General features: G+C 63.9%; 48 protein-coding genes, 9 tRNA genes and 1 pseudogene. 39 read left to right on the top strand and 19 right to left on the bottom strand.

Annotation, left to right across the window (positions count from 1 at the left end; all coding sequences use genetic code 11):
- The 8 genes and pseudogenes from VGN46_RS00975 to VGN46_RS00940 all read right to left on the bottom strand — a co-directional run.
- Positions 1-126 (bottom strand): annotated as a pseudogene (locus VGN46_RS00975) (23S rRNA (adenine(2030)-N(6))-methyltransferase RlmJ); the annotation flags it as partial.
- Between the two features lie 102 nt (positions 127-228).
- Positions 229-876 carry an OB-fold protein gene (locus VGN46_RS00970; protein ID WP_331639645.1) on the bottom strand — a complete coding sequence of 216 codons (648 nt, stop codon included), beginning with the start codon at positions 874-876 and terminating at the stop codon, positions 229-231.
- Positions 877-1377: 501 nt separating this feature from the next.
- On the bottom strand, positions 1378-1935 hold the full coding sequence (locus VGN46_RS00965; protein ID WP_331639644.1) for a hypothetical protein: 558 nt from the start codon (positions 1933-1935) through the stop codon (positions 1378-1380).
- 72 nt (positions 1936-2007) lie between these two features.
- Positions 2008-2934, bottom strand: a complete 927-nt coding sequence (locus VGN46_RS00960) for an aspartyl/asparaginyl beta-hydroxylase domain-containing protein (RefSeq protein WP_331639653.1) — start codon at positions 2932-2934, stop codon at positions 2008-2010.
- A gap of 100 nt (positions 2935-3034) precedes the next feature.
- The gene (gene thiD, locus VGN46_RS00955; RefSeq protein ID WP_331639642.1) at positions 3035-3811 is read right to left on the bottom strand and encodes a bifunctional hydroxymethylpyrimidine kinase/phosphomethylpyrimidine kinase; all 777 of its coding nucleotides are present in this window, start codon (positions 3809-3811) and stop codon (positions 3035-3037) included.
- Positions 3808-5196 (bottom strand): PhoH family protein, encoded by a 1389-nt coding sequence (locus tag VGN46_RS00950; RefSeq protein WP_331639640.1) that lies wholly within the window; start codon positions 5194-5196, stop codon positions 3808-3810. The genes thiD and VGN46_RS00950 overlap by 4 nt, the downstream gene beginning before the upstream one ends.
- Before the next feature lie 82 nt (positions 5197-5278).
- Positions 5279-5740, bottom strand: coding sequence for a peroxiredoxin (locus VGN46_RS00945; protein WP_331639637.1), 462 nt, complete (start codon positions 5738-5740; stop codon positions 5279-5281).
- A 21-nt stretch (positions 5741-5761) separates the two neighbouring features.
- Positions 5762-6391 (bottom strand): glycine cleavage system protein R, encoded by a 630-nt coding sequence (locus tag VGN46_RS00940; protein ID WP_331639635.1) that lies wholly within the window; start codon positions 6389-6391, stop codon positions 5762-5764.
- A gap of 108 nt (positions 6392-6499) precedes the next feature.
- On the opposite strand from VGN46_RS00940, the gene dapA reads away from it, so the two are divergent.
- Together dapA and VGN46_RS00930 are read left to right on the top strand one after the other, a co-directional pair.
- Positions 6500-7393 carry a 4-hydroxy-tetrahydrodipicolinate synthase gene (dapA, locus tag VGN46_RS00935; RefSeq protein ID WP_331639652.1) on the top strand — a complete coding sequence of 298 codons (894 nt, stop codon included), beginning with the start codon at positions 6500-6502 and terminating at the stop codon, positions 7391-7393.
- 40 nt (positions 7394-7433) lie between these two features.
- Entirely contained in the window at positions 7434-8036 is a 603-nt protein-coding gene (locus VGN46_RS00930) for a hypothetical protein (protein WP_331639633.1), read from the top strand.
- A 121-nt stretch (positions 8037-8157) separates the two neighbouring features.
- Here the strand turns inward: VGN46_RS00930 and fdxA are convergent, their stop codons facing one another.
- Together fdxA and VGN46_RS00920 are read right to left on the bottom strand one after the other, a co-directional pair.
- A complete protein-coding gene (gene fdxA, locus VGN46_RS00925; RefSeq protein ID WP_331639631.1) occupies positions 8158-8481 on the bottom strand; it encodes a ferredoxin FdxA in 324 nt (107 codons plus the stop codon).
- A 28-nt stretch (positions 8482-8509) separates the two neighbouring features.
- A tRNA-Glu gene (locus VGN46_RS00920) sits at positions 8510-8585 on the bottom strand.
- 183 nt (positions 8586-8768) lie between these two features.
- Between VGN46_RS00920 and pcnB the strand changes: the two genes are divergently transcribed.
- The 6 genes from pcnB to pgi all read left to right on the top strand — a co-directional run bounded on the left by pcnB (position 8769) and on the right by pgi (position 14725).
- Positions 8769-10133, top strand: coding sequence for a polynucleotide adenylyltransferase PcnB (gene pcnB, locus VGN46_RS00915; RefSeq protein WP_331639628.1), 1365 nt, complete (start codon positions 8769-8771; stop codon positions 10131-10133).
- A complete protein-coding gene (gene folK / locus VGN46_RS00910) occupies positions 10130-10615 on the top strand; it encodes a 2-amino-4-hydroxy-6-hydroxymethyldihydropteridine diphosphokinase (RefSeq protein WP_331639626.1) in 486 nt (161 codons plus the stop codon). The genes pcnB and folK overlap by 4 nt, the downstream gene beginning before the upstream one ends.
- A gap of 69 nt (positions 10616-10684) precedes the next feature.
- Positions 10685-11512 (top strand): 3-methyl-2-oxobutanoate hydroxymethyltransferase, encoded by an 828-nt coding sequence (gene panB / locus VGN46_RS00905; protein ID WP_414675189.1) that lies wholly within the window; start codon positions 10685-10687, stop codon positions 11510-11512.
- A 10-nt stretch (positions 11513-11522) separates the two neighbouring features.
- Complete coding sequence (gene panC, locus VGN46_RS00900) at positions 11523-12368, top strand: pantoate--beta-alanine ligase (protein ID WP_331639624.1); 846 nt, start codon at positions 11523-11525, stop codon at positions 12366-12368.
- Positions 12369-12509: 141 nt separating this feature from the next.
- Complete coding sequence (panD, locus tag VGN46_RS00895; RefSeq protein WP_331639622.1) at positions 12510-12890, top strand: aspartate 1-decarboxylase; 381 nt, start codon at positions 12510-12512, stop codon at positions 12888-12890.
- Between the two features lie 200 nt (positions 12891-13090).
- Complete coding sequence (pgi, locus tag VGN46_RS00890) at positions 13091-14725, top strand: glucose-6-phosphate isomerase (RefSeq protein ID WP_331639620.1); 1635 nt, start codon at positions 13091-13093, stop codon at positions 14723-14725.
- A gap of 119 nt (positions 14726-14844) precedes the next feature.
- Here the strand turns inward: pgi and parE are convergent, their stop codons facing one another.
- Both parE and VGN46_RS00880 read right to left on the bottom strand, forming a co-directional pair.
- Positions 14845-16734, bottom strand: a complete 1890-nt coding sequence (gene parE / locus VGN46_RS00885; RefSeq protein ID WP_331639618.1) for a DNA topoisomerase IV subunit B — start codon at positions 16732-16734, stop codon at positions 14845-14847.
- Between the two features lie 178 nt (positions 16735-16912).
- Entirely contained in the window at positions 16913-18712 is a 1800-nt protein-coding gene (locus VGN46_RS00880; RefSeq protein WP_331639617.1) for an aminopeptidase P family protein, read from the bottom strand.
- 85 nt (positions 18713-18797) lie between these two features.
- Here VGN46_RS00880 and VGN46_RS00875 point away from each other — a divergent pair, with 85 nt between their 5' ends.
- The 8 genes from VGN46_RS00875 (at position 18798) to truD (ending at position 26223) form a co-directional block, all read left to right on the top strand.
- The gene (locus VGN46_RS00875; RefSeq protein ID WP_331639615.1) at positions 18798-20477 is read left to right on the top strand and encodes a CTP synthase; all 1680 of its coding nucleotides are present in this window, start codon (positions 18798-18800) and stop codon (positions 20475-20477) included.
- Between the two features lie 84 nt (positions 20478-20561).
- Positions 20562-20945 (top strand): hypothetical protein, encoded by a 384-nt coding sequence (locus VGN46_RS00870; protein ID WP_331639613.1) that lies wholly within the window; start codon positions 20562-20564, stop codon positions 20943-20945.
- A 10-nt stretch (positions 20946-20955) separates the two neighbouring features.
- The gene (eno, locus tag VGN46_RS00865; RefSeq protein WP_331639611.1) at positions 20956-22254 is read left to right on the top strand and encodes a phosphopyruvate hydratase; all 1299 of its coding nucleotides are present in this window, start codon (positions 20956-20958) and stop codon (positions 22252-22254) included.
- 9 nt (positions 22255-22263) lie between these two features.
- Positions 22264-22608 carry a cell division protein FtsB gene (gene ftsB, locus VGN46_RS00860; RefSeq protein ID WP_331639609.1) on the top strand — a complete coding sequence of 115 codons (345 nt, stop codon included), beginning with the start codon at positions 22264-22266 and terminating at the stop codon, positions 22606-22608.
- Positions 22608-23297 carry a 2-C-methyl-D-erythritol 4-phosphate cytidylyltransferase gene (gene ispD / locus VGN46_RS00855; RefSeq protein ID WP_331639607.1) on the top strand — a complete coding sequence of 230 codons (690 nt, stop codon included), beginning with the start codon at positions 22608-22610 and terminating at the stop codon, positions 23295-23297. The genes ftsB and ispD overlap by 1 nt, the downstream gene beginning before the upstream one ends.
- Positions 23294-23770, top strand: coding sequence for a 2-C-methyl-D-erythritol 2,4-cyclodiphosphate synthase (gene ispF, locus VGN46_RS00850; protein WP_331639604.1), 477 nt, complete (start codon positions 23294-23296; stop codon positions 23768-23770). The genes ispD and ispF overlap by 4 nt, the downstream gene beginning before the upstream one ends.
- Complete coding sequence (gene mgtE, locus VGN46_RS00845) at positions 23767-25194, top strand: magnesium transporter (RefSeq protein ID WP_331639602.1); 1428 nt, start codon at positions 23767-23769, stop codon at positions 25192-25194. The genes ispF and mgtE overlap by 4 nt, the downstream gene beginning before the upstream one ends.
- 12 nt (positions 25195-25206) lie before the next feature.
- The gene (gene truD, locus VGN46_RS00840; protein WP_331639600.1) at positions 25207-26223 is read left to right on the top strand and encodes a tRNA pseudouridine(13) synthase TruD; all 1017 of its coding nucleotides are present in this window, start codon (positions 25207-25209) and stop codon (positions 26221-26223) included.
- Between the two features lie 72 nt (positions 26224-26295).
- On the opposite strand, the gene VGN46_RS00835 is transcribed toward truD, so the two are convergent.
- Entirely contained in the window at positions 26296-26838 is a 543-nt protein-coding gene (locus VGN46_RS00835) for a Smr/MutS family protein (protein ID WP_331639598.1), read from the bottom strand.
- A 116-nt stretch (positions 26839-26954) separates the two neighbouring features.
- Between VGN46_RS00835 and surE the strand changes: the two genes are divergently transcribed.
- From surE to VGN46_RS00815, 4 genes are read left to right on the top strand one after another with little or no spacing between them, the layout of a single operon-like run.
- Positions 26955-27737 (top strand): 5'/3'-nucleotidase SurE, encoded by a 783-nt coding sequence (gene surE / locus VGN46_RS00830; RefSeq protein ID WP_331639597.1) that lies wholly within the window; start codon positions 26955-26957, stop codon positions 27735-27737.
- Between the two features lie 49 nt (positions 27738-27786).
- Positions 27787-28422: a protein-L-isoaspartate(D-aspartate) O-methyltransferase gene (locus tag VGN46_RS00825; RefSeq protein ID WP_331639647.1), complete on the top strand. Its 636-nt coding sequence runs from the start codon at positions 27787-27789 to the stop codon at positions 28420-28422.
- 29 nt (positions 28423-28451) lie between these two features.
- Positions 28452-29060 carry a DedA family protein gene (locus VGN46_RS00820; RefSeq protein WP_331639595.1) on the top strand — a complete coding sequence of 203 codons (609 nt, stop codon included), beginning with the start codon at positions 28452-28454 and terminating at the stop codon, positions 29058-29060.
- 23 nt (positions 29061-29083) lie between these two features.
- Positions 29084-30091, top strand: coding sequence for a peptidoglycan DD-metalloendopeptidase family protein (locus tag VGN46_RS00815; RefSeq protein ID WP_331639592.1), 1008 nt, complete (start codon positions 29084-29086; stop codon positions 30089-30091).
- A 113-nt stretch (positions 30092-30204) separates the two neighbouring features.
- On the opposite strand, the gene panE is transcribed toward VGN46_RS00815, so the two are convergent.
- The 3 genes from panE to VGN46_RS00800 are packed head-to-tail and all read right to left on the bottom strand — an operon-like array spanning position 30205 to position 31831.
- Positions 30205-31140 carry a 2-dehydropantoate 2-reductase gene (panE, locus tag VGN46_RS00810; protein ID WP_331639590.1) on the bottom strand — a complete coding sequence of 312 codons (936 nt, stop codon included), beginning with the start codon at positions 31138-31140 and terminating at the stop codon, positions 30205-30207.
- A 6-nt stretch (positions 31141-31146) separates the two neighbouring features.
- Positions 31147-31527, bottom strand: coding sequence for an Mth938-like domain-containing protein (locus tag VGN46_RS00805; RefSeq protein ID WP_331639588.1), 381 nt, complete (start codon positions 31525-31527; stop codon positions 31147-31149).
- Between the two features lie 7 nt (positions 31528-31534).
- The gene (locus VGN46_RS00800; RefSeq protein ID WP_331639586.1) at positions 31535-31831 is read right to left on the bottom strand and encodes a YhbY family RNA-binding protein; all 297 of its coding nucleotides are present in this window, start codon (positions 31829-31831) and stop codon (positions 31535-31537) included.
- Between the two features lie 88 nt (positions 31832-31919).
- Here VGN46_RS00800 and rlmE point away from each other — a divergent pair, with 88 nt between their 5' ends.
- From rlmE to VGN46_RS00755, 9 genes are all read left to right on the top strand, one after another.
- Complete coding sequence (rlmE, locus tag VGN46_RS00795) at positions 31920-32570, top strand: 23S rRNA (uridine(2552)-2'-O)-methyltransferase RlmE (protein WP_331639584.1); 651 nt, start codon at positions 31920-31922, stop codon at positions 32568-32570.
- On the top strand, positions 32567-34498 hold the full coding sequence (ftsH, locus tag VGN46_RS00790; protein ID WP_331639582.1) for an ATP-dependent zinc metalloprotease FtsH: 1932 nt from the start codon (positions 32567-32569) through the stop codon (positions 34496-34498). Before rlmE ends, ftsH begins: the two co-directional genes overlap by 4 nt.
- A gap of 213 nt (positions 34499-34711) precedes the next feature.
- A tRNA-Arg gene (locus VGN46_RS00785) sits at positions 34712-34788 on the top strand.
- Between the two features lie 137 nt (positions 34789-34925).
- Positions 34926-35002, top strand: a tRNA-Pro gene (locus tag VGN46_RS00780).
- A 24-nt stretch (positions 35003-35026) separates the two neighbouring features.
- Positions 35027-35103 (top strand) — tRNA-Arg (locus VGN46_RS00775).
- Positions 35104-35116: 13 nt separating this feature from the next.
- Positions 35117-35193: transfer RNA gene (locus tag VGN46_RS00770), tRNA-His, on the top strand.
- Between the two features lie 28 nt (positions 35194-35221).
- Positions 35222-35297, top strand: a tRNA-Lys gene (locus VGN46_RS00765).
- 107 nt (positions 35298-35404) lie between these two features.
- Entirely contained in the window at positions 35405-37054 is a 1650-nt protein-coding gene (locus VGN46_RS00760; RefSeq protein WP_331639580.1) for a phosphoethanolamine--lipid A transferase, read from the top strand.
- A 56-nt stretch (positions 37055-37110) separates the two neighbouring features.
- Positions 37111-37195, top strand: a tRNA-Leu gene (locus VGN46_RS00755).
- A 106-nt stretch (positions 37196-37301) separates the two neighbouring features.
- Here VGN46_RS00755 and VGN46_RS00750 read toward each other — a convergent pair.
- The 3 genes from VGN46_RS00750 to VGN46_RS00740 form a co-directional block, all read right to left on the bottom strand.
- A complete protein-coding gene (locus VGN46_RS00750) occupies positions 37302-37595 on the bottom strand; it encodes a hypothetical protein (protein WP_331639578.1) in 294 nt (97 codons plus the stop codon).
- 4 nt (positions 37596-37599) lie between these two features.
- Positions 37600-37986, bottom strand: a complete 387-nt coding sequence (locus VGN46_RS00745; RefSeq protein WP_331639576.1) for a hypothetical protein — start codon at positions 37984-37986, stop codon at positions 37600-37602.
- 150 nt (positions 37987-38136) lie between these two features.
- On the bottom strand, positions 38137-39525 hold the full coding sequence (locus VGN46_RS00740; protein WP_331639574.1) for an MFS transporter: 1389 nt from the start codon (positions 39523-39525) through the stop codon (positions 38137-38139).
- Between the two features lie 92 nt (positions 39526-39617).
- Here VGN46_RS00740 and soxR point away from each other — a divergent pair, with 92 nt between their 5' ends.
- The 10 genes from soxR to fabV all read left to right on the top strand — a co-directional run bounded on the left by soxR (position 39618) and on the right by fabV (position 50400).
- Positions 39618-40052 carry a redox-sensitive transcriptional activator SoxR gene (soxR, locus tag VGN46_RS00735; protein WP_331639572.1) on the top strand — a complete coding sequence of 145 codons (435 nt, stop codon included), beginning with the start codon at positions 39618-39620 and terminating at the stop codon, positions 40050-40052.
- A 176-nt stretch (positions 40053-40228) separates the two neighbouring features.
- Entirely contained in the window at positions 40229-41521 is a 1293-nt protein-coding gene (gene tig, locus VGN46_RS00730; RefSeq protein WP_331639570.1) for a trigger factor, read from the top strand.
- A 49-nt stretch (positions 41522-41570) separates the two neighbouring features.
- Positions 41571-42197, top strand: coding sequence for an ATP-dependent Clp endopeptidase proteolytic subunit ClpP (gene clpP / locus VGN46_RS00725; protein ID WP_331639569.1), 627 nt, complete (start codon positions 41571-41573; stop codon positions 42195-42197).
- Positions 42198-42297: 100 nt separating this feature from the next.
- Positions 42298-43587: an ATP-dependent Clp protease ATP-binding subunit ClpX gene (clpX, locus tag VGN46_RS00720; RefSeq protein ID WP_331639567.1), complete on the top strand. Its 1290-nt coding sequence runs from the start codon at positions 42298-42300 to the stop codon at positions 43585-43587.
- Between the two features lie 170 nt (positions 43588-43757).
- Entirely contained in the window at positions 43758-46265 is a 2508-nt protein-coding gene (gene lon / locus VGN46_RS00715) for an endopeptidase La (protein WP_331639565.1), read from the top strand.
- A gap of 334 nt (positions 46266-46599) precedes the next feature.
- Complete coding sequence (locus tag VGN46_RS00710) at positions 46600-46872, top strand: HU family DNA-binding protein (RefSeq protein ID WP_331639563.1); 273 nt, start codon at positions 46600-46602, stop codon at positions 46870-46872.
- A 15-nt stretch (positions 46873-46887) separates the two neighbouring features.
- Positions 46888-46962 (top strand) — tRNA-Val (locus VGN46_RS00705).
- 9 nt (positions 46963-46971) lie between these two features.
- A tRNA-Asp gene (locus VGN46_RS00700) sits at positions 46972-47048 on the top strand.
- 83 nt (positions 47049-47131) lie between these two features.
- Complete coding sequence (locus VGN46_RS00695) at positions 47132-49042, top strand: SurA N-terminal domain-containing protein (RefSeq protein WP_331639561.1); 1911 nt, start codon at positions 47132-47134, stop codon at positions 49040-49042.
- A gap of 128 nt (positions 49043-49170) precedes the next feature.
- Positions 49171-50400 carry an enoyl-ACP reductase FabV gene (fabV, locus tag VGN46_RS00690; RefSeq protein WP_331639559.1) on the top strand — a complete coding sequence of 410 codons (1230 nt, stop codon included), beginning with the start codon at positions 49171-49173 and terminating at the stop codon, positions 50398-50400.
- Positions 50401-50468: the final 68 nt, after the last annotated feature.

The raw sequence follows: 50468 nt of genomic DNA, 5'->3' as shown, positions 1-50468 counted from the left end.
GGCGTGGGTTTCGATGTAGCAGAAGGGGGTGTTTTTCTGCTTCATGGCATCGAGCAGGGCCACGAGCACCATGTGCTTCATGACATCGGCGAAGTTGCCGGCGTGGTAGGCGTGGCGATAGTTCATGCCGCGATTATACCTCGCCTGCGGAACTCGCCTCGAGGGTGGGCACCGAGGGCTCTCTGGAAAACTGAAGCGAATTCGGGGAGAGCACTGCTGCGGCGGCGGTCAGTTAACGAAACGGCAATTCCGGCCCGACGGGCTTCCGACCACGCGAGACATCTGGTCGCACTCAACGTCGATTGTCTGGCCCTTGGACAAATGGGCTGCGGCTGACTTCTCAGCATCAACCATTTGCATTCTCGCGGGCATGAACTCATTGGACGTTGCGAGATTCACGACGACGTTGTCCATGAAGTCTTTATCTATTGCCTGGATGGTGCCCGATACTCGAACCACCTTTCCCTTCATAGCGTCGTCCGCCGCCACTTCGTTACGCTCGTATTCCGCTGCGAGTCTGTTTGCAGTGGTCGCGTAAATAGGTTTCGGCGCCGACGTGTTACCGTCGCCGTGATCAGATGCCGTCGAGATTGACGACGAACTCGACGACGAACTCGAAGTAGCCATCCCGTAAATGAACCAGCCCAACAGGCCGAAAATGACGAGTGTGGTGAGGCCGGATACGCCCTTCTTCTTGGGTGCGCCCGGGGCCGTTGTCGTCACATGAACGGCTGCAGGCGGTACCGGTGCAATCGGACGCCCGCACTTCGGGCATGACGGTGCTACGTCACTTACCTGAGAGGCGCAATCCGGACATTGGATAAGAGCCATTAACTTCCCCTGTTTTTTAATGTGATTGCCTATCGGCTGAATCATGTTTTTCTTTATGCGGTGAATTGCCCTGTGCTGCCGCGGCCACCGTGCGTTGCGGCGAATTTGCCGAAATGGCGTCGCGGTATGGTCTGCAGCGTTAGTGCATCGTTGGCAGGTCGAGGAAATCTTTCTGTCGAAGGTCTTTAGTTGCACCCGCGAAGCAGGAGCGAATGAACTCAGCTAACGCCGCCGTTCCTTCCTGCGCTGATCCTGCCAGGACCCGCACTCCCATCACGAAACGTCATTGCGTCAGGGAGTCCTCGGTGCCCACCCTCGAGGCGAGTTCCGCACAAGAGAGCGGCCGTAGGCCAATCAAATACATTTGCGCCGGAGGCGCACTCCTTTTCGAACGCGGAGGACCTGTCTGAGCAGCGAGGGTGGGCACCGAGGGCTCTTTCCAGAGGCGCACGAGCGCAAGGCGGCGTAAGCCGCTTAGACATGCATTTGCGACAGCGAATGATCCCATTCGACGATGCGAAGCCGAAGGCGAGCCCTATCGACCCCTCAGTGCCGAAGGTCGGCGACCTGGGGATCACCGTCCGTGATCGAGGTGTTTTGTAGCGCGCGCTGGCATATCGCCGCCTGGGCGGGGTAGCGCTCCACGCAAAACGCCACCCACTTCCTGACGCTCTTGGCGCGCTGCGAAGGCAACAGGTGCCCCGTAAGCGGCGCGCGCGAGAAACCCGTGATCTCCTTCAGCACCGCAAGCAAGCCATCGTGGACGAACCACGGGTGGTACTGCGTATCGGCGCGCCCCACGGGGGCATGGACCCAGATTGACTGCTCAGGCAGCGGGCGGCTATCACCCAGGTGGGCAACCAAATACGGCACTGCCGGCCGCCCCAGACTCATCAGCATCCGGAAGGCCTGCGCCTGCGTGCGCGAATCCCTGGTCAGGTTCGCTACCAGGTAGTCCACGGTCGGACCCAGGTCGGGCGAGGCGTTGGACGCGGGCGCCGCCGCCATGGGCGGTACGCCCGGTGGGGGCGTGTGCCCGGGCGGCGGGGCCGCCATGGAAGCGATGGGTACGCATAGAGCCACGAACCAGCTAAACCGTTTCATGCCTGTCTCTCCATAGGGGCCCATCCCGCTGGAGTATCGCGCCGCAAGGAATCGCGGCGTGTGAAGACTTCTTTAACCCCGGAAGAAAGGGTACGGCGCCAGGAACACCAGCCAGACCATCAGCACGATGCCGATGTACTTGATGATGCGGAACAGCTTTGGGTTGGCCTTCTTGAACTTGCGCGTGCGGTCGCGGCCGCGCTTGTTCAGGGCGAACATGCGGTTCACGAAGCCGACCTGTTCCTCGCCGTCGTCGCTGTTGGGCGATGCGGTGATCGAGCCCATGAAGGCGCCGACGCGCTTGTTGATCGCAGTCATCAGCCCGAACTTCAGCGGCCGCTCCACGTCGGCGAACAGGATCACCCGGGTCTGGTCGGTGCGGTTTTCCGCCCAGTGCACATAGGTTTCGTCGAAGACCACATCCTTGCCATCGCGCCACGCGTGCATTTCGCCATCGACGAAGATGCGGCAGTCATCGGAGTTGGGCGTGATCAGGCCGAGGTGGTAGCGGAGCGAGCCGGCGAATGGATCGCGATGCGGATTCAGGCGGCTACCCGGCGGCAGCAGTGCGAACATGGCCGCTTTTACACTCGGGATCGAGTTGAGCAGCTTCACCGTTTCCGGGCACAGCGTCTCCGCCGAGGCGAGCGGTTCGCCGTACCATTTCAGGTAAAAGCGCTTCCAGCCTTGCTTGAAGAAGGAGTTGAACGAGGCGTCGTTGTGCTTTTCCGCGGAGCGGATATAGCCCTCGTCGAACAGGTGCATGGCCTCTTCGCGGATTTTCTGCCAGTTATTCTGCAGCAAATCCAGTTGAGGGAAGCCGCTACGGTCCAGGATCGGGCGCGCCGGCACGGCCGAAAACGCGTACATCAGCAGGTTGTACGGTGCGAACAGCGCCGAATGGTCCACCAACTGGCGATCGAAACGCAGGCGCGAGCGGCCACGCAGGTGCACCAGCAGCACGCACAGCGTGAACAGGATCAGCACATACAGGACGATGAAGCGGGGCCCGAGGAGATTCATGGGGTTGCACTCGAAAGGACGGGCGATACATGCGGCCCGGTGGGACCCGTATCAACGCGCCTAGTTTACTCCGGGCTCAGTGTGCCAGCACATGGACGGCCCCGCCGCCGGGCCGCCAGGCGCCGCGGAATGCCTTGTCCAGCCAGGAAATAGCCGCCCGGACAGCCGCGTGCGGCGATTTGCCCCGCGCCAGTTGTGCGGTAACGGCCGAGGCCAGCGTGCAGCCGCTGCCGTGGCCTTCGAAGGGCAGGCGGGGATGGCTTATGGCCAGCAGGCCGTGGGCGTCGTAGTAACGATCCACGATCTCGCGGCCACCCGCGTGGCCGCCTTTAAGCAGGATGCCGCGTGCACCCATGGCGAGCAGGTCGGCGCCGGCCTCGTCAAAGGCCTTGCCGATCGGCCGGCCCAGCAGGGCCTCGGCCTCGGGGATATTGGGGGTGAGGATGTCCGCCAGCGGTATGAGCCGCGTCACCAGGGCATCCAATGCATTTTCATCGAGCAGGCGCGCGCCACTGGTGGCGATCATCACCGGATCGACCACAAGCCAGGCCGGTTGACGGGCCGCTATTTCCTTCGCCACCAGCCGCGTGATCGCGGCACTGCCGAGCATGCCGGTCTTCACCCCGGCGATCGGGAAGTCCGCGAACACCGCATCGATCTGGCTGCGCACGTGTGCTAACGGAAGCGTGTGCACCGCGGTGACGCCGCGGGTGTTCTGCGAGGTGACAGCGGTGATCGCCGTAAGCCCATGCGTGCCCAGCGAATGGAATGTCTTCAGGTCGGCCTGGATCCCCGCACCACCGCCGGAATCGGATCCGGCGATGGTGAGGGTATTGGGTTTCGCTTTTGTCACAACGCTTCAGAGGCGAAATCGGCCAGGCGCGAACGTTCACCACGCTTCAGCGTGATGTGGCCGGAATGGGCCCACATCTTGAAGCGATCCACCGCGTAGGTGAGGCCCGAGGTGGTCTCCGTGAGGTACGGCGTATCGATCTGCTCAACGTTACCCAGGCAGACGATCTTCGTGCCTGGGCCCGCACGGGTGATCAGCGTCTTCATCTGCTTGGGCGTGAGGTTCTGCGCTTCGTCGATGATGAGGTAACGGCTGAGGAACGTACGGCCACGCATGAAGTTCAGCGAACGGATTTTCACCCGCGAGGCGAGCAGGTCGTTGGTGGCCTGGCGACCCCACGAGCCACCGTCCTGCGGGTTGGCGAGCACCTCGAGGTTATCGGTGAGCGCACCCATCCACGGGGTCATCTTTTCTTCCTCCGTGCCGGGGAGGAAGCCGATGTCTTCGCCCACCGACACCGTGGCGCGGGTCATGATGATCTCGCGGTAACGCTGCTGGTCCATGACCTGGGCGAGGCCCGCGGCCAGGGCGAGCAGTGTCTTGCCCGTGCCTGCCGTGCCGAGCAGGGTGACGAAATCCACGTCGGGATCCATCAGCAGGTTCATCGCGAAGTTCTGCTCACGGTTGCGTGCCGCGATGCCCCATACACCATGCGCAGCGTGGGTGTGGTCATCGAGCAACACCAGCTTTGCCCGTCGGGCGTCTTCGGGGCCAGTGAGTTCGAGGACGCGCAACTCCACGTCGTTCTCGCCCGGCATGTACAGGCACTCATTCGGATACCAATGCTCGTCCTCGCGCATCTCCATTTCATAGAAGGTGCGCCCCCGCTCGTTCCACGAACGCACTTCCGGGTGGCGGTTCCAGAAATCCTCCGGCAGTTCATCCGCACCGGTAAACAGCAGTGCGAAATCGTCGAGGGCGCGATCGTTCTCGTAGTCTTCAGCGGTCAGGCCGTAGATCGAGCCCTTGATGCGAAGGTTGATGTCCTTCGTGACCAGGATCACCGGCCGATCCGGGAACTGGTCGCGCAGGTCGATGACGGACGCCAGGATCTGGTTGTCGGCCTTGCCATTGCCATGGCTGGCCCGTTGCTGGAAGAACAGGCGGCCCACCGCGCCGCGCTTGAGCTTGATGCCTTGGGGGTTGGTGAGTTCGAGGCCCCGTTTCAACCCGTCCACGCCACCACGCTCGATCAACTCATTGAGAAAACGACTTACCTGGCGGGCATTGCGCGAAACTTCAGAGCCGCCTTTCTTCTTGTCGTCCAGTTCCTCCAGCACCGTCATCGGTATGAAGACATCGTGTTCCTCGAAGCGGAACAGCGAGGTCGGATCGTGCAGCAGCACGTTGGTGTCGAGGGCGTAGATGCGCTTGCTTCCGGTCATGCGGAAGTGACCTCATGCGGAGGTGGCAAAACCCGGCCATGTGGCCGTGGCCGGGGGAAGGAGCCGCGTGGCGCGGTGTCCGTCACGCGGTGGGAACACTCTCAAGGACGGCTTGCGCATGGCCGGGGATTTTCACCCCGCGCCACTCCGCAAACAGCTTGCCGTCCGGGTCGATGAGAAACGTGCTGCGAACGACACCCATGTAGCGCTTGCCGTACAGCACTTTCTCGTGGATGACGTCGAAGGCCTGGCACCAGGCTTCATCGGCGTCGGAAACGAGCGGGAAGGGGAGCTCGTGCTTCGCCGCGTAATTCGCGTGCGAGCGCACCGAATCGCGGGAAACGCCTATGACTTCGGCGTTTCGTGCCTGGAATTGCGCGTACCTGTCGCGGAAATCCTTCGCTTCATTGGTGCAGCCCGGCGTGTTGTCCTTGGGGTAGAAGAACACCACTACCCACCTGCCGGAGAGGGTAGGCAGCGCCAGCGTGGAACCATCGCCGAGCGTGCCCTTGAGTTTCGGAACCTTCTTGCCCTTGCCGATCATGCGGTACGTCGTCTTCCTGCGTCAGAACTTCACGGGATCCATGATGGCATCAAGATTGAGGCCATCGCACAGTTCAAGGAAATCATCGCGCAACGCGGCGATATGGGTTTCGGAAGGAATGCCGATCGTGATCTGCGCCTGGAACATCTCGGCGCCGGTCTGCATGGCCTGGTAGCGCATGGACGTGAGCTGTTCCACGCTGATATCGCGGCGCGAGAAAAACTCGATGATCTTGACCAGGATGCCCGGGCGATCCGCGGCGATCACTTCCACCAGGTAGGGCAGCAGGTGGGCGGTCGGTTCGCGCGGCGTCGTGCGGTACTGCACGATCTGCAGGTCCTCGTCACGGCCGAGCTTGCCCACCGCCGTCTCCAGCTTGGCGACGGCATCCCACGAACCCGAGGCCAGCAGCATCACCGAGGTATCGTTGCCGATCGTCGAGACCCTGGCATCGGCCAGGTTGCAGCCGGAATCGGCAATCCGCTTGGCGAGGGCGAGGATGGGCGCGCGGTGCGCCGGCGACAGCGTCGAAATGAGTAACTGGTTATCGGCGGCGCTGCGTGCTACAGAACGATTCAAGGCCTTCACTACCCATGGCGCGGCCCGCGGGGCGCGGGGCGTCGCTGTTGGCCCGAGCTTAACGGGGGCCATCGGACAGTAGCAAGACACTGTGCGCAGGTATCTGCGCATGGGCGTGAATGGACGCGCCGGAAACGCCCCGGTAACATGCGAAGCGCTGGTTCCTCAATGGGTTTCACCTTGGATATCTCTGGAAGCATCACCGCGCTGGCGACACCGTTCGCCGTCGACGGTTCCCTCGATCTCGACGCGTTTGGCCGGCTGCTCGACCAGCAGTTGGCTGGCGGTACCCAGGCTGTGGTCGTCGCCGGGTCCACTGGCGAATCGCACTTCCTTGAGCATGACGAATTCAAACGCCTGCTGGCGTTTGCGGTGAAGCACATCAATAAACGCGTCCCGGTCATCGCGGGCACGGGCGAAGCGGGTACGGCGAAAACCATTGCCACCACGCGCCTGGCGAAAGAGTTGGGTGCCGATGTTGCGCTGGTCGTGGCGCCTTTCTACGTGCGCCCGACCCAGGAAGGCCTGCATCGCCACTTCCTGGCCGTGGCGGACCAGGGTGGCCTCCCGGTCATCCTGTACAACGTGCCGCCGCGCACCGGCTGCGATATCGCACCGGAGACCGTGGCGGTGCTCCGCGACCACCCGGGCATCATCGGCATCAAGGAGGCTCGTGGCGACGCGGAGCGAATTCGTGCCATGGCGGAACTTATCCGCCCCGATTTCGTCTACCTCAGCGGCGACGACGGTTCGGCCCACCAGGCCATGCTGGCCGGCGCTGCGGGCACCATCTCGGTGGTCGCCAATCTCGTGCCGGGGCCTTTCCGTGCGTTCTGCGATGCCGCCCGTTCGGGCGACGCGGGCCGCACGGCCAGCGCCACGGCGCGCCTGGCTCCGTTGATCGATGCCCTGAACTGTGCGCCGAACCCGATCCCCGTGAAGGCCGGCCTGGCCTTGCTGGGGCTGGGTTTGGCGGCGCCCCGCCTACCCCTGGTCGAGCTCGAGCCCGGCCCGGCGTTGGCAAAAGTGCGCGAAACGCTCGCGGCTCTGGCACCATTGGCGACTGCCGCCTGAAGCACCCCATTAAAAACGGATTCCAACGGAACCTTTGTTCATGAAGAAAACCTCGTACGCGCTGGTCGTCCCGGCACTGCTCCTGTCCATCCTGGTCGTTTCCGGCTGCGGCGCGTTCCGCTCCACCAAGCAGTGGGAGAAGGCCAAGCAGGAAGCCCCGCTGGAAATCCCGCCGGGCTTGGATACCCCGTCGACGAGCGCGGCCCTGGTGATTCCGGATGCGGGTTCGGCCTCGGGTAGCTCGGCTGACGCCTCCGCCGCCGCGCCCGTGTCGGATGGCTTCATCCTGGCGGATACGCCGGATGCCGCCTATAAGCGTATCGGCGAGGTGCTCGCGGTCGGCGACGTCGGCGCGATCACCGCCCACGACGACGACACCCACACCTACCAGATCGCCGCGACGGCCGGTGCCCCCGAAGCGAAGCGTGGCTTCTTCAAGCGCATGTTCGGTAGCGACAAGAAGAACCCTGACGAGGCGATCGAAGGCGGCCCGCAGGCCGTGCAGGGCGGCGGCGCCAACAAGCGCTCGGTCGTACTCACGGTCAACCCGAGCGGCGCGGGCTCCGAAGTGCGCGCCCAGGGCGATGCCAACGGCGTCCGCCGTGTGATCGATGCGCTGAAGTCGCGCCTCGGCGTGAAATAAGACACGGCGCCTGCCGTGGACAAAAAAGGCCGCCCCGCAAGGGCGGCCTTTTTCATGCCGGCCCCAGTCCCGTGTAGGAGTCAGGCATAAAAAAGGCCCCGCAGGGCCTTTGGTCAACCGCTCAGCGCTGGAGCAGGTCGATCTTGTTGGGCTTGTTTTCCCAATCCTTGGCGTCCGACAGGCCGTCCTTGCGCTCGGTGATCACCGGCCAATCCTTCGATAGCTCGGCGTTCAGTGCGACGAACTGCTCCTGCCCGCCGGGGACGTCGTCCTCGGGGTAGATCGCGTTGATCGGGCATTCCGGCTCGCAGAGCGTGCAATCGATGCACTCATCCGGATTGATGACCAGGAAGTTCGGGCCTTCGTGGAAGGCATCCACGGGGCAAACCTCGACGCAGTCCGTGTATTTGCACTTGATGCAGTTGTCGGTAACGACAAAGGTCATGCGAACGGTTCAGCGCCGGAGAGGAAAGTGGTGCTCCCTACGAGGTTCGAACTCGTGTTCCAGCCTTGAGAGGGCCGTGTCCTAGACCACTAGACGAAGGGAGCGGGTCGTACGAGACGTACGAAGCGCGCTAGTATAGCCAAATTCCGGCTACTGGCAACGATTTTGAGGGCCGCTCGTCGGATTGGGTCGAATTCGTTACATTTGGCCCGTTCATCCCGACACCGGGTACCGGTGGGGGCAGCTACTTGATCGGGCGCGAGCGCGCCCGCCAGGACACCAACCGCTTGAATTCCGAAACGAGGGGCGACGTTCCGCACGGCATGCGCATCATTCCGCGTGAACAGCACTCCATTTCCCGCAAGAACATCAGCAAAGCCGCGCTTCGCGTGCTTTACCGACTCCATGACGCCGGGTTCGCGGCTTACCTGGTGGGCGGCGCCGTGCGCGACCTCCTGCTTGGCGGGCACCCCAAGGATTTTGACGTGGCTACCAATGCCACGCCGGAAGAGGTGAAGAGCCTGTTCCGCAACTGCCGCCTGATCGGCCGCCGGTTCCGGCTCGCCCACGTCGTATTTGGCCCTGAGATCATCGAGGTCGCCACGTTTCGCGGCACCGGGGAAGACGGCGCGGAAGGCGATGGCGATCGCCACATCGTGGATGGTCGCATCGTACGTGACAACATCTGGGGCACGATCGAGGAAGACGCGGTGCGTCGCGATTTCCGGGTCAACGCCCTTTACTACGACATCGCCGATTTCAGCGTCCGCGATTACGTGGGCGGCATGCAGGATCTCGAAGACCGGACCATGCGCCTGATCGGTGATCCGGAACTGCGTTATCGCGAGGATCCCGTGCGCATGCTTCGTGCGGCCCGCCTCGCGGCCAAGCTCGGCTTCACCATCGCGCCCTCGGCGTCCGCGCCGTTCAAGAAGCTCGGCCACCTGCTGACCGAAGCGTCGCCAGCGCGCCTGTTCGATGAATCCCTGAAATTGTTCCTCGGCGGCCACGGCCTGAAGAGCTTCAAGATGCTTGAAGCCTGCGGCCTGCTGGAATTCCTGTTCCCGGCAACGGCTCGCGCCCTCGAGCGCGGCGACCATGCGTTGCGCGCGCTGGTGGAGCAAGGTCTCGCCAACACCGACGCGCGGATCGCCGAAGGCAAGTCGGTGACCCCGGCTTTCCTCTACGCGGTGTTGCTGTGGGGCGAAGTGCGCGACCAGGCTCATGGCTGGATGGTGCAGGGCTTCGAGATGAACGAAGCCTGGCAGCGCGCCGCTGTCCATGTAGTGGGTGAACAGTGCCAGCGCGTGGCGATCCCGCGGCGCTTCACCTTCACCATGGAAGAGATCTGGGCGCTGCAGCCGCGGTTCGAGCAGATTCACCGTAAGCGTGTGTTCCGCCTGATGTCGCACCCGCGGTTCCGCGCGGCGTTCGATTTCCTGCTGCTGCGTGCCCATGAATCGTCGGGCATGCGTGAGCTGGGTGAGTGGTGGGCGCATGCCCAGCAGCTGCCGCCCGAGATGCTGGCGGCGGCCCTTGGCGGCGGCGGTGTGCCCGCCCACGAAGGCCACACGGTCGCGGCCACCGCGCCAGCGCGCAAGCGCCGCCGGCGTAAGCCGACCCCCGGCAAAGGTGATACGAGCGGCGCGTGAGCGTCACCGCGCTCATCGGCCTGGGCGGAAACCTGGGCGACGTCCGATCGCGGCTCGATGCCGCGATCGGCACGCTTGGCAGCCTGCCGGGCATCGAGGTGACATCGTGCTCGCGGTTCTACCGTACGCCGCCCTGGGGCAACCTTGAGCAGCCCGATTTCGTGAACGCGGCCATCGCTGTCGAGACCTCGCTTAGTGCCCATGCCTTGCTCGACGCGTTGCTGGCCACGGAGCGCGCCTTCGGCCGCGTCCGCGATGGCGAGCGCTGGGGCCCGCGGACGCTGGACCTCGACCTGCTCGCCTATGGTGACGCGGTGATCGACGACGAGCGTCTGGCGGTCCCACACCCACGGATCGCCGAGCGCGCCTTCGTCCTGCTGCCCCTGGCGGATATCGCCCCCGATACGGTGCTGCCAGGCCAGGGTCGGGTGGCCGACCTTCTCACCGCCGTGGACGCGGCTGAATGCTTCCCGCTGGCCTGACCCGGGTTCCTTGAGCCCCGGGCCGATCAGGCGGACAATTCGAATTTCACCCAACGAGGCGACAAGAGCGTGTACGTCGAAAAAACGAGTGCGCTGGCACGTAAGCCGGTGACCGTGCCGGGCCTGAAGGCGATGAAAGCCGAAAGCCGGAAGATCGTGATGCTCACCGCCTACGATGCGAGTTTCGCAGCGCAACTGGAAGCCAATGGGGTCGATGTCGCCCTCGTCGGCGATTCCCTTGGCATGGTGGTGCAGGGGCGGTCGAGCACGCTGCCGGTCACGGTCGATGAGATGGTCTATCACACCGCTGCCGTCGCGCGCGGTCTGGCTGCCACGTTGCTGGTGGCCGACCTGCCGTTCATGAGCGACCGCGACGTGCCGGCGGCCATGGAGGCGGCCACGCGGCTCGTCGCCCAGGGTGGCGCGGCCATGGTCAAGATCGAGGGGGCCGGACGTATCTGCGAGGTGATCACGGCGCTCACCGAACGCGATATCCCCGTATGTAGCCACCTGGGCCTCACCCCCCAATCGGTGAACAAGTTCGGAGGCTACAAGGTCCAGGGCAAGACGGAAGACGCAGCGGAGAAGCTCTTCGCCGATGCGAAAGCAGTGGAAGCCGCGGGTGCCGACCTGTTAGTGCTGGAATGCGTGCCTTCGGCGCTTGCGGCGCGGATTACGCAGGCGCTGTCGATTCCCGTGATCGGCATCGGCGCGGGCGTCGCCTGTGATGGCCAGGTGCTCGTGGTGTACGACATGCTCGGGCTCACCCCCGGCAAGCGGCCTAAGTTTTCCAAGGATTTCCTCGCCGGTCGTGATTCCATTCCGGCAGCGATCCGTGCCTATGCGGACGACGTACGGGAGGGGACGTTCCCCGGCCCGGAACACAGCTTCAGCTAAAGAGCCAGCCATGCAGACCGTTACCGACGCCGCCGCCCTTCGCGCCACGATCCGTGGCTGGCGCACTTCAGGCCAGACCGTGGGCTTCGTGCCCACCATGGGCAACCTCCACGAGGGCCACCATTCGCTGCTCAAGCTGGCCCGCGCCCGCGCCGACCGTGTCGTGGCTTCCGTGTTCGTGAACCCCACCCAGTTCGGCCCGGGTGAGGACTTCGAGCGCTACCCGCGCACGCTGCCCCAGGACCAGGTCGGCCTGGCTGAGGCGGGCTGTGATGTGCTGTTCGCCCCCGAAGTCGCCACGATGTACCCGTTCGGCCCTGCGGCCAGCGTCAGCATCCATGTGCCGGGCGTGACCGAAACCCTTGAGGGTGCCCACCGTCCAGGCCATTTCGATGGCGTGGCCACCGTGGTCTCCAAACTGTTCCATCTGGTCCAGCCGGATTTCGCCGTGTTTGGGCAGAAGGATTTCCAGCAGCTGAAGGTGATCGAGCGCATGGTCCGCGACCTGTCGCTGCCGGTGAAGATCATGGCCGGCCCGACCTTGCGCGATGACGATGGCCTGGCCAAGAGCTCGCGCAACCAGTACCTCTCGGCCGCTGAGCGCGTCCGGGCGCCACAGATCTACGCCACGCTGACCCAGATGCGCGACCTGTTCCGCCAAGGTCACTCCTGGCAGGCCCTGGAGCAGGCCGCCCGGGCCCGCCTGGAGCGCGCCGGCTTCGTGCCCGATTACGTGGCCATCCGCCGGGCCGAGGACCTCGGCGAGCCCGGCGCGGAGGAGCGCGAGGGCCTGGTCGCCCTGGTCGCCGCCCGGCTGGGGGCCACCCGGTTGATCGATAACCTGCCATTCGACTGAAAGCCTTCACGGACGGGCACTTGCGTTTCCGACCCCGCTCCCCCATAAAGCGCCTCGAAACCGAGGAAGCCCATTCACGACGGTACGGGCCACCTCCGTTAGAATGGGCGTTTTTGTAACCGCCAGACCGCAGAGACCGCCATGCACCTCAACATGCTCAAGTGCAAGATCCACCGTGCCACGGTGACTCACGCCGAGCTGAACTACGAAGGTTCCATCGCCATCGATGGCAACCTGCTGGATGCTGCGGGTATCCGCGAGTACGAGCAGATCCATGCCTGGAACATCAGCAATGGCGAGCGCTTCGTCACGTACGCGCTGCGTGCGGAAGAGGGCTCGGGCATCATCTCCGTGAACGGTAGCGCCGCGCGTCGCGTATCGACGGGCGACCTCGTGATCATCGCCGCCTTCGTCGGCCTGTCCGAGGCCGATATGGCCAAGTACCAGCCTGACCTGGTCTATGTGGATGCCAACAACCGCATCACGCATACGAACCATTCGATCCCGAAGCAGGCTGCCTAAGCTCGACCTGTAGGAGCGCGCTTGCGCGCGATAGCCCGGATGCCTTTGGCCCCCGGCGCTATCGCTTCGTTGGCTGATCGAGCGCAAGCGCGCTTCTACAGACGCGAACCCGTCGCGTTTTGGGCGCTGTCCATACAATCCACTTACGTTGCAGTGCGGTAATATCGGGGCTTCCCTCCGTCGCACCCAAAGTGGAAGCCATGGATTCAAACCACGTCCCCGTGCCGTCGTTCGATGAGCACAAAAGCCGCCTCGCCGGCACCTCCCTCCGCACGCTCGTCAACGACGCCTCCCGTGGTGATCGGTTCCGCAAGCGCATGGGCCCCATCCTCCTCGACATCACCCGCCAGAAGCTGGATACGGCTGCGCTGGATGCGGTAGGCAACTACATCGAAGGCACCGGCTGGCAAGCCGCCCGTGATGCGATGTTCGAAGGCAAACACATCAACACGTCGGAAGATCGCGCCGTGCTGCATACCGCATTGCGTGGTGGTGCATCGCGCCACCCGGCGGCCCCGGCTGACGTGCGCAAGGACGTCGCCGAGGCGCTGGACCAGATGGAAAAGCTGGTCAACGCCGTGCACAAGGGTGAGGGCGAGTCGGTTGGCCTGATCGGCCGTGTGACCGACGTCGTCAACATTGGCATTGGCGGTTCGGACCTCGGTCCGCGCCTGGCTGTGCACGCGCTCGAACAGTTCCATGTGGATGGCATTCGCAGCCACTTCCTCACCAACGTCGATGGCCAGGCGGCCTACGACCTGATGAAGCATCTGGACCCGGCACACACCCTGGTCATCCTTGTTTCCAAGAGCTTCAACACGCAGGAAACGCTGCTTAACGGCGGCGTGTTCCGCGACTGGATCCTCAAGGCGAACAAGGGCGATACCGCGAAGACGGCGAAGCACTTCATCGCGGTGAGCTCGAACGTCGAGGCCGTGAACAAGTGGGGCGCCGCGCAGGTGCTGCCGATGTGGGATTACGTGGGCGGCCGCTTCTCGCTGTGGTCCGCCGTTGGCGCCTCGATCGCGTTCGCGATCGGCATGAACGGGTTCCGTGACCTGCTCGCCGGTGCCGCCGAGGCGGATGACCATTTCCGTACGGCGGTGTGGCAGGACAACCTGCCGGTCCTGCTCGCCATCGCTGAGCTCTGGAATCGCAATATCCTCGGCACCACCAGTCGCGCGGTCATCCCGTACGTGGATTACCTGGCCGACCTGCCGTCTTACCTGCAGCAGCTCGAGATGGAGTCGCTGGGCAAGCACGTGCATCCCACCAACGGCAAGCACGTCACTGGCTCGACCGTTCCGGTGGTGTGGGGCAGCATCGGCACCAATGCGCAGCACGCGTATTTCCAGGCGCTGCACCAGGGCACCGACATCGTCCCGCTGGAGTTCATCGGCCTGGTGAAGCCGGCGCACCCGCTGCGTGAAAACCAGGATGTGCTCACGGCCAACCTGCTCGCGCAGGCCGCCGCGCTTTCGCTTGGCAAGACGTTCGAGGAAGCGCTCGCGGAAGCGAAGACGGGCACCGAAGACGAACGCCGCGCCCTGGCCGCGCAGCGCACGTTCGAGGGCAACCGCCCGAGCAGCGTGTTCATGCTGGACTCGCTGACACCGCATTCGCTGGGCGCGCTCATTGCGCTGTACGAGCACAAGGTGTTCATGCTCGGCCACCTGTGGGGCATCAATGCGTTCGACCAGTGGGGTGTGGAACTGGGCAAGCTCATCGCCAAGCAGATCTATCCGTCGCTGGCGAACGACAAGGATGCAGGTGATGTGAGCCAGTTCGATGCGGCCACCCGTGGCCTGATCGAAGCGATCCGCGACCGCCGCTAACCGCCGTTGTAGGAGCGCGCTTGCGCGCGACGGGAGTTGTCGCAAGCTCCCATCGCGCGCAAGCGCGCTCCTACAGGAGGCCACAAAAAAGCCCGGCGATTGCCGGGCTTTTTTGTGGGTCAGACCTCAAGGGTGGCGAGGTCGCCTTTATCTTCAAGCCATTGCTTGCGGTCGCCGGCGCGCTTCTTCGCCAGCAGCATGTCCATCAGCTTCGTGGTGCCATCATCCGATTCCACGGTGAGCTGCACGAGGCGGCGAGTATCCGGGTGCACGGTGGATTCGCGCAGCTGTGCCGGGTTCATTTCGCCCAGGCCTTTGAAGCGGGTGACCGAGACGGCACCCTTCATTTTCTCGCGCTCGACCTTCTCCAGCATCAGGCGCTTCTCTTCCTCATCGAGGCAGTAGAACACCTGTTTGCCCACGTCCACGCGGAACAACGGCGGCATCGCCACGAATACATGGCCCTCGCGGACCAGGGTGGGGAAGTGGCGCAGGAAAAGCGCCGAGAGCAGCGTGGCAATGTGCAGGCCGTCGGAATCCGCATCGGCCAGGATTACGACCTTGCCGTAACGCAGGCCGCTGAGGTCATCCTTGCCGGGATCGCAGCCGATGGCAACGGCCAGGTCGTGCACTTCCTGCGAGGCGAGCACCGCGGTCGACTCGACTTCCCAGGTATTCAGGATCTTGCCACGCAGCGGCATGATCGCCTGGAAATCCTTGTCGCGGGCCTGCTTGGCCGAGCCGCCTGCCGAGTCGCCTTCCACGAGGAAGATTTCGGTGCGGGTCAGGTCGGTGGAAGCGCAGTCGGCGAGTTTGCCGGGCAGGGCAGGGCCCGAAGTGATTTTCTTGCGCACGACCTGCTTCGCCGCCTTGAGTCGCGCGCTGGCGCGTTCAATCGCGAGCTGGGCGATCTTCTCGCCGAGGTCGACATGCTGGTTGAGCCACAGGCTGAAGGCATCGTGCACGACGCCTTCCACGACGCCAGCCGCGTTACGCGACGACAGGCGCTCCTTGGTCTGGCCGGCAAACTGCGCATCCTGCAGCTTGACGCTGAGTACAAAAGCCAGGCGCTCCCACACATCTTCCGGCGCCAGCTTCACGCCACGTGGCAACAGGTTGCGCAGATCGCAGAATTCACGAATGGCGTTCGTGAGGCCCGAGCGCAGGCCGTTCACGTGTGTGCCGCCCTGTGCGGTGGGAATCAGGTTGACGTAGCTTTCCTGGACCAGATCGCCTTCCGGCAACCAGCACAGCGCGACATCCACGGTGTCGGTTTCGCGCGCGAAGTGCTTGACGAACAGGTCGGCGGGCAGGGCTTCGGCGCCCTGCAGTTCGGCGCGCAGGTAATCCTGCAGGCCATCCTCGAAATACCATTCAGTCGTTTCGCCGGCGGCTTCATCATGCAGGCGCACGGTAAGGCCGGCGCAGAGCACGGCTTTCGCGCGCAGCAGATGCTTGAGCTTGGAAACGAGGATGCGCGGCGAATCGAAGTACTTCGGATCCGGCCAGAAGCGCAGCGTGGTGCCGGTCTTCTTCTTCGGCACCGTGCCCATGACTTCTAGCTCGCTGGCGCGATCGCCGTTCTCGAAACTCATGCGGAACTCCTGACCCTCGCGGCGGATGGTCACATCCACGCGGGTGGAGAGCGCATTCACTACCGAGACGCCCACGCCATGCAGGCCGCCGGAGAAGGCGTAATTCTTGTTCGAGAACTTGCCGCCGGCGTGCAGGCGCGTGAGGATCAGCTCGATGCCCGGCACCTTCTCTTCCGGGTGGATATCCACGGGCATGCCGCGACCATCATCGGTGACCTCGACCGAGCCGTCATTGAAAACGGTGACGTCGATCGACTTCGCGTGGCCGGCCAGCGCTTCGTCGACGGAGTTATCGATGACTTCCTGCGCCAGATGGTTCGGGCGCGAGGTATCCGTGTACATGCCGGGGCGGCGCTTGACGGGGTCAAGGCCGCTGAGGACTTCGATGTCTGAGGCGTTGTAGCGAGTATTCATCAGGCGGGGAGTCGTTTCGTTAGCCGGGCAGGATGGGTGACGCCATCGGAGCGGTCAAGTCTGCCCGATTCCGGTATCACCCCACGAGACAGGGGCAGACCTTGTAGGAGGGCGCTTGCGCGCGATGGGTGATCGAGGCAAGGCCCGATCGCGCGCGAGCGCGCTCCTGCAGGGGTGGTCAGAGGGGGGCACAGTGCCACTCCAGCCACGCCCGGTCGTCGCCATCCAGCAGGAGCGACAACGCGGCCCGGACGGTGGCGTGGTAATCGTCCAGCCAGGCACGTTCCGAGGGTTCGAGCAGGCGCGGCTCAAGGCCGCGGCGGTCGAATGGGCAAAGAGTCAGGGTTTCGAAGGCGTAGAACTCACCGAATTCGGTCTGGTCGGCCTGGGTCACCACGGCGAGGTTCTCGTGGCGGATGCCGTAGCGGCCGGGCTTGTAAAGACCCGGCTCGATCGAGGTGATCATGCCCGTCTCCAGCGGCACCAGCGCCCCGCCGGCGACCGGCGGGCGAATACCGTGCGGGCCCTCGTGAACGTTCAGAAAGTAGCCCACGCCATGCCCGGTACCGTGGCCGAAATCCATGCCAGCCGCCCACAGCGGGGCGCGGGCCAGGGCATCGAGCTGCGGACCGCTGGCGCCCTTGGGGAAGCGGGCGCGGGAGAGGGCGATCATGCCCTTGAGTACCAGTGTCGAATCCCGCTTCTGCTCATCGGTGACCGGGCCAAGTGCCAGGACACGGGTGATATCGGTCGTTCCGCCCAGATACTGGCCGCCGGAATCGATCAGCAGCAGGCCCTTCGCTGCCAGCGGGCTGAATCCGGCTTCGGTGGCGCGGTAATGCGGCAAGGCGCCGTTGGCCTGATAGCCGGCGATGGTCGAGAAGCTCTCGCCCACGAAGGCCTCCTGCGCCGCGCGGGCTTCGCGGACGATCGTGTCGACGTCCAGTTCGGTCAGCGGTTCTCCGGCGCTCACGCCCGCCTCAATGCGACGGAAGGCGCGGGCGAGGGCGGCGCCGTCGCGGCGCATGGCATCGCGGATGTGATCGAGCTCTTCCGGCGTCTTGCGCGCCTTGGCGGCGGTGGAGGGCGCCGGGCCACGTATCTGCTTCACCCCGGCCGGCAAGCCTTCGAGCACAGCCACCACCACCTTGCCTGGGTCGAACAGCAGGGTGGCGTCCTCCGGCAGCCCGGCGAGGGCCGCTGACGCCGTGGCGTAATCGGCTGTAGATACGCCGTCGGCGGCCAGGCTCGCTTTGACCGCGGGCGGGAGCTTGCCACCGTCGATAAACAGCGTGGCGCGGGTGTCCTCGACCAGCAGATGGGCCAGGAACACCGGGTTGTAGTCGACATCGGCGCCGCGCAGGTTGGTGAGCCACGCGATGTCGTCCAGGCTCGAGACGAAATGGTGCGTGGCACCGGCGCGGCGCATGGCTGTGCGCACGTGCTGGAGCTTGTCGGCACGGCTGACCGGGGTGTAGGCGCCATCATGGGCGAACACCGGAGTGGCCGGGCGCACAGGTCGTTCGGCCCAGGCGGCGGCGGGCAGGTCCATATCGGTGCGCAAGGTGGCACCACGGGCACCGAGGCGCTGTGCGAGGCCTTCGGCACCGGCCACCGACATGCTGTCGCCAGCGACGGACACGATATCGCCATCGCGCAGTTCGCTGGCCAGCCAGGCCACGTGTTCCGGGGTGTGGGCGACATTGAGCTTCATCAGCGGCAGGCCGCTGCCCGCCAGCTCGGTCTCTGCCTGGGAGAAATAGCGGGAATCGGTCCAAAGCCCACCGCCCTTCGCGGTGACCACCAGGGTGCCGGCGGAGCCGGTGAAGCCGGAGAACCACTCCCGGGCCTGCCAGTGCGGCGGCAAGTATTCGGAAAGGTGCGGGTCGGCCGTGGGGACGATAACGGCGGCAACGCCTGCGCGGGCCATGGCGGCGCGGAGGGCTTCAAGGCGGGCGGGAATCGGGGATGGGCTCATGGTCCCCATGTTAAGCGTTCAGCGAACCCCTCGCGAGCGGCCCTGTGCTCGTGTAAAATACAAATTTCCAGCACTGGCTGCTCGCATGACTCCCCTGATTTTCGTCACCGGCGGTGTGGTGTCTTCCCTTGGGAAAGGCATCGCAGCGGCGTCGCTTGCCTCCATCCTCGAGGCGCGCGGTCTCTCCGTGACCATGATGAAGCTCGATCCCTACATTAATGTGGATCCGGGCACGATGAGTCCCTTCCAGCATGGCGAAGTGTACGTCACTGACGATGGCGCCGAGACCGACCTGGACCTGGGCCATTATGAGCGCTTCGTGCGCACCCGCCTTACCGGCAAGAATTCGATCACCGCAGGCAAGATCTACGAAGCCGTGATTCGCAAGGAACGCCGCGGCGATTACCTTGGCGCCACCGTGCAGGTCATCCCGCACATCACTGACGAGATCAAGCACGCCATCCACGAAGCCACCCGTGGCTTCGACGTGGCGCTGGTCGAGATCGGCGGCACCGTGGGCGATATCGAATCACTGCCGTTCCTGGAAGCGATCCGTCAGTTGCGCATCGAGCACGGCGCCGAGAAGTGCATGTTCGTACACCTCACGCTGGTGCCGTATATCAAGGCCGCGGGCGAGATCAAGACCAAGCCCACCCAGCATTCGGTGAAGGAACTACGTTCCATCGGTATCCAGCCCGACGTGCTGCTGTGCCGTTGCGAAGAGCCGCTGCCCGATGGCGAGCGCCACAAGATCGCGCTGTTCACCAACGTGCCGAAGAACGCGGTCATCAGCACGATCGATGTCGATGTCATCTACAAGCTGCCGATGTGGCTGCACGAGCAGGGCCTGGACGACCTGGTCATCAAGCGCCTCGGCCTCGATGCCGGCCCGGCCGATCTCTCCAGTTGGGTGCGCACGGTCGAGGCCGTCGAGCATCCGCGTGATGAAATCACCGTCGCCATCGTCGGCAAGTACGTGGAGCACAAGGATGCCTACAAGTCGCTGGGTGAAGCCCTGCGCCATGGCGGCATCAAGCAGTCGACGCGTGTCACCCTCGACTGGATCGATTCGGAAGACGTGGAGTCGCGCGGCGCCCGCGCGGTGCTCGGCAACGCCGACGCGATCCTCGTCCCGGGCGGTTTCGGCAAGCGTGGCTTCGAGGGCAAGATCCTCGCGGCGCAGTTCGCCCGTGAGACGGGTATCCCGTACTTCGGTATCTGCTATGGCATGCACGCAGCGGTGGTTGAGTTCGCCCGGAACACGGCCGGCCTGAAGCAGGCCGATTCGAGCGAGAACGACCGCAACACACCGGACCCGGTCATTGGCCTGATCACCGAGTGGACCACGTCCACGGGTGAAACCGAGCAGCGCACTGAGCGTTCCGACCTGGGCGGCACCATGCGCCTGGGCGCGCAGGAATGCCGCCTGAAGGCGGGCACGCTAGCCCGCGAGCTCTACGGCGAAGACGTGGTGCGCGAGCGTCACCGCCACCGCTACGAGTTCAACAACCGCTACCGCCAGTCGTTCGAAGACCTGGGCCTGGTCATCTCGGGCAAGTCCATGGATGACCTGCTGGTGGAAGTCGTGGAACTGCCGCGCAGCGTCCACCCGTGGTACCTGGGCTGCCAGGCGCACCCGGAGTTCACCTCCACCCCGCGCGAGGGCCACCCGTTGTTCATCGGCTTCGTGCGTGCGGCTCGCGAGTACAAGGCGGTTCGCGATGGCGAAAAGCTCGCGTCCCGCTCCGAAGAATCGGCGGCTTGACGCTATGATGGGCATGGCCCGGCGCGCGTGAGCGCCGGGCCTTTCACCACGGAGGCCAGGGGCCTCCCCGGGAGATGGGTGTCGATGGTCGATGACAGCGGGATCCACAACGCGGGCGCGCATGCCCAGCGTGCGGCGGCTTTGCCGCAGTCGGGTCTTGGCATCGCCTCGTTCGTCATCGCGCTGGTGTCTGGCCTCGCGATCCTCGGTGGCATCGGGTTGTCGGCACTGTTGATCTCGGCAGGCGATACCTCCGAGCACATGCCGCTGTTCGGCCTGATTGGCCTTATCCTTATTTTCTTCCTGCTCATGGCGCTGATTGGCACCGTGCTCGCCCTGGTCGCCCTGCGTCGCCAGGATCGCCGCCGCACGTTCGCCGCTATCGGCCTTGGGCTCAATGTTTTCATCCTGCTTGGTACCGGCGCCATGATGCTGCTGGGTACCGTGCTCCGTCATTCCAACTCGTAACGGGAAGCGCATGACCACCTCCATCACCAAAATCCACGCCCGCGAAATCCTCGACTCGCGCGGCAACCCCACCCTGGAAGCCGAAGTCACCCTGGCCGATGGTTCGTTCGGCCGCGCGGCTGTGCCCAGCGGCGCTTCGACCGGCACGCGTGAAGCGGTCGAACTGCGCGACGGCGATAAGTCGCGCTATGGCGGCAAGGGCGTGACCAAGGCGGTTGCCAACGTCAACACCACCATCGCCAAGGCGCTGGCCGGTTTCGACGCGCTCGACCAGAAGGGCCTCGATGGCAAGCTCATCGCCCTCGACGGTACCGACAACAAGGGCAACCTCGGGGCCAACGCGCTGCTCGGCGTTTCCATGGCCGCCGCGCACGCCGCTGCCGCTTCGAAAAAGCAGGCCCTGTGGCAGTACCTGATGGTCAACGGTGGCGGCTCGCTGCCGGTGCCGATGATGAACATCATCAACGGCGGAGCGCATGCCGATAACAACGTCGATGTGCAGGAGTTCATGGTGCTGCCGGTTGGCGCACCGAACTTCGCCGAAGCCCTGCGTTATGGCGCGGAAATCTTCCACGCGCTGAAGTCGGTATTGAAGGGCCGTGGCCTGAACACTTCGGTGGGCGATGAAGGCGGCTTCGCGCCGAACCTGAAGTCGAACGTCGAAGCGCTCGATACGATCCTCGAAGCCGTGAACACGACGGGCTTCAAGGTCGGTAACGATATCCTGCTCGGCCTCGATGTGGCCAGTTCGGAGTTCTTCAAGAACGGCAAGTACGACCTGGAAGGCGAAGGCAAGGTCTTCACGCCGGAACAGTGGGTCGACACGCTGGCCTCGTGGGCGAAGCAGTACCCGATCGTCACCATCGAAGACGGCATGGCCGAAGGCGACTGGGACGGCTGGGCGCACCTCACCAAGGTGGTCGATGGCGCGATCCAGCTGGTTGGCGATGATCTGTTCGTCACCAACCCGAAGATCTTCAAGGAAGGCATCGACAAGAAGATCGCCAACGCCATCCTGATCAAGGTCAACCAGATCGGTACGCTGACCGAGACGCTGGAAGCCATCGCCATGGCGGATCGTGCGAAGTACGCCGCCATCGTGTCGCACCGTTCGGGTGAGACCGAAGACACGACGATCTCGGATATTGCCGTGGCGACCACCGCCACCCAGATCAAGACGGGTTCGCTGTGCCGCACCGATCGCGTGGCCAAGTACAACCAACTGCTGCGTATCGAGGAAGCGCTGGGCGCGCAGGCGAAGTACGCCGGCCGCCACGCGTTCCCGAACCTCAGCAAGCTGCCGGGCTAACCGACCACCGTGAGCAACGCGGCACTCCTGCGCTGGGTCGGCCTGATCCTCGTCGTCATCCTCATCGCGCTACAGCTCAAGCTGTGGGTCGGCGGTGGGGGGATGGCCGAGGTCGACTCACTGCGTGCGTCGGTCAAGAAACAGACTGACGAAAATGCTGGGCTGCAAAAGCGCAACGAGGCGTTGGGCGCGGATGTCGAAGACCTGAAGCACGGCGAGCAGGCCACCGAGGCGCGTGCGCGCCAGGAGCTGGGCCTGATCAAGCCAGGTGAGACGTTCTACCAGGTGGTGGAGCCGGGGGCCGCGACCAGCGCGCCGCCGCCTCCGCCCCCTGCCACTGCCGGCGAGCAGTAATGGACGCGCTCTGGTGTGTCATACCGGCCGCCGGAAAGGGCGTCCGGGCCGGCGGCGACCTGCCAAAGCAATACCAGCCCGTGGCCGGCCGGCCACTGCTCGATCACACCCTTGAACGCCTTGCGGCGCACCCGCTCATTGCGGGGCTGTTGGTGGTGATCGCGGCCGACGACACACATTTCACGGCGATCGACCAGGTCAACGGCAAGCCGCTGCTCACCACCGTGGGCGGTAGCGAACGCAGTTATTCCGTGCTGGCGGGGATCGACGCGTTGCCTTCCGAGGTGGCGGCCGATGCCTTCGTCCTGGTTCACGATGCGGCACGCCCGTGCGTGCGCGCTGCCGACATCACGCGGCTTATCACCCTGGCAGGCCAGGGCGAAGGCGGGTTGTTGGGGGCGCCGCTGCGCGACACCCTGAAACGTGCCGATGCCAATAGCCATAGCGCCGGTACGGAGCCGCGCGACGGTCGCTGGCGGGCGTTCACGCCGCAGATGTTCCGCCGCGCGGAACTCGCGCGTGCACTTCGCCTTGCCGCCGACGCCGGTATCGTCGTCAGCGACGAGGCCATGGCCATCGAGCGGGCAGGGGGAAGGCCGCTGCTGGTCGAGGGCTCCGAAGACAATATCAAGGTCACGACGCCCGCGGATTTTGCGCTGGCGGAATTCCTGCTCGGGAGGACAAGATGATTCGCATCGGACAGGGATTCGACGTACACGCATTCGGTGAGGGTGACCACGTGATGCTCGGTGGCGTGCGCGTGGCGCACAAGCAGGGCGTCCTGGCACATTCGGATGGCGATGTTGTGCTGCACGCGTTGTGCGATGCGCTGCTTGGCGCCCTCGCGCTCGGTGACATCGGCAAGCATTTTCCGCCCTCTGATGAAAAATGGCGGGGCGCGGACAGCCGCACCTTCGTCCGCGCGGTACGTGAGCTCGTGCTCGGGCGTGGTTATGTGCTTGGCAACGCAGACGTCACCGTGATTTGCGAGGCGCCCAAAGTGCTGCCGCACGCCGACGCTATGCGTGCAAACATCGCCGCCGATCTGGGTGTGGATGTCGATCGCATCAGCATCAAGGCCACCACCACTGAGACCCTCGGCTTCACCGGTCGCCGTGAAGGCATCGCCGCGTTGGCCAGCGTGCTGGTCCAGCCTGCATGACCGAGCTGGACGCCCGCACCCCGGCGCCGCGCCTGCAGGATCGTCTTGAGACGATCAAGGACCTGCTGCGTCGGCGCGAGGCGGTCGAGGCGCTGGATCAGGTCACGCCCGCCGGCGATGCCGTGACCCTGGAACGCATCGATAACGAACTCCAGTCCATCCTGGATGGCTTGCACCCGGCGGATCTCGCCGACGTACTGGAGTCGCTGCCACTCGAAGACCGCCTGGCCGTATGGCAGCGCGTACGTAGTGACCAGGATGGCGACATCCTGCTCGAAGTCTCCGACTCGGTCCGCGAATCACTGATCGCGGACATGGATGAGCGCGAGATCCTCGCGGCCATCGAACCGCTGGATGCGGACGAACTCGCGGATCTTGTCGACGACCTGCCGACCGAGGTGCTGCCCGAACTGATGGCCAGCCTCGACGCGCAGGAGCGCGAGCGCGTGCAGGCGGCCATGTCCTATGAGGACGACCAGGTCGGCGCGTTGATGGATTTCGACATGGTCACCATCCGCGAGGACATTAGTCTCGAGGTCGTATTGCGCTACCTGCGCCGCTTCGAAGAGTTGCCGGCGCAGACCGACAAGCTGTTCGTCGTCAATGCCGATCACGTGCTCACCGGCGTGTTGCCGTTGCATTGGCTGCTGGTGAATTCGCCGGACAAAATGGTGCACGCGATCATGGCTCCGGACGTCAATACGTTCCGGCCAGAGGACGACGCGTACGACGTGGCCCAGGCTTTCGAACGCTACGACCTGGTGACCGCACCGGTCGTCGATGCACAGATGCGCCTCATCGGCCGCCTGGCGGTCGATGCGATGATCGATTTCATCCGCGAGGAAGGTGAGGCCGAGGCCCTGTCGCGCGGCGGCTTGCGCGAGGAAGAAGATATCTTCGCCTCCGTGTGGAAATCCGTGCGCAACCGCTGGGCCTGGCTGGCGACCAACCTGGTGACGGCCTTTATCGCTTCGCGCGTCATCGGCCTGTTCGAGCATTCCATCGAGAAACTGGTTGCGCTCGCCGCGTTGATGCCTATCGTGGCCGGCATCGGCGGTAACTCGGGCAACCAGACCATCACCATGATCGTCCGCGCCATGGCCCTTGAACAGGTGAACGTGGGGCAGGTGAGTCGCCTGTGGCGCAAGGAACTCGGGGTCGCCCTGATCAACGGGTTGCTCTGGGGTGGTGTGATCGGCATCGTTGCATGGCTGCTGTATCAAAGCCCCTCACTCGGTCTTGTCATGACCGCCGCGATGACCTTGAACCTCCTGCTCGCCGCGTTCATGGGCGTGGGCATCCCCATGCTGATGGTCAAGCTGGGCCGCGACCCCGCGCTGGGTTCCAGTGTCTTGATTACCGCGATGACCGACAGTGGTGGCTTCTTTATCTTCCTTGGGCTGGCCACCCTGTTCCTGATGTAAAGGCGTTACCCGATGAGCGAGTACGAACTTCCCTTCGCGTTTGGCGCACCGCCGCTGCGTGGTCGGCTGCGCAGCCAGCCTGACGATTTCTTCGTTGAGGAGATCCTCGGCTACGAACCGGATGGCGCAGGCGAGCACGCCTTCGTGCTGGTCGAGAAGCGCGGCGCGAATACCGATTGGGTCGCGCGCGAGGTGGCGAAATTCGCCGGCACCGCACCCATGAACGTGGGTTACGCCGGCATGAAGGACCGCCACGCGCTGACCCGTCAGGTCTTCACCGTGCAATTGCCCGGCAAGGCGGATCCGGACTGGAGTGCCTTTCCGCATGCTGAGGTAAAGCTGACCGCGTTGGGTCGGCATTCGCGCAAGATCAAGCGGGGCGCGCTGCGCGGTAACCGCTTTGTGCTCGTGCTGCGTGAGATTGAAGGTGATCGCGCCGCGGCTGAATCCCGCCTGGCGGCGATCGCCGCGCGCGGAGTGCCAAACTATTTTGGTGAGCAGCGCTTCGGGCTGGGCGGCAACAACGTCGAACAGGCCCGGGCGATGTTCAAGGGGCGCCGCGTGGATCGCGACAAGCGTTCGATCCTGCTTTCCGCCGCGCGCTCGCACATTTTTAATGGCGCACTTGCCGAGCGCGTATCCGCCGGGACGTGGGATGCCAGCATGGATGGCGAGATCTGGGGGCTGGACGGTTCGCGCTCGTGGTTCGGGCCGGAGGCGTTCAACGACACGCTCGCCGAACGTCTTGCGCGCTTCGATATCCATCCTACCGGCCCGTTGTGGGGGAGCGGTGAGACGCCCGCGGCCGGCCAAGTCGCCGCGCTTGAGAACGCGGTCGCCGCGCGCGATCCCGATCTTGCTGCCGGCCTGGCGGGAGCGCGCATGGACCACGAACGCCGCGCGCTGCGTCTCAAGCCCGCCGACTTCACCTGGCGCTGGCTCGACGATGGCGCACTGGAAGTCAGCTTTACACTCCCCGCAGGCGCCTACGCCACCACGGTCATCCGCGAACTCGCCCTAACCCTGTAGGAGCGCGCTCGCGCGCGATGGGTGCTCGCGGTAGTCCGGATCGCGCGCAAGCGCGCTCCTACAGGACCGGCGCTAGGCTTTGAGCAGGACGACGACGGCGCCCGTCCCGCCTTGCGCCGGCCGGGCCGAGGCGAACGCCACGACATCGTCACGCCGGCGTAGCAATTTATCGGTGAGGCCTTTCAGTACCGGCCCGGCGGCTTTAGAGCGCAGGCCCTTGCCGTGGATGATCCGCACGCAGCGCACGCCATCGCGGTGGCACTCCGCCAGGAACTCAGCGATGGTCATCTGCGCCGCTGCGGCGTTCATCTGGTGCAGATCCACGTCGGCCTGAATGCTGAACTGGCCGCGTTTGAGTTGTTTCAACACTTTCGGCGGGTAGCCATCGCGCAAATACGATAATTCTTCGCCTACCTCGAGATCGGCGGGGTCATAGTCGAACAGCATGGAGTCCGCCGCCACGGCGGCTTCATCGGCATCACGCATGAGCGGCAGTGGGGCGGGGCGTGGGCGCTCAAGGATGACTTCCTTGGCCACCATGGGCCGAACGTCGCCAATCGCCTCCCGAAACAGGCGGCTGTCGTCGTCATGTACCGAAGGACTGCGTCGTTTCATGAACTCCATCCTAGCCGGTTCCGGTGAATCCCGCGTCCCGCTCCGGTAGACTTGGGGAGTCGTGCGGCCCGGGTTGGATATGGGGTCGCCAGCCCCGTTTTTCGATCTGGATCAGCATGCAAGTTCTGGTTAGCAACGACGACGGCGTGGAGGCCCCGGGCATCCGGATCCTGGCCGAGCGTCTTGCCGGGTTCGGCACAGTGACGGTCGTCGCCCCTGACCGCGACCGTTCCGGCGCGAGTAACTCACTTACCCTCGATGCGCCCATCCGCGTCCAGCGCCTGGATGAGAGCCGCTACCGGGTCGCGGGCACGCCTACGGATTGCGTCCATCTCGCCCTGTCCGGGTTGCTGGAGCATGAGATCGATATCGTCGTCTCCGGCATCAACAACTGCGCCAACCTCGGCGATGACGTGATCTATTCAGGTACCGTCTCCGCGGCGATGGAGGGGCGTTTCCTCGGCCTTCCCGCCATCGCTGTTTCTTTGGTAACCAAAGAAGGCTCGGGCCAGCATTTCGAATCGGCCGCCAGCGCCGTGCTTATGTTGGTGCGGCGGCTAGTCGTCGATCCGCTGCCCGCTGATACGATCCTCAACGTGAATGTTCCTGACCTGCCGTGGGACGAGATCCGCGGATTCGAGGTCACTCGCCTTGGTAAACGGCACCGCTCCGCACCCGCCATCCGCACCGAGGATCCGCGCGGTCGCGACATGTGGTGGATCGGTCCACCGGGCAAGGTGGATGACGAAGGGCCCGGTACGGATTTCAACGCGGTAAGCCGCGGTTACATTTCGGTCTCGCCGATCCATACCGATCTCACACGTTTTCAGGCGCTGGAAAAGGTGAGCAGTTGGATGCTCTCGCTTTCGTCGGGCATGGAAAACGAGGAGGCGGCGTGACGTGGTAAACCTGCACGCCTTGCCACCATCGGCGTTGCGTGGCGAAGGCATGACCTCGCAACGCGCGCGTGATCGCCTCGCGGCCAAGCTGGCCGAGGAAGGCATCCGGGACGAGCGCGTGCTGGAAGTGATCCGCCAACTCCCTCGCCACCATTTCATCGATCAGGCGCTGCATTCCCGCGCTTATGAAAATACGGCGTTGCCGATCGGCCACGGCCAGACCATTTCGCAACCATGGATCGTGGCACGCATGAGCGAGGCCCTGATCGAGCACGGCGTTCCCGAGCGCGTGCTCGAAATCGGCACGGGTTCGGGTTATCAGGCGGCCGTGCTCGCGGGTCTCGTGCCGACCGTGTATACCGTGGAGCGCATTGAAGAACTGTTGCGCCAGGCGCGTCGGCGCTTCCGCCAGCTAGGTATCGAAAACCTGCGTTCGCGCCACGACGACGGCAAGCTCGGCTGGCCGTCGGATGCGCCGTTCGATGGGATCATTCTTACCGCCGCCGGCGATCGCATTCCCAAGCAACTGCTTGATCAGCTGAAACCCGGTGGCGTGTTGGTGGCCCCGGTCGGTAGCCCCAGTCAGCAAGTGCTGGTGCGGCTGCGCAAGGACGAGCACGGCGAGGTCATCCGTGAAGAGCTTGGCGCAGTGAGTTTCGTTCCGCTTCTGGGCGGCATCGGCTGATGCGCTCATCACGTAAGGGAGTCCGCTGAATGCGGCTGTTCGGATCGCTCTATGAGCGTGCCATCGTCTGGGCACGCCACCGCCATGCCGTGCGCTACCTCGCCGGCCTTTCGTTCGCTGAAGCCTTCATCTTTCCGATCATGCCCGAGGTCATGCTCGCGCCGATGATGCTGGCGGAACCGCGCAAGGCTTTCCGCTATGCGAACTGGAGCCTGCTGTTCTCGTTGCTCGGTTCGCTGGTGGGATATGCCCTGGGCCATTTTGCCTTCGAGGCGTTGAAGCCCTTGCTCGAGTCCATGCACCTGCTGGCACACATCCAGGAGGGCGTGGCCAATCTGCAGAAGGACATGCAGGCGCACTCGCTCGGGCTCTACATCGTCCTGGCCATGGCCGCCCTGCAGCCCGTGGTGCCGATGAAGTTTGTTACCTGGGCCTCCGGTATCGTCGGCGTGCCGATCCTCCCGTTCCTGCTATGCATGCTCATCGGTCGCGGCAAGCGGGTATGGCTCCTGGCCCTGCTGGTCCGCATCTTTGGTGAACGCGCGGAGCAGATGCTGCGCAAACACATTGAGTGGATCGGCTGGGCTGTTATCGTAGCCATCATCCTCCTGGCTGCCTGGTGGTTCCTGCTGCGATGAGCGCCCGAGAAAGCAAACCCGCAATGCGCCCGCTTCGCCCGCTGGCACTAGCCGTGGCGGCGGGTGTGGTTCTTCTCGGCACCGGCTGCAGCGATCTCGATCCCGCGCGACGCCATTCCGTCGTGGTGACCCGGCCGGCGGGCTACAACGCCAGTTCGCCGCACACGGAGTCGCCCACGCCTCCGCCGCCTGGTGGCACCTATCGGGTAGCGAAGGGCGATACGCTCTACAGCATCGCCTTCCGCAACAAGGTCGATTTCCGCGACCTGGCCAAGTGGAACAACGTCGACTCGTCCTACACGATCTGGCCTGGGCAGGAACTCCGCCTGGCGCCGCCAAGCCAGGGGAAGAGCACGCCGGTGGCTGCCCCCGCCCATGCGGCGCCGGTCGTGGTCGCGGCGGCACCGCCGCCCACGCACCCCGCCGCACCGCCGGCCGCCCAACCCGCACAGCCCGGCTTTCAGGGCGTAAGCGAGGCAGACTCGGCGCCTGCGCCGGCGACGACCACCAACACGCCGGTCGTGGTGGCCGGCAAGCCCGCGGATTCCGTGGTGCCGCCGCCCGTGCCGCCGACCGCGCCACCCACGGCGACCCCTCCACCCGTCGAGAATCCGCCGGCATCGACACCGATCATCGCCAGCGGTGCGACGCGTAGTGCGGGCGGCATCAACTGGCGCTGGCCGGCCGATGGCACCCTGATCAAGCGCTTCGCCTCGGGCGATGCGATCCCGGGCATCGAAATCGGCGGCAAGTCAGGCGATCCGGTGCGCGCTGCCGCGGACGGCGTGGTGGTGTACAGCGGCAATGGCCTGGTGGGCTACGGTGAGCTGGTCATCATCAAGCACAGCGACAGCTTCCTCTCCGCCTACGGCCACAACCGCAAGCGTCTGGTGAAGGAAGGCGAGAAGGTGAAGGCCGGCCAGACCGTAGCGGAGATGGGCTCGTCTGGCGCTACGCGCGATGAGTTGCAGTTCCAGGTCCGCCGCGATGGCAACCCGGTCGATCCATTGCAGTACCTGCCACCCAAATAAGGGCATCGCGCGCAAGCGCGCTCCTACGGGGGTGTGCGTTGTCCGATCGGGGGTGCGTTGTCCGATGGGCGTGCGATGCCCTTGTAGGAGCGCGCTTGCGCGCGATCACCGCCTCAGCCGGAGCGCGCCTTCCGCGCCTCAAACGCCTGCAAATGCGCCCACGCCGTCTCCAGCATCGGCGCCTTGATTCCCTGCGCATGGGCCCGTCGCAACATGTCGCCGACGATATGGTCCGCTTCAATCTTCTGCCCCGACTCCAGGTCGCGCAGCATCGATGCGGTAAGCGGCGAACCTTCCTGTGTCAGCACCTTCCACGCCATGGACCGGGCCTGGTCCGGCACGGGCTGGCCGGACGCGCGGGCGATGGCCAGGCATTCGTCGTAAAGCTGCTCGATCAGGCGGCGACCGTCGTCCGTGCCGACGATATCGCCGATGCTCGCGCGGAACAGGCAGGTGCCACCGGCGAGCGTCGTAAGGAAAGTGAACTTCGCCCACAGGTCGCGGACGATATCGCTAGATTGGGTGTGATCGACCTTGGCCTCGGCAAAGGCGGCAGCCAGCGCGTCGCATCGGCCCGCATGGTCCGCGCCATCGCGCTCACCGAAGGTAACCGACGCGCCATTGCCGAAGTGAATCACCTCGCCATCCGGGCCCTTTCCGGCGCTGATGACGCACATGCCGCCGATCACCTTGTCCGGGCCGAAGCGTGCATCCAGCGCCGCGTAGTGGGCGAGGCCATTGAGGATCGGCCATATCGCGGTGTGTTCGCCCACCGCCGGGTCGATGGCTTCGATCGCGGAATGCAGGTCGTACGCCTTGCACGAGAGCAGGACGACATCAAAGGCGCCTGCGTCGGCCACGGTCTCCGCAGTGACGTGTTTCACGCGGAGGGTGGCGTCGCCGAACGGACTGCGGATGACCAGGCCTTTCGCTTCGAGCATGGCCGCACGGGCCGGGCGAACCAGGAAGGTGACATCGATGCCGGCCTGGGCGAGCCGCCCGCCGAAGTAACCGCCGGTCCCGCCGGCGCCGAGGACCAGGATGCGCATGGGCGTTTAGCCTTGCAGGGGCAGGATGAAGGCAGCCAGCACCCGGCGGCCTTCACCGGAGAGCAGGCTGTAGGTGCGGGCGGCTGAACCGCTGGTCATGGCTTCCACGCCGATCCCGCGGCGGAGGAAGCCCGCCATGACCTCGGCCGGTGGGAAGACCTGGCGCTCGCCGGTGCCGATGATGACGATCTCAGGCTTGAGGGCGGCGATCGTCTCCACGTCAGCGAGGCTCATGGCCTTCGCATCGCTGACCGGCCAGTCCTCGACCACCTGTTCGGGGGTGAGCAGCAGGCTGGTGTGGAAGTCGCGGTCCACCACGGTGACGGTGTCCGCGCTGACCCGGCGTACGAAGAGGTATTCGCCGGGGCGGTCGAGCGTGAGATCCATGGGAGGCTTACCGGGGCAGGGCGAGCTTCGGATCCTGTTCATTGCGGCGGAACAGGACCACGACGTGGCCGATTTCCTGGACGGTTTCGGACTTGGTCTCGCCAGTGAGGAAGGCGATCTGCGCCTGGCGCTCATCCTTGTCACCGCCCGAGAGCTTCACCTTCACCAGCTCGTGCTGGTCCAGGGCGTTGCCCAGTTCCTTGGCCACGGCCTCGGTGGCACCCTTGTTGCCAAGCAGGATCACGGGGGAGAGGTCGTGCGCCAGGCTGCGGAGGTAGCGGCGCTGCGTAGGGGAGAGCGACATTGCGTTCAGGTTCGATTCGCGGGGGAGAGGGCCCAAAGGGTATCATGCGTGCCCCCCTCTCTTCTTTATCTGGCGGATTCCCCGGCCAATGGCACGCAGTAAAAGCAGCTCCCGCTGGCTCAAGGAGCACTTCGACGACCCCTACGTCAAACGGGCCCAGGCAGAGGGGATGCGTTCGCGCGCCGTTTTCAAGCTGGAAGAAGTGCTTGAGAAAGATCGCCTGATCAAGCCGGGCATGACCATCGTCGACCTGGGTGCCGCGCCCGGCGGCTGGTCGCAGCTGGCTCGCCAGCGCCTCGGCGAGTCTGGCAAAGTCATCGCCCTGGACATCCTGCCGATGGTCGGCCTGTCGGGCGTGGACTTCATGCAGGGCGATTTCCGTGAAGAAAGCGTGCTGCGCGAGCTCGAAGGCATGCTGGATGGCAAGAAAGTTGATCTTGTCCTCTCGGACATGGCCCCCAATATGTCGGGTGTGGCCCTCGCGGACCAGATCCGCGCCATGGATCTGTGCGATCTTGCCCGGCAGTTCGCCCTCGACTGGCTGACGCCCGGCGGTTCGTTCCTGGTGAAGCTGTTCCAGGGGGCTGGTTTTGACGATTACCTAAAGAACTTGCGCACTGACTTCAGTCGCGTGACGATGCGTAAACCGAAGGCCTCCCGCGCGCGTTCGCGAGAGGTCTATGCGCTGGCGACCGGCCTGAAATCCGCGTCCCGGCAACCTGGCGAGAACCGCGCATGAATGAGATGGCTAAAAACCTGTTGCTCTGGCTGATCATCGCGGTGGTCCTGCTAACCGTATTCCAGACCTTCAACCCGCACGGCGGGTCGGCGCAGGACATGTCCTACACCGCCTTCGCCCAGCAGGTGGACAACGGCAACGTTGCGAGCGGCACGATCACCTCCTCGGCGCCGCCGACGATCACCGGCAAACTGAAGGATGGCGCCAGCTACCGCACCGTGGTGCCGGTCGTGGGCCTTTCCACCAGCGACCTGGTCAAGCAGATGCGCGACAAGGGCGTCGAACTTCGCCAGGAGCCGGCGGATAACGGCTTCTCGCTGATCGGCCTGCTGTTCAACTGGCTGCCCATCATCATCTTCGTCGCTGTGCTGATCTGGTTCATGCGCCAGATGCAGGCGGGCTCCGGTGGCCGTGGCGCCATGAGTTTCGGCCGCTCGCGCGCCAAGCTGCAGGGCGAAGACCAGATCAAGGTCAACTTCACCGATGTAGCCGGTTGTGACGAGGCCAAGGAAGAAGTCGGCGAGCTGGTCGAGTTCCTGCGCGACCCGGGCAAGTTCCAGAAGCTGGGTGGCAAGATTCCGCGCGGCGTGCTCATGGTGGGTCCGCCGGGTACCGGTAAGACCCTGCTCGCCAAGGCGATTGCCGGCGAAGCCAAGGTCCCGTTCTTCTCGATCTCCGGTTCCGACTTCGTCGAGATGTTCGTCGGTGTCGGCGCCAGCCGCGTGCGCGACATGTTCGAGCAGGCGAAGAAGCACGCCCCGTGCATCATTTTCATCGATGAAATCGACGCGGTCGGCCGCCATCGCGGTGCCGGCATGGGCGGTGGCCACGATGAGCGCGAGCAGACGCTGAACCAGTTGCTGGTCGAGATGGATGGTTTCGAGGGCACCGAGGGCGTCATCGTCATCGCTGCTACGAACCGCCCCGACGTGCTTGATCCGGCGCTGCTGCGTCCGGGCCGCTTCGACCGCCAGGTCGTCGTGGGCCTGCCGGATGTCAAGGGCCGTGACCAGATTCTTAAGGTGCACATGCGCAAGGTGCCGACGGCGGCCGATGTCGATGCGATGACCATCGCCCGCGGCACGCCTGGCTTCTCCGGTGCCGATCTCGCGAACCTCGTGAACGAGGCTGCGCTGTTTGCCGCACGCGAGAACGCCCGCGAAGTGCGCATGAGCCACATGGACCGCGCCCGCGACAAGATCCTGATGGGTGCCGAGCGCCGCTCCATGGCGATGAACGACGAAGAGAAAAAGCTCACGGCTTACCACGAGGCGGGTCACGCCATCATCGGTCGCCTCGTCCCGGAACATGATCCGGTCTACAAGGTCACGATCATTCCGCGTGGTCGCGCCCTGGGCGTGACGATGTACCTGCCGGAAGGCGATCGTTACAGCATGAACAAGGTGGCGATCGAATCGCAGCTGGCTTCGCTGTATGGCGGTCGTGTCGCGGAAGAGATCATCTTCGGTGCCGACAAGATCACCACGGGTGCATCGAATGACATCGAGCGCGCTACGAAGATGGCGCGCAACATGGCCACGAAGTGGGGCCTGTCGGATGAGCTCGGTCCGGTGATGTACGGCGAGGAGGAGGACGAGGTCTTCATTGGTCGCTCCGTCACGCAGCACAAGAGCGTCTCTAACGAGACCGCGCGCAAGATCGATGAAGTGGTGAGGACGATCCTCGATCGCGCTTACGCGCGCAGCAAGGAGCTTTTGACCACCAACATCGACAAGCTGCATGTGATGGCAGAAGCGCTGCTCCTGTACGAAACCATCGATGCGCGCCAGATCGACGACATCATGAACAACCGCGAGCCGGGTCCGCCGGCCGACTGGCAGAAGCCGGGCGCCACGCCGCCACCGCCGCCGCGTGGCGACTCCGGCTCGGCGCCGGACAAGGTCGGCAAGCCTGCGACGCAGCTGTAAGGGAAGGGCGGCCATAGGCCGCCCTTCTTGTTTGAAGACTCAAACCCCGCTGCGACAACAATTTAGCCGTCCAATTACGCCAACTGTTACCGTCGCGCGAAAAAAAGTTTCAAAAAAGTGTTGACGCACACCCCTGATACCTGAATAATTCCGCTTCTCGACACGGCGGAAACGCTTCACAGCGGTATCTGTCGAGTCAAAGGTTTTAAGTGTGCGCCCGTAGCTCAGTTGGATAGAGTACCAGGCTACGAACTTGGTGGTCGGGAGTTCGAATCTCTCCGGGCGCACCATTTTTAAAACACCATTGAGTCGCATGCATTTCAATGGTGGTGGTAGAAAGTGTGGTGTGTTCAAACGGATTGACGGGCTAGGCTTTGACCCGTAGCATCTGAAAACTTCACCAGGACATCGGTGCGGTTTAAGGTTTCGGGGTATAGCTCAGTCTGGTAGAGCGCCAGCTTTGGGAGCTGGATGTCGGGGGTTCGAATCCCTCTGCCCCGACCAATCGGTGCTCTACGTACAGTGCCTGCGCCTGTAGCTCAACCGGATAGAGCATCGGCCTTCTAAGCCGACGGTTGCAGGTTCGATTCCTGTCGGGCGCGCCAGTTCAGGTTTATGGTGGGCGTAGCTCAGTTGGTTAGAGTACCGGATTGTGATTCCGGATGTCGTGGGTTCGAATCCCATCGTCCACCCCACTTTTGAAGTGTTACAATTTACGTTTCCGGGCCGTTAGCTCAGTTGGTAGAGCAGTTGACTCTTAATCAATTGGTCGTAAGTTCGAATCTTACACGGCCCACCAATTCGGAACAGGCACTTAGAGAAATCTAAGTGCCTTTTTCTTTTGTACCGTTCCGAGGTTTAATCCCTGACGTGCTCGCGATCATGCTGGGCCAGGAGAAGGTCCGGATGATCAGTCAAGAAAACATGGGCACGCGCCGTCTGAGGCGCTCCATCCCAGCCTGGTTGCTGGGCGCCCTCGTCGCCGCGTATATCCTCATCGCACTCAATCGCAGCCTTTGGGCTGAGGTGCACGACACCCTTGCGGCGTCACGTGGCCTGACTGGATTCTGGGCCTTGAGCGTGACCGTTTGGTGTCGGCTCGTCGCCAACCTCATCCTGACGTTAGCCCTGGTCATCTGGCCGCGCATCGGCAAGACACTGCTGGTGCTGCTGATCCTGGTATCCGCCGCCAGTGCGTACTACACGCAGACGTTTGGCGTGCGTCTGAACGAGGAAATCATCCAAAGCATTTTCGAGACGACACGCGCTGAAGCTATGGCGCTGATCACGCCAGCGTTCCTTGGCTGGATGGCCTTGTTCGGTATCTTGCCGGCCGTGCTCGTCGCGCTTGTTCCGGTCCGCTTCCTGCCCCTGTGGCGCAGTCTTGGCTTGCGTGCCGCGATCATCGTGGCTGCGGTCGTCCTGCTGACAGTGCCGCCGATGCTCATGGGGCGTAGCTACGTTTACTTCGAGCGCAACCACCGTGGCATGTACGACGTGTACCACCCGTACGCGGCCCTCAGTGGGACTTTCCATTACCTGCAACGCGATGTCTTCCGTAAGAAGAAGACCATGACCCCGATCGGTACCGATGCCACGCTGGCACCCAACGCCGCGATGGCGGCGCGCAAGCGGGTGGTGGTGCTGGTGGTGGGCGAGACCGCGCGGGCGCAGAACCAGTCGCTTCAGGGCTACGGGCGCGACACGAATCCGGAGATGACGCGCGCGGGTGCGATCTATTTCAGTGATGCCTGGTCTTGCGGCACGGCGACGACGGTGTCGGTGCCGTGCATGTTCTCGAACATGACGCGCGAGAAGTTCGACAAGCCGGTGGCCAAGGCACATTGGAACGCGCTCGATGTGCTGCAGCACGCAGGGGTCGACGTGTTCTGGCGCGATAACGATGAAGGCTGCAAGGATGTCTGCGAGCGGGTACCGAACGACGACCTGACCGACGCGAAGATCGCCGGCCTCTGCGATGCCAATGGTTGCTTCGACCAGGTCCTGGTATCGGATCTGCCCGAGCGCCTGGCGAAGATGCGCTCGCCCGCGCTGCTGGTGCTGCATATCAAGGGCAGTCACGGCCCGGCGTACTTCCAGCGGTATCCGAAGGAGTTCAGCGTCTTCAAGCCAGGCTGCGACACCGCCGAAGTGCAGACCTGCACCTACGCGCAGACCGTGGCGAGCTACGACAACACGATCCTCTACACCGACCATATCCTTGGCGAAGTGGTGGATGCCTTGAAGGCCCAGCCCGACGTAGACAGCGCCATGATGTACCTCTCCGATCACGGCGAATCGCTGGGTGAGAACGACGTGTACCTGCACGGCGCAGATTGGGCCACGGCGCCCAGCCAGCAGAAGCACATCCCGATGCTGATGTGGCTCTCGCCCGGTTGGGTGCGCGACAGCGGGGTGCGCCTGGATTGCATGGCGCAGCGGCGCGTACAGCCGGCCAGCCAGGACAACGTCTTCCATACGTTGCTGGGCTTCTTCGGCACGCGTAGCGAGGTTTACAAGCCAGAACTCGACTTGCTGGCTGGATGCCAGGGCTGAACCCAGGCGAGCACCTGTGGACCGGCAGCTTGGCTACCCCTAGAATGACGCCGCGAGCGAGAGTGGCGGAATTGGTAGACGCACCAGATTTAGGTTCTGGCGGGGTAACCCGTGGGGGTTCGAGTCCCCCCTTTCGCACCAGATGATACGAAAACGCCCCGGGCTACAATGGTCCGGGGCGTTTTCGTTGGAGTTAGGAGATCATCGTGGCGATGTGGGCTCCGGACTGGCCGAGTCCAGCCGCCGTTCAATGCGAGAGCTTCCAACCTGCTGCGAAAATGGCCGCCGCCGCGGTGAGTGCCCCAGCAAGGCTGGTCGCGAGGATCCAGAAGGGATGCCAGCGTGCTTCGACGGTGGTCTTGTCGACATCCGCCGCTAGCTTCGAGCGTTGCAGGTCGAACAGCTTTTGCTGTTCTAGGTGCATGCGGCTCGCTTCGCATTGGTACTTGATCGTTTCGACCTGCAGCTTTGTCGCTTCAGCAAGGGTGCGCATCAACTCCGCATGAGCCATGCGATCGTCCATCGAGTAGTTGCCGTCCATGTCGTTACGGCATCTTGATCAGCGCAACCACCAGGGCCGCGATCGCGCTGATTGCCGTCACCACGATGGCGCCAAGACCGATCAATGGGTAGTAGCGGGTCTCGGCCTGGATTTTGGCCGCCTCGGCTTCAAATCGCGCGGTCCGCGCCGCGGTTTGCGCTTCAATGGCGGCCTTTCTGGCGCGAAGGGTTTGCGCCTCTTCGTCGAGCTTCGCGGCTTCCGCGTTGAGCTTCGACGACTCAGCGCGCACTTTCATTGCGTCGAGGGCGAGCTTCCACTCGGCCTCGGCGCGCAGCTTCATGGTCTCGGCCTGAAGCTTCCATGCGTCCATCAGCGTGCGGTTCAATTCCGCAGCGGCCATGCGTTCATCCACCGATCGTGAACCATCCATTCCTTGTCATCCTTCAGCGAGCGGGCACTAGTTGCCTTGGTGCACAAGCTACGCTCTGCTCGCGGCTCGGGCCAGACGGGCGCGGCCGACCCCGTGTGTAGGATTTTTCCCTATCTCGCGTCGTCGATGTAAGGCGTCTGCTATGCCTTGCTATATCTGCACTGGCGCGCCGGTTCGACGAGCAACGATGTTTGCGAGCCATGCCAACACGACAGTGATCGCGAAGTTCGCACCGAAGGCCATGGTCTGCGACACATTGAGTAATGCCGCAAACAGCGAGCCGCCGATGGCGAGCGTCGACGCGACGGCGAGCGACTCGCACAGCTGTAATGCCGATGCGTTCGTGCCTTGCTCGTGCGCGGCCGACATCGATAGCGTGAGTGTCGAGACGGTGCCGTACACCATGCCGATGCCTAGTCCGGTGACGAGCCAGCCAAGTACCGCGATGGGGACAGGTGTGGCGGCGAACATCGCGAGCCCGGCCACGACGGTGCCGATGGCCATGAGACCCGTGCCACGATTCAACAAACCCTGGCGCGAGATCTTTGCGAGATGCCCCTGGTACCACGAGCCGGAGAACCAGCCGACAGCGCCCACGCTGATCGCAAGGCCGGACCACGTCGGGGACAGGCCATGCTGACGCGAGAACGCGAGTGGCAGAAAGGCTTCCGCGCCGAAGAACGCGGATGCGACGAGGCCGCGAAGGCCGATCAATGAAGGCAGGCCGCGCGCCGCACGGAGCGTGCCGGACGGCAGCAGGCGGCGGCCGCAGAAGATCAGGGCGATGAGCGCGGGCACGAGCAGCGCGACGGCGCGCCACCCGTGTTCCTGGCCGGCGAGAAACAAAACGCAGGCGCCTAGTGACGCGCCGACGGCATTGAGCATGCGCCCAGGCTGCTCATTGAGGTGTGCAACCGGCGGGTCGAGTGAGCGCACGGCGCCGCGGACGCCGAGGGCGGCGGGCACGGCGAGCAGCGGTACGCCGAGAAACACCCAGCGCCACCCGACGTGCTCGACAATCAGACCGCTGACGGCGGGCCCGATAAGCGCCGGCACGACCCAGCCTGCCGAAAACGAGGCAAAGACCTTGGGTCGCAGGTGATCCGGGTAGAGCCGGCCGACGATGACGTAAAGGGCAGGGGAGAGCAGGCCCGCGCCGAGGCCTTGGATCAGGCGCCCGATCAGCAGCATCCACATGGTGTGCGCAAAGCCGGCCACGAGCAGTCCCGCGACGAATCCGCCCAGGCCTGCCCAGAGTGCCGGCTCGGGGCCGCGCCGATCGCTCCAGCGCCCGGAGATCACCATGCCGATGACACTGGTCGCGAGAACGCCACCGAAGGCCAGGGCATAGACGCGCAGGCCATCGAGCTCCCGGGCAACGGTCGGCATGGCGGTCGTGACCGCCAGGGCCTCAAAGGCGATCAGCGAGATCAGGGCCACCATGCCAAGGGTGGCCGCGCGGTATCGGGGAGCGAGGATGCCTTCGGCCGGGGTCGCCGTGGCGTCGAGGAGCTTGGGGTCAGACATACCCACGTTCATGGTCGATCCTTGGGGGAGGGCGAGTGTCGCACGGTTGCGAATACCGGCCGGAAGCAGGAGGATCGGACCTGAACCATGGTTGAGGTCAAGCGATGCGCGAATTGAGCGTGGGTGAGGTGGCCCAGCGAGCCGGCGTGGCGATCTCGGCGCTGCACTTCTATGAGCGGAAGGGGCTGATCCATAGCCTGCGCACGGCCGGGAATCAGCGTCGGTATGGCAGTGATGTGCTGCGCCGGATCGCGGTGATCAGGGTCGCCCAGCGTGTAGGCATTCCCCTGGAGGCTGTCAGGCAAGCCCTGGCGAGCCTTCCGGAGGGGCGTACACCTAGCCGGGAAGACTGGGCCGGTCTGTCCGCCCGCTGGCGGCAGGATCTCGACGAGCGCATCGCCCAGCTCACCAACCTGCGAGACCGGCTCGGTGACTGTATCGGCTGTGGCTGCCTTTCCATGTCGGCCTGCGCCCTCGCGAACCCGGGCGATACGCTGGCCTCCGAAGGGCGCGGCCCCCGACGCTGGACCGGCCCGTGAGCCCTGTTGCGGCGGTATGACCGCAAAACGTAGAATGGGCAGTCATTTGCGGGGTTTTTCGTCAGCACCGGCTGGTCCGGGATGGGGCCAGGCGCTCGCGGTGAATCCCTAAGTTTTGGTCAAGGCGGCGGATGCCGCCATCGCGCCGCCTGTGAGCGGCGGTTTCAGGAGAGGTCATGCAGGTTTCGGTTGAGAATGTCGGCAAGCTCGGGCGCAAGCTCACGGTGAAGTTCCCGGCCGAGCGTCTGGAGACGCAGGTCTCCGAGCGCATCGCGGAAATGGGCCGTACGGTCCGCCTCAAGGGCTTCCGCCCCGGCAAGGTGCCCACCACGGTGATCAAGCAGCGCTTTGGCGCGCAGGTCCGTGGCGAGGCGCTTTCGGACCTCATCGGTACCACCCTGCGTGAGGCCGTGAACCAGGAGAAGCTCCAGCCGATCGCCAATCCGTCGGTCGATACCACGGGCAACGCCATCGATGGCGAGATCGCCTACACCGCCACCTTCGAAGTCATGCCGGAATTCCCGGCGGTCGACGTGGCCGCGCTCGAGATCGCGCGCCCGAAGGCCGAGGTGAAGGACACCGACATCGACAAGATGATCGAAACCCTGCGCACCCAGCGTCGCAGCTTCGACGAAGTGGCCCGCGCCTCGCAGGAAGGCGATTTCGTCATGTTCGAATACTCGGCCGAGGCGGGTGATTACCGCTTCCCGGCCGAGGGCCTGGAGCGCGCTGGCAGCGTGCTCGGCTCGGGCACCCTGTTCAAGGCCCTGGATGAGGCCCTCACGGGTCGCACCGCCGGCGAAGACCTGGTCCAGGATGTGGCTTTCCCTGACGACTTCCGTAATCCGGAGCTCGCAGGCAAGACCGCCAAGGTCACCTTCAATATCATCAAGGTGCAGGAGCCCAACCTGCCGGCCATCGATGCCGAGTTCATCCAGCTGTTCGGCGTGGCCGATGGCAGCGTTGAGACCTTCCGCAAGGAAGTGCGTGCGAACCTGGAGCGCGAACTCAAGGCCACCCTGATGGCCCGCCTGAAGTCGGAAGTGGCTGAGAAGCTCGCTGGCGCCTACCCGGACCTGGATGTGCCGGATCTGATGGCCAACGCCGAGGCCCAGAGCCTGGCGGCCGGCAACCTGCCGCGCGGCCAGCAGCCGTCGCCGGACATGGTGGCCCAGGCCCTGCCGTTCGCGACCAAGCGCGTCATCGCGGCGCTCCTGATGGGCGAAATCGCCCGCAAGAACGAGCTGCGCCTCGATCGCAAGCGCATGGGTGAAATGCTGACGGCGATCGCCTCCACCTATGAAGAGCCGGAAAAGGTCATTGAACTGTATAACAGCGACCCCCAACTGATGCAGGGACTGCAGAACCGCGTGATGGAAGACCAGGTGGCCGAATGGGTGGCAGATAACGCCAAGTCCTCGGACCAGGAACTGAGCTTCGACGAGGTCATGCGGCCGATCGGCGCCTAAGGCGCTGATCTTCCAGCAACAACCGGGCCCCATACCTAGGAGAGACCACATGTCCCCGATCCAGAACCTCAACCTGGTGCCCATCGTCGTCGAACAGACCTCGCGCGGTGAGCGTTCGTACGACATCTACTCGCGCCTCCTCAAGGAGCGCGTGATCTTCGCGGTGGGCCCGGTAGACGACTACATGGCCAACGTGATCGTCGCGCAGCTCCTGTTCCTTGAGTCGGAGAACCCGGACAAGGACATCAACCTGTACATCAACAGCCCCGGTGGTTCCGTCACCGCGGGCATGGCGATCTACGACACGATGCAGTTCGTGAAGCCGGACGTGAGCACCATGTGCATCGGCCAGGCCGCCTCCATGGGCGCCCTGCTGCTGGCGGCGGGTGCGGCCGGCAAGCGTTACTCGCTGCCGCATTCCCGGATCATGATCCACCAGCCCTGGGCTGGCGGCATCTCCGGCCAGGCCACGGATATCGAGATCCACGCCCGTGAAATTCTCACGATGCGTGAGCGTCTCAATGCCATCCTGGGCCACCACAGCGGCAAGTCGGTCGAGGAAATCGCCCGGGATACCGAGCGCGACCGCTTCATGAGCGGTGCGGAAGCTCAGGCTTATGGCCTGATCGACTCGGTTCTCGACAAGCGCACGGTCGAAACCGTCCGTTCCGCTTGATCGTTTTCGCTTGTGAAATCCAGCACTTCGCCCCGACTTCCCGGGGCGGGGTGCTGTGTTATTCTCAAAGCGCATCTGGATTCTCAGTAGGGCCCAAAGCATGACCGACGAGCGGCAAGGCCGTTCCAACGACGGCAAGATTCTGTACTGCTCCTTCTGCGGCAAGAGCCAGCATGAAGTGCGCAAGCTTATCGCCGGCCCCAGCGTGTTCATCTGCGACGAATGCGTTGAGCTGTGCAATGACATCATTCGCGAGGAACTGGAAGAAAAGGCGGCCTCCGGCCGTACCCAGCTTCCCAAGCCGCGCGAAATCATGGAAGCGCTTGACCAGTACGTGGTCGGCCAGACGCGCGCCAAAAAGGCGTTGTCCGTTGCCGTCTACAACCATTACAAGCGCATGGAATCGCGCCAGAAGAACGACGATGTCGAACTCGGCAAGTCGAACATCCTCCTGATCGGTCCGACCGGTTCGGGTAAGACGCTGCTGGCGGAAACGCTGGCGCGCCTGCTCAACGTGCCGTTCACCATCGCGGATGCCACGACGCTGACCGAAGCCGGTTACGTTGGCGAAGATGTCGAGAACATCATCCAGAAGCTTCTGCAGAAGTGTGATTACGACGTCGAGAAGGCGCAGAACGGCATCGTTTACATCGATGAAATCGACAAGATTTCGCGTAAGAGCGAAAACCCGTCGATCACCCGCGATGTGTCTGGCGAGGGCGTGCAGCAGGCGCTGCTGAAGCTCATCGAAGGTACGCTGGCTTCGGTACCGCCGCAGGGTGGCCGCAAGCATCCGCAGCAGGAGTTCCTGCAGGTCGATACCCGCAATATCCTGTTCATTTGCGGCGGTGCGTTCGCGGGGCTGGAGAAGGTTATCCAGCAGCGTTCCGAGACCACCGGCATCGGCTTCGGGGCTGAAGTTCGCTCGAAGGAGCGCACGGAAAACCTCGGCAAGATGCTGTCGGAAGTCGAGCCTGCCGATCTGGTGCGCTTCGGTCTTATTCCTGAGTTCGTGGGCCGTCTCCCGGTCGTCGCGACGCTGGATGAGCTCGACGAGGCGGCGCTGGTGCAGATCCTCACCGAGCCGAAGAACGCGGTCACCAAGCAGTTCCGCAAGCTGTTCGACATGGAAGGTGCCGAGCTGGAATTCCGTCCGGAAGCCCTCTCCGCCATCGCCAAGCGCGCGCTGAAGCGGAAGACCGGTGCTCGTGGCCTTCGCACCATCCTCGAGCAGGTCCTGCTCGACACCATGTTCGAGCTGCCGTCGCTGGAGCACGTCAGCAAGGTGGTGGTGGATGATGCGGTCATCGATGGCCAGGCCGAGCCGTACCTGATCTATCGCGGCAATTTGCAGCAACGGATCGCGGGTGAGGGCGGCGACGCCGCCTGATCCTCTCCGGTAAGGCACACAGGCGGCCCCGGCGCTGAAAAGCGTCGGGGCCGTTTTTGTATGTAGTCCTGGCCCTTGATGGTCCCTTCGCGAACCTCCACTTGACTACCATGGTGGCCCCGGCGCAGTGTCGGGGCGAACCCCAACTCTTTGAGGGAAATCCCAGACACATGGCGAAGAATCGCAGCCAAACCACGAGCGGAGCCGCGCTGGACCTGTTGCCGGTCCTCCCCCTGCGCGATGTCGTCGTCTACCCACACATGGTCATCCCTCTGTTCGTCGGTCGCGACAAATCCATGCGCGCGCTCGAGCAGGCGATGGAAGGCGAACGGCAGATCCTGCTCGTCGCGCAGAAGAGCCCGGATATTGACGACCCGTCGGTGGATGACCTGCACCAGGTGGGCACGCTGGCCGGTGTGTTGCAGTTGCTCAAACTTCCCGATGGCACGGTCAAGGTGCTGGTGGAAGGCCAGTCGCGCGTGCAGATCGAATCGTACGAAGACGAAGGCGGCATGTTGCGCGGTCGCGCTCGCGTTATCGAGCCGGTCTACACCGGCAGCGAGCGCGAACTTGATGTCGTTTCGCGTTCGCTGGTTTCGCTCTTCGAGCAACTGGTCAAGCAAAGCCGCAAGTTGCCGCCCGAAATCCTCGCGACGCTCTCCGGCATCGACGATCCGTCGCGCCTGGCGGATTCGATCGCGGCGCATCTGTCGGTGCGCATGGGGGATAAACAGAAGGTGCTCGAGACCTCGGATGTCGGTCAGCGCCTGGAGCTGCTCATCGGCCTCGTCGATGGCGAGATGGACCTGCAGCAGGTAGAAAAGCGTATCCGCGGCCGCGTGAAGTCGCAGATGGAAAAGAGCCAGCGCGAGTACTACCTCAACGAGCAGATGAAGGCCATCCAGAAGGAGCTCGGCGAGGGCGAGGAAGGCACGAACGAGATCGAAGAACTCCAGAAGAAGATCGACAACGCGGGCATGCCTAAAGCGGTGCTTGCGAAGGCGCGCCAGGAGTTCAACAAGCTCAAGCAGATGTCGCCGATGTCGGCGGAAGCCACGGTGGTTCGCAACTACCTCGACTGGGTGGTCGGCGTGCCGTGGAAGAAACGCAGCAAGATCCTCAAGGATCTGGCACTCGCCCAGGAAACCCTCGACGCCGATCACTTCGGCCTTGAGAAGGTCAAGGAGCGCATCCTCGAATACCTGGCGGTGCAGCAGCGCGTCAACACCATGAAGGGTCCGATTCTTTGCCTGGTCGGCCCGCCCGGCGTGGGCAAGACCTCGCTTGGCCAGTCCATTGCCAAGGCGACGAACCGCAAGTTCGTTCGCATGAGCCTGGGCGGCGTGCGTGATGAGGCCGAGATTCGTGGCCACCGTCGTACCTACATCGGTTCGATGCCGGGCCGCATCGTGCAGAATCTCAACAAGGTCGGTACGAAGAATCCGCTGTTCGTGCTCGATGAAATCGACAAGATGTCGATGGACTTCCGCGGCGACCCATCGTCGGCGCTGCTGGAAGTGCTCGATCCCGAGCAGAACCACGCGTTCAACGACCACTACCTCGAGGTCGATCTCGATCTGTCCGAAGTGATGTGGGTAGCCACGGCGAATTCGCTGAATATTCCCGGTCCGTTGCTTGATCGCATGGAGGTCATTCGTATCCCGGGTTACACCGAGGACGAAAAGCTCAACATCGCGCAGAAATACCTGCTCACGAAACAGCTCAAGGCCAACGGCCTGAAGGGCGAGGAGCTGACCATCGCCGATGACGCGCTGCGTGACATCGTTCGCTACTACACCCGCGAATCGGGCGTGCGTAACCTGGAGCGCGAGATCTCGAAGATCTGCCGCAAGGTGGTGAAGGAGCTCGCCCTGGGCACCGTGCCGGCCAGCGCTAAGGCCAAGGTCACGAAATCCGCCGCAAAGGGCGCGAAGGGCAAGGCGCTCGCGCCGGGCCAGGTGCGCGTGGATGCGAGCAACCTCGATCATTACCTGGGCGTGCGTCGCTTCGATTTTGGCCGTGCCGAGCAGCAGAACGAAGTGGGCCTGGTGACGGGCCTGGCGTGGACCCAGGTCGGTGGCGACCTGCTCAGCATTGAAGCCTCGGTGGTTCCCGGTAAGGGTCGCCTGATCCATACGGGCCAGTTGGGCGATGTGATGAAGGAATCGATCCAGGCAGCGCTGAGCGTCGTACGCGCACGTGCCGCAGGCTTCGGCATCGAGCCGGATTTCCACGAAAAGCTTGATATCCATATCCACGTGCCCGAGGGTGCGACACCGAAGGATGGTCCGAGCGCGGGTATCGCCATGTGCACGGCACTCGTGTCGGCGCTTACCAAGGTGCCGGTACGCTCTGAGATCGCCATGACCGGTGAGATCACCTTGCGTGGTCGCGTGCTGCCCATCGGCGGCCTCAAGGAGAAGCTGCTGGCAGCGCACCGCGGCGGCATCACGACGGTGATCATCCCGGAAGAGAACCGCAAGGACCTCGTCGACTTGCCCGAGAACATCACCAGCTCGCTGGAGATCCATCCAGTGAAGTGGATTGATGAAGTGCTGGATCTCGCTCTTGAGCGCCCGTTGGGGCCGGTCAAGGCCGAGGACGGGAAGGGCGTTGAGGTAACACGCAAATCGGGCAAAGGCGGCAAGGGGAAGAACTCCCCCTCGCTTACGCATTGATTTGATGTAACCGTTTGCTGTAGCGACAAAAAGGGCGCGCCATGAGCGCGTCCTTTTTGTTTTCGCGGTCTTGTCATTAAGTAACCGCGATAATCGTTTTTTTCCTTTTGCGCAAGCCTCCCCGAATGATGCACTTTCGCTGAAAACGTTGGTATTGCTCGTGTTGCGGCTGGGGAAGGGCGCTGGTATAAAGGCCATTCCGCCATCGCCCGCGCCGCAAGGGCGCCATGCATCGCGGGGTCGCCGATCATGCCCATGGCAGGTCCGTTGATCTGACGTATTTTCGTCCGGGATCGCCGTCCGGCGTTCCGAATTACCTTTAGGGAGTCACGTAATGAACAAAACCGATCTCATCGCCGCCATCGCTGAGAAGTCCGAGCTGTCGAAGGCTGACGCTGCCAAGGCGCTCGAAGGCCTCATCGAAGCGGTGAAGGACACGCTGAAGAAGGGCGAAGACGTTGCCCTCGTCGGCTTCGGCACGTTCAAGCTGCGCAGCCGCGCCGCCCGCACGGGTCGTAACCCGCGCACCAACGAAGAGATCAAGATCCCGGCATCGAAGGTTCCGGCCTTCACCGCTGGTAAGGCGCTCAAGGATCACGTAAACTAAACGGCTTACCGTTGCGGGTGCTTAGCTCAGCGGTAGAGCGTCGCCTTTACACGGCGCTGGTCGGGGGTTCGATCCCCTCAGCACCCACCAACGGGAAGTGGAGTGGTAGTTCAGTCGGTTAGAATGCTGGCCTGTCACGCCGGAGGTCGCGGGTTCGAGTCCCGTCCACTCCGCCAATCCTGCAAAGGCGCCCGTGTGGCGCCTTTGTTTTATCTACCGCCGGCAACGGGTTGCCGGCGTCACCTGTGCGAGTCGCATCATGCTGCAAGCCCTGCGTAACAAGATCCACGGCTGGCCCGCTGCCATCATCCTTGGCATCTGCGTGTTCGCCGTCGCCTTCTTCGGCATCGAGTCGTACTTCGTATCGCATACCGATACGTTCGTGGCGAAGGTCGATGACCACGAGATTTCGCAGCAGGATTGGCAGGCCAGGATGACTGAGCTGCGCCAGCAGATCGCCGCCTCGCCGAACTCGCCGTACACGGTGGCCGATCTCGAAAAGCCCGAGCTCAAGCAGCAGATCCTCGAGGGCATGATCAACCAGGTGCTGTTGCAGAAGGCCAATACGGATCTCGGCCTGGCCGTCTCCGATCTCGCCGTGCGTGACACGATCGGTACCGACCAGGGCTTCCAGGTCGATGGTCGTTTCGATCCGGGCACCTACCGCGCCGTGCTTGCCTCGCAGGGCATGACGCCGGCGATGTACGAAGCCAAGGTGCGCTCCAGCCTGGCGACGCAGATGCTGCCGGAGGCCATCTCGGCCACCACGCTGGTCAGCGATGCCGACGTCGACAACTTCTTCCGCCTGCATGACCAGCAGCGCGACCTGCATTTCATCGACTTGCCGCGCCCGTCGCTCACCGATGCGAATGTGGCCGATGGCGAGATCGATACGTTCTACAAGGCGCATATCGCCGACTACACCACGCCGGAGCAGGTCTCCGTGCTGTATCTCGAAGTGAAGCAGGCCGACCTGAAGCTGGGCGAGCCCACCGACGAGCAACTGCACGAGTACTACGCCAAGTTCAAGCAGCGTTACGCGCAGCCCGAACAGCGTATGGCTTCGCACATCCTGATCAACGTGCCGAAGAACGCCACGCCCGACCAGCAGAAGGCCGCGCTCGAGAAGGCAAAGAAGATCGCTGCCGAAGCGACCCCGGAAAACTTCGCCAAGCTCGCCGCGGAGAATTCGGACGATCTCGGTTCCAAGCGTACGGGCGGTGATCTGGGCTGGCTCGAAAAGGGCGTGACCAACCCGGCGTTTGATACGGCGCTGTTCGCCATGAAGAAGGGCGAAGTCAGCAAGGAGCCGATCCTGTCGCCGGATGAGGGTTATCACATCATCTGGCTGCGCGATGCCCGCGAAGGCGACGCCAAGCCGTTCGCCGAGGTGCGCGGCCAGCTGGCCAGCGATTGGGCCAAGGCCGAAGGCGAGCGCCTGTACAACGAAAAGGCGGGCCAGCTCGCCGATCTCGCCGAGCGCAACCCGGGCTCGCTCGATGCGGTAGCGAAGGAACTCGGCCTCGAGATCAAGACCAGCCCGCTGTTCGGTCACAAGGGCGGCGAAGGTATTCCGCAGGATCCGAAGTTTATCCAGGCCGCGTTCGCCGACGATGTGCTGAACCAGGGCAACAACTCGTCGCTCGTGCAGATTGGCAAGGGCGATGCCATTGTCATGCACCTTTCCAAGCACAACGCCGCGACGCCGCAGCCGATCGCGAGCGTCAAGGACATCATCCGCCAGCGGATTCTTGACGAGCGCGTCGATGCCCTGGCGAAGAAGCAGGCTGACGATCTGGTCATCCAGGCGGCGAAGGGTGGCGATGTCGCCGCACTCGCCAAGGCGCCCGTGCAGAACGCGACGGGTCTGACCCGTAGCAAACTCGGCGAAGCCAAGGATGTGCCCCCGGCCGTCCTGCGCGAGGCGTTCTCGCTGCCGCGCCCGGCCGCGGGCAAGGTGGCCTGGTCCGCGGTTCGCATCGATAACGGCAACTACGCCGTGGTCGCCGTGGACAAGGTCACCGATGGCGATCCGGCCAAGGTCGAAAAGGCCACCCGTGATGCCCTGCGCGGCCAGATGATGGACGCCATGGCACGTGCCGTGACCATGGAGTACATCGAGGCCCTGCGCGCCAAGGCGAAGGTCATCGTCGCCAGCGATCGCATGTAAGCCAGGCCACCCTGGCGTTCGAAGAACCCCGCCCACCGGCGGGGTTTTTTTTGCCTCGTAACATGCGGCAGCGCATGGACCGCCTCCCGATTTAGAATGGCGGTCTTATCGCGTCAAAGGGAGCACCCGTGATCATTCAACCCAAGGTTCGTGGCTTCATCTGCACCACCGCCCACCCGGTCGGCTGTGCGAAGAATGTCGAAGAGCAGATCGCTATCACCAAGGCCAGTGGCGCGTTCGCCGCAGGCCCGAAGAAGGTGCTGGTCATCGGTTCGTCCACCGGCTACGGCCTGGCCTCGCGTATCACGGCCGCCTTCGGCCAGGGCGCCGATACCCTGGGCGTGTTCTTCGAAAAGCCTTCCAGCGAGACCAAGACCGGCACGGCCGGCTGGTACAACGCGGCTGCGTTCGACACGCTTGCCCGCAAGGCTGGCCTGTTCGCGAAATCGATCAATGGCGACGCCTTCGCCAACGAGACCCGCGCCAAGGCCATCGAGATCATCAAGAACGAAATGGGTGGCAAGGTCGACCTGGTCGTCTATTCGCTGGCCTCTCCCGTGCGCAAACTGCCGGAAGGCACGAAGCTGGGTGAGCCGGGTACCGTGGTGCGTTCTGCGCTGAAGACGGTAGGCGAGGTCTTCAAGGCGTCCTCGGTCGACACCAACAAGAACGAAGTGGTCGAAGCAACCGTCGAGCCAGCCACCGAGCAGGAAAAGAAGGATACGGTCACCGTCATGGGCGGGGAGGATTGGGCCCTGTGGATCGACGCGCTGGCGGACGCGGGCGTGCTCGCAGACAACGCCACGACTGTCGCGTACAGCTACATCGGCACGGAAACGACCTGGCCGATGTACCGCCGTGGCACCCTGGGCCTCGCCAAGGAGCACCTTGAGCGGACGGCACATGAACTGGGCGCGCGCCACAGCGGTCTTCACCTGCGCTCCTATGTGGGCGTGCTGAAGTCGGTCGTCACGCAGGCCAGCTCGGCCATCCCGGTGATCCCGCTCTACGTCTCCATGGTCTTCAAGATCATGAAGGCCAAGGGTCTCCACGAAGGCTGCATCGAGCAGATCAACCGCCTGTTCCACGATCGCCTATACCGCACCGACGGCAAGCCGGCGGAGACCGATCCCGAAGGCCGCGTGCGCCTGGACGACTGGGAGCTGCGCGATGACGTGCAGGCCGAGTGCAAGGCCCTCTGGCCCAACGTGACCACGGCCAACCTGCTGACCGAGACCGACTACGCCGGCTACAAGCACGAATTCATCAAGCTGTTCGGCTTCGAGGCCAAGGGCGTGGATTACGACGCCGACGTCAACGCAGACGTCCAGTGGGACGTCATCCAGCTACAAGCCTGACCGCCTCTTGTAGGAGCGCGCTTGCGCGCGATGGGTGCTCGATGCAACCTCCATCGCGCGCAAGCGCG

The sequence above is a fragment of the Luteibacter sp. genome (assembly GCF_036500425.1).
Taxonomy (GTDB): Bacteria; Pseudomonadota; Gammaproteobacteria; order Xanthomonadales; family Rhodanobacteraceae; genus Luteibacter.
The sequence above is the reverse complement of the archived record's forward strand: the minus strand, read 5'-3'. Positions and strand labels throughout refer to the sequence as shown.

What these genes read in the sequence shown, in the direction of transcription:
- VGN46_RS00970 (WP_331639645.1), bottom strand. Translation starts at nt 876, where the DNA reads ATGATTCAGCCGATAGGCAATCACATTAAAAAACAGGGGAAGTTAATG.
- VGN46_RS00965 (WP_331639644.1), bottom strand. Translation starts at nt 1,935, where the DNA reads ATGAAACGGTTTAGCTGGTTCGTGGCTCTATGCGTACCCATCGCTTCC.
- VGN46_RS00950 (WP_331639640.1), bottom strand. Translation starts at nt 5,196, where the DNA reads ATGACCGGAAGCAAGCGCATCTACGCCCTCGACACCAACGTGCTGCTG.
- VGN46_RS00945 (WP_331639637.1), bottom strand. Translation starts at nt 5,740, where the DNA reads ATGATCGGCAAGGGCAAGAAGGTTCCGAAACTCAAGGGCACGCTCGGC.
- VGN46_RS00940 (WP_331639635.1), bottom strand. Translation starts at nt 6,391, where the DNA reads ATGGCCCCCGTTAAGCTCGGGCCAACAGCGACGCCCCGCGCCCCGCGG.
- VGN46_RS00930 (WP_331639633.1), top strand. Translation starts at nt 7,434, where the DNA reads ATGAAGAAAACCTCGTACGCGCTGGTCGTCCCGGCACTGCTCCTGTCC.
- fdxA (WP_331639631.1), bottom strand. Translation starts at nt 8,481, where the DNA reads ATGACCTTTGTCGTTACCGACAACTGCATCAAGTGCAAATACACGGAC.
- panC (WP_331639624.1), top strand. Translation starts at nt 11,523, where the DNA reads ATGCAGACCGTTACCGACGCCGCCGCCCTTCGCGCCACGATCCGTGGC.
- panD (WP_331639622.1), top strand. Translation starts at nt 12,510, where the DNA reads ATGCACCTCAACATGCTCAAGTGCAAGATCCACCGTGCCACGGTGACT.
- pgi (WP_331639620.1), top strand. Translation starts at nt 13,091, where the DNA reads ATGGATTCAAACCACGTCCCCGTGCCGTCGTTCGATGAGCACAAAAGC.
- parE (WP_331639618.1), bottom strand. Translation starts at nt 16,734, where the DNA reads ATGAATACTCGCTACAACGCCTCAGACATCGAAGTCCTCAGCGGCCTT.
- VGN46_RS00880 (WP_331639617.1), bottom strand. Translation starts at nt 18,712, where the DNA reads ATGAGCCCATCCCCGATTCCCGCCCGCCTTGAAGCCCTCCGCGCCGCC.
- VGN46_RS00875 (WP_331639615.1), top strand. Translation starts at nt 18,798, where the DNA reads ATGACTCCCCTGATTTTCGTCACCGGCGGTGTGGTGTCTTCCCTTGGG.
- VGN46_RS00870 (WP_331639613.1), top strand. Translation starts at nt 20,562, where the DNA reads ATGGTCGATGACAGCGGGATCCACAACGCGGGCGCGCATGCCCAGCGT.
- eno (WP_331639611.1), top strand. Translation starts at nt 20,956, where the DNA reads ATGACCACCTCCATCACCAAAATCCACGCCCGCGAAATCCTCGACTCG.
- ispD (WP_331639607.1), top strand. Translation starts at nt 22,608, where the DNA reads ATGGACGCGCTCTGGTGTGTCATACCGGCCGCCGGAAAGGGCGTCCGG.
- ispF (WP_331639604.1), top strand. Translation starts at nt 23,294, where the DNA reads ATGATTCGCATCGGACAGGGATTCGACGTACACGCATTCGGTGAGGGT.
- mgtE (WP_331639602.1), top strand. Translation starts at nt 23,767, where the DNA reads ATGACCGAGCTGGACGCCCGCACCCCGGCGCCGCGCCTGCAGGATCGT.
- truD (WP_331639600.1), top strand. Translation starts at nt 25,207, where the DNA reads ATGAGCGAGTACGAACTTCCCTTCGCGTTTGGCGCACCGCCGCTGCGT.
- VGN46_RS00835 (WP_331639598.1), bottom strand. Translation starts at nt 26,838, where the DNA reads ATGAAACGACGCAGTCCTTCGGTACATGACGACGACAGCCGCCTGTTT.
- surE (WP_331639597.1), top strand. Translation starts at nt 26,955, where the DNA reads ATGCAAGTTCTGGTTAGCAACGACGACGGCGTGGAGGCCCCGGGCATC.
- VGN46_RS00825 (WP_331639647.1), top strand. Translation starts at nt 27,787, where the DNA reads ATGACCTCGCAACGCGCGCGTGATCGCCTCGCGGCCAAGCTGGCCGAG.
- VGN46_RS00820 (WP_331639595.1), top strand. Translation starts at nt 28,452, where the DNA reads ATGCGGCTGTTCGGATCGCTCTATGAGCGTGCCATCGTCTGGGCACGC.
- VGN46_RS00815 (WP_331639592.1), top strand. Translation starts at nt 29,084, where the DNA reads ATGCGCCCGCTTCGCCCGCTGGCACTAGCCGTGGCGGCGGGTGTGGTT.
- panE (WP_331639590.1), bottom strand. Translation starts at nt 31,140, where the DNA reads ATGCGCATCCTGGTCCTCGGCGCCGGCGGGACCGGCGGTTACTTCGGC.
- VGN46_RS00805 (WP_331639588.1), bottom strand. Translation starts at nt 31,527, where the DNA reads ATGGATCTCACGCTCGACCGCCCCGGCGAATACCTCTTCGTACGCCGG.
- VGN46_RS00800 (WP_331639586.1), bottom strand. Translation starts at nt 31,831, where the DNA reads ATGTCGCTCTCCCCTACGCAGCGCCGCTACCTCCGCAGCCTGGCGCAC.
- rlmE (WP_331639584.1), top strand. Translation starts at nt 31,920, where the DNA reads ATGGCACGCAGTAAAAGCAGCTCCCGCTGGCTCAAGGAGCACTTCGAC.
- ftsH (WP_331639582.1), top strand. Translation starts at nt 32,567, where the DNA reads ATGAATGAGATGGCTAAAAACCTGTTGCTCTGGCTGATCATCGCGGTG.
- VGN46_RS00760 (WP_331639580.1), top strand. Translation starts at nt 35,405, where the DNA reads ATGATCAGTCAAGAAAACATGGGCACGCGCCGTCTGAGGCGCTCCATC.
- VGN46_RS00750 (WP_331639578.1), bottom strand. Translation starts at nt 37,595, where the DNA reads ATGGACGGCAACTACTCGATGGACGATCGCATGGCTCATGCGGAGTTG.
- VGN46_RS00745 (WP_331639576.1), bottom strand. Translation starts at nt 37,986, where the DNA reads ATGGATGGTTCACGATCGGTGGATGAACGCATGGCCGCTGCGGAATTG.
- VGN46_RS00740 (WP_331639574.1), bottom strand. Translation starts at nt 39,525, where the DNA reads ATGAACGTGGGTATGTCTGACCCCAAGCTCCTCGACGCCACGGCGACC.
- soxR (WP_331639572.1), top strand. Translation starts at nt 39,618, where the DNA reads ATGCGCGAATTGAGCGTGGGTGAGGTGGCCCAGCGAGCCGGCGTGGCG.
- tig (WP_331639570.1), top strand. Translation starts at nt 40,229, where the DNA reads ATGCAGGTTTCGGTTGAGAATGTCGGCAAGCTCGGGCGCAAGCTCACG.
- clpP (WP_331639569.1), top strand. Translation starts at nt 41,571, where the DNA reads ATGTCCCCGATCCAGAACCTCAACCTGGTGCCCATCGTCGTCGAACAG.
- clpX (WP_331639567.1), top strand. Translation starts at nt 42,298, where the DNA reads ATGACCGACGAGCGGCAAGGCCGTTCCAACGACGGCAAGATTCTGTAC.
- lon (WP_331639565.1), top strand. Translation starts at nt 43,758, where the DNA reads ATGGCGAAGAATCGCAGCCAAACCACGAGCGGAGCCGCGCTGGACCTG.
- VGN46_RS00710 (WP_331639563.1), top strand. Translation starts at nt 46,600, where the DNA reads ATGAACAAAACCGATCTCATCGCCGCCATCGCTGAGAAGTCCGAGCTG.
- VGN46_RS00695 (WP_331639561.1), top strand. Translation starts at nt 47,132, where the DNA reads ATGCTGCAAGCCCTGCGTAACAAGATCCACGGCTGGCCCGCTGCCATC.